General features: G+C 57.1%; 51 protein-coding genes and 4 tRNA genes (2 of these 55 cut by a window edge). 39 read left to right on the top strand and 16 right to left on the bottom strand.

All coding sequences use genetic code 11. From position 1 onward, the window contains the following. From A6M21_RS03550 to larE, 3 genes are all read left to right on the top strand, one after another. On the top strand, positions 1–1114 hold the 3' portion of the coding sequence (locus A6M21_RS03550; RefSeq protein ID WP_066666515.1) for a DVU_1553 family AMP-dependent CoA ligase. Its footprint begins 257 nt before the window's first position; 1114 of the gene's 1371 nt are visible here — the last part of the coding sequence; its start codon lies beyond the left edge, outside the window; its stop codon occupies positions 1112–1114. Continuing rightward, positions 1098–2153, top strand: a complete 1056-nt coding sequence (locus A6M21_RS03555) for an XdhC family aldehyde oxidoreductase maturation factor (RefSeq protein WP_066666516.1) — start codon at positions 1098–1100, stop codon at positions 2151–2153. The genes A6M21_RS03550 and A6M21_RS03555 overlap by 17 nt, the downstream gene beginning before the upstream one ends. Positions 2154–2366: 213 nt before the next feature. Then, the gene (larE, locus tag A6M21_RS03560) at positions 2367–3164 is read left to right on the top strand and encodes an ATP-dependent sacrificial sulfur transferase LarE (RefSeq protein WP_242868750.1); all 798 of its coding nucleotides are present in this window, start codon (positions 2367–2369) and stop codon (positions 3162–3164) included. Between the two features lie 141 nt (positions 3165–3305). On the opposite strand, the gene murJ is transcribed toward larE, so the two are convergent. Next, positions 3306–4877, bottom strand: coding sequence for a murein biosynthesis integral membrane protein MurJ (gene murJ / locus A6M21_RS03565; protein ID WP_066666518.1), 1572 nt, complete (start codon positions 4875–4877; stop codon positions 3306–3308). A gap of 472 nt (positions 4878–5349) precedes the next feature. On the opposite strand from murJ, the gene yhbH reads away from it, so the two are divergent. Then, positions 5350–6504: a sporulation protein YhbH gene (gene yhbH / locus A6M21_RS03570; RefSeq protein WP_066666519.1), complete on the top strand. Its 1155-nt coding sequence runs from the start codon at positions 5350–5352 to the stop codon at positions 6502–6504. A gap of 129 nt (positions 6505–6633) precedes the next feature. On the opposite strand, the gene A6M21_RS03575 is transcribed toward yhbH, so the two are convergent. Continuing rightward, on the bottom strand, positions 6634–7719 hold the full coding sequence (locus A6M21_RS03575) for a M24 family metallopeptidase (RefSeq protein ID WP_066666520.1): 1086 nt from the start codon (positions 7717–7719) through the stop codon (positions 6634–6636). 156 nt (positions 7720–7875) lie between these two features. Between A6M21_RS03575 and A6M21_RS03580 the strand changes: the two genes are divergently transcribed. Beyond that, positions 7876–8283 carry a hypothetical protein gene (locus A6M21_RS03580; RefSeq protein ID WP_066666521.1) on the top strand — a complete coding sequence of 136 codons (408 nt, stop codon included), beginning with the start codon at positions 7876–7878 and terminating at the stop codon, positions 8281–8283. 2 nt (positions 8284–8285) lie between these two features. Continuing rightward, a complete protein-coding gene (galE, locus tag A6M21_RS03585) occupies positions 8286–9302 on the top strand; it encodes a UDP-glucose 4-epimerase GalE (protein WP_066666522.1) in 1017 nt (338 codons plus the stop codon). A 250-nt stretch (positions 9303–9552) separates the two neighbouring features. On the opposite strand, the gene yedF is transcribed toward galE, so the two are convergent. Both yedF and selD read right to left on the bottom strand, forming a co-directional pair. Further along, a complete protein-coding gene (gene yedF, locus A6M21_RS03590) occupies positions 9553–10215 on the bottom strand; it encodes a sulfurtransferase-like selenium metabolism protein YedF (protein ID WP_066666523.1) in 663 nt (220 codons plus the stop codon). Positions 10216–10272: 57 nt separating this feature from the next. Next, positions 10273–11325 (bottom strand): selenide, water dikinase SelD, encoded by a 1053-nt coding sequence (gene selD, locus A6M21_RS03595; protein ID WP_078060382.1) that lies wholly within the window; start codon positions 11323–11325, stop codon positions 10273–10275. 506 nt (positions 11326–11831) lie between these two features. On the opposite strand from selD, the gene yqfC reads away from it, so the two are divergent. From yqfC to A6M21_RS03640, 9 genes are all read left to right on the top strand, one after another. After that, positions 11832–12104, top strand: a complete 273-nt coding sequence (gene yqfC, locus A6M21_RS03600) for a sporulation protein YqfC (RefSeq protein WP_066666525.1) — start codon at positions 11832–11834, stop codon at positions 12102–12104. A 127-nt stretch (positions 12105–12231) separates the two neighbouring features. Beyond that, complete coding sequence (yqfD, locus tag A6M21_RS03605; RefSeq protein WP_078060383.1) at positions 12232–13569, top strand: sporulation protein YqfD; 1338 nt, start codon at positions 12232–12234, stop codon at positions 13567–13569. A 13-nt stretch (positions 13570–13582) separates the two neighbouring features. Continuing rightward, on the top strand, positions 13583–14551 hold the full coding sequence (locus A6M21_RS03610; RefSeq protein ID WP_066666527.1) for a PhoH family protein: 969 nt from the start codon (positions 13583–13585) through the stop codon (positions 14549–14551). Positions 14552–14578: 27 nt separating this feature from the next. Next, positions 14579–16765, top strand: a complete 2187-nt coding sequence (locus tag A6M21_RS03615; protein ID WP_066666647.1) for an HD family phosphohydrolase — start codon at positions 14579–14581, stop codon at positions 16763–16765. After that, a complete protein-coding gene (gene ybeY / locus A6M21_RS03620) occupies positions 16719–17207 on the top strand; it encodes an rRNA maturation RNase YbeY (protein WP_066666646.1) in 489 nt (162 codons plus the stop codon). The genes A6M21_RS03615 and ybeY overlap by 47 nt, the downstream gene beginning before the upstream one ends. After that, complete coding sequence (locus A6M21_RS03625) at positions 17188–17574, top strand: diacylglycerol kinase (protein ID WP_066666528.1); 387 nt, start codon at positions 17188–17190, stop codon at positions 17572–17574. The genes ybeY and A6M21_RS03625 overlap by 20 nt, the downstream gene beginning before the upstream one ends. 9 nt (positions 17575–17583) lie before the next feature. After that, complete coding sequence (gene cdd, locus A6M21_RS03630; RefSeq protein WP_345788076.1) at positions 17584–18063, top strand: cytidine deaminase; 480 nt, start codon at positions 17584–17586, stop codon at positions 18061–18063. A gap of 112 nt (positions 18064–18175) precedes the next feature. Then, on the top strand, positions 18176–19069 hold the full coding sequence (gene era / locus A6M21_RS03635) for a GTPase Era (RefSeq protein ID WP_066666529.1): 894 nt from the start codon (positions 18176–18178) through the stop codon (positions 19067–19069). Positions 19070–19258: 189 nt separating this feature from the next. Beyond that, positions 19259–19981, top strand: a complete 723-nt coding sequence (locus tag A6M21_RS03640) for a hypothetical protein (RefSeq protein WP_066666530.1) — start codon at positions 19259–19261, stop codon at positions 19979–19981. Between the two features lie 71 nt (positions 19982–20052). On the opposite strand, the gene A6M21_RS03645 is transcribed toward A6M21_RS03640, so the two are convergent. Continuing rightward, complete coding sequence (locus A6M21_RS03645; RefSeq protein WP_066666531.1) at positions 20053–24960, bottom strand: HAD-IC family P-type ATPase; 4908 nt, start codon at positions 24958–24960, stop codon at positions 20053–20055. Positions 24961–25036: 76 nt separating this feature from the next. Next, positions 25037–25486 (bottom strand): hypothetical protein, encoded by a 450-nt coding sequence (locus tag A6M21_RS03650; RefSeq protein ID WP_066666532.1) that lies wholly within the window; start codon positions 25484–25486, stop codon positions 25037–25039. A 199-nt stretch (positions 25487–25685) separates the two neighbouring features. On the opposite strand from A6M21_RS03650, the gene A6M21_RS03655 reads away from it, so the two are divergent. Both A6M21_RS03655 and A6M21_RS03660 read left to right on the top strand, forming a co-directional pair. Next, positions 25686–26282 carry a magnesium transporter CorA family protein gene (locus A6M21_RS03655; RefSeq protein ID WP_066666533.1) on the top strand — a complete coding sequence of 199 codons (597 nt, stop codon included), beginning with the start codon at positions 25686–25688 and terminating at the stop codon, positions 26280–26282. Positions 26283–26302: 20 nt separating this feature from the next. After that, on the top strand, positions 26303–26536 hold the full coding sequence (locus A6M21_RS03660) for a hypothetical protein (RefSeq protein WP_066666534.1): 234 nt from the start codon (positions 26303–26305) through the stop codon (positions 26534–26536). A gap of 46 nt (positions 26537–26582) precedes the next feature. On the opposite strand, the gene A6M21_RS03665 is transcribed toward A6M21_RS03660, so the two are convergent. Further along, on the bottom strand, positions 26583–27149 hold the full coding sequence (locus A6M21_RS03665) for a UbiX family flavin prenyltransferase (protein ID WP_066666535.1): 567 nt from the start codon (positions 27147–27149) through the stop codon (positions 26583–26585). A gap of 133 nt (positions 27150–27282) precedes the next feature. Here A6M21_RS03665 and A6M21_RS03670 point away from each other — a divergent pair, with 133 nt between their 5' ends. Next, complete coding sequence (locus tag A6M21_RS03670; RefSeq protein ID WP_242868751.1) at positions 27283–27795, top strand: YhcN/YlaJ family sporulation lipoprotein; 513 nt, start codon at positions 27283–27285, stop codon at positions 27793–27795. A gap of 169 nt (positions 27796–27964) precedes the next feature. Here A6M21_RS03670 and A6M21_RS03675 read toward each other — a convergent pair whose 3' ends face one another. The 6 genes from A6M21_RS03675 to A6M21_RS03700 form a co-directional block, all read right to left on the bottom strand. Continuing rightward, positions 27965–28423 (bottom strand): pyruvoyl-dependent arginine decarboxylase, encoded by a 459-nt coding sequence (locus tag A6M21_RS03675; protein ID WP_066666536.1) that lies wholly within the window; start codon positions 28421–28423, stop codon positions 27965–27967. 32 nt (positions 28424–28455) lie between these two features. Beyond that, complete coding sequence (locus tag A6M21_RS03680) at positions 28456–29118, bottom strand: coenzyme F420-0:L-glutamate ligase (RefSeq protein WP_151191784.1); 663 nt, start codon at positions 29116–29118, stop codon at positions 28456–28458. A 110-nt stretch (positions 29119–29228) separates the two neighbouring features. Next, positions 29229–30113 carry a lipid II flippase Amj family protein gene (locus A6M21_RS03685; RefSeq protein ID WP_345788077.1) on the bottom strand — a complete coding sequence of 295 codons (885 nt, stop codon included), beginning with the start codon at positions 30111–30113 and terminating at the stop codon, positions 29229–29231. Between the two features lie 182 nt (positions 30114–30295). Continuing rightward, positions 30296–31222, bottom strand: coding sequence for a peptidoglycan-binding protein (locus A6M21_RS03690; protein ID WP_161485993.1), 927 nt, complete (start codon positions 31220–31222; stop codon positions 30296–30298). A 199-nt stretch (positions 31223–31421) separates the two neighbouring features. Further along, positions 31422–32357 carry an N-acetylmuramoyl-L-alanine amidase family protein gene (locus tag A6M21_RS03695; RefSeq protein ID WP_066666538.1) on the bottom strand — a complete coding sequence of 312 codons (936 nt, stop codon included), beginning with the start codon at positions 32355–32357 and terminating at the stop codon, positions 31422–31424. A 14-nt stretch (positions 32358–32371) separates the two neighbouring features. Beyond that, complete coding sequence (locus tag A6M21_RS03700) at positions 32372–33130, bottom strand: N-acetylmuramoyl-L-alanine amidase (protein WP_242868752.1); 759 nt, start codon at positions 33128–33130, stop codon at positions 32372–32374. A gap of 312 nt (positions 33131–33442) precedes the next feature. Here A6M21_RS03700 and recO point away from each other — a divergent pair, with 312 nt between their 5' ends. The 8 genes from recO (at position 33443) to ppdK (ending at position 43161) form a co-directional block, all read left to right on the top strand. Next, the gene (recO, locus tag A6M21_RS03705) at positions 33443–34189 is read left to right on the top strand and encodes a DNA repair protein RecO (RefSeq protein WP_066666539.1); all 747 of its coding nucleotides are present in this window, start codon (positions 33443–33445) and stop codon (positions 34187–34189) included. Between the two features lie 97 nt (positions 34190–34286). Then, complete coding sequence (locus tag A6M21_RS03710) at positions 34287–34859, top strand: DUF4342 domain-containing protein (protein ID WP_242868761.1); 573 nt, start codon at positions 34287–34289, stop codon at positions 34857–34859. Positions 34860–35438: 579 nt separating this feature from the next. Then, complete coding sequence (locus A6M21_RS03715; protein ID WP_151191786.1) at positions 35439–35768, top strand: tRNA-binding protein; 330 nt, start codon at positions 35439–35441, stop codon at positions 35766–35768. 177 nt (positions 35769–35945) lie between these two features. Beyond that, a complete protein-coding gene (gene glyQ, locus A6M21_RS03720) occupies positions 35946–36818 on the top strand; it encodes a glycine--tRNA ligase subunit alpha (protein WP_066666540.1) in 873 nt (290 codons plus the stop codon). 10 nt (positions 36819–36828) lie between these two features. Next, a complete protein-coding gene (gene glyS / locus A6M21_RS03725) occupies positions 36829–38928 on the top strand; it encodes a glycine--tRNA ligase subunit beta (protein ID WP_066666541.1) in 2100 nt (699 codons plus the stop codon). A gap of 132 nt (positions 38929–39060) precedes the next feature. Then, a complete protein-coding gene (gene ccpN, locus A6M21_RS03730) occupies positions 39061–39696 on the top strand; it encodes a transcriptional regulator CcpN (protein WP_066666655.1) in 636 nt (211 codons plus the stop codon). Between the two features lie 14 nt (positions 39697–39710). Next, a complete protein-coding gene (locus tag A6M21_RS03735) occupies positions 39711–40526 on the top strand; it encodes a pyruvate, water dikinase regulatory protein (protein WP_427854599.1) in 816 nt (271 codons plus the stop codon). Further along, positions 40516–43161 carry a pyruvate, phosphate dikinase gene (ppdK, locus tag A6M21_RS03740; protein WP_066666543.1) on the top strand — a complete coding sequence of 882 codons (2646 nt, stop codon included), beginning with the start codon at positions 40516–40518 and terminating at the stop codon, positions 43159–43161. The genes A6M21_RS03735 and ppdK overlap by 11 nt, the downstream gene beginning before the upstream one ends. A gap of 353 nt (positions 43162–43514) precedes the next feature. On the opposite strand, the gene A6M21_RS03745 is transcribed toward ppdK, so the two are convergent. From A6M21_RS03745 to A6M21_RS03755, 3 genes are read right to left on the bottom strand one after another with little or no spacing between them, the layout of a single operon-like run. Next, a complete protein-coding gene (locus A6M21_RS03745; protein WP_066666544.1) occupies positions 43515–44318 on the bottom strand; it encodes an ABC transporter ATP-binding protein in 804 nt (267 codons plus the stop codon). Continuing rightward, a complete protein-coding gene (locus A6M21_RS03750) occupies positions 44284–45213 on the bottom strand; it encodes an ABC transporter permease (protein WP_066666545.1) in 930 nt (309 codons plus the stop codon). Before A6M21_RS03750 ends, A6M21_RS03745 begins: the two co-directional genes overlap by 35 nt. Before the next feature lie 16 nt (positions 45214–45229). Then, positions 45230–46228 (bottom strand): ABC transporter substrate-binding protein, encoded by a 999-nt coding sequence (locus A6M21_RS03755; protein WP_066666546.1) that lies wholly within the window; start codon positions 46226–46228, stop codon positions 45230–45232. A 289-nt stretch (positions 46229–46517) separates the two neighbouring features. On the opposite strand from A6M21_RS03755, the gene A6M21_RS03760 reads away from it, so the two are divergent. The 13 genes from A6M21_RS03760 to A6M21_RS03820 form a co-directional block, all read left to right on the top strand. After that, positions 46518–47528, top strand: a complete 1011-nt coding sequence (locus tag A6M21_RS03760; protein WP_066666656.1) for an HD-GYP domain-containing protein — start codon at positions 46518–46520, stop codon at positions 47526–47528. 65 nt (positions 47529–47593) lie between these two features. After that, entirely contained in the window at positions 47594–48166 is a 573-nt protein-coding gene (gene thpR, locus A6M21_RS03765; protein WP_066666547.1) for an RNA 2',3'-cyclic phosphodiesterase, read from the top strand. Between the two features lie 196 nt (positions 48167–48362). Continuing rightward, positions 48363–48974 carry a flavodoxin family protein gene (locus A6M21_RS03770; RefSeq protein WP_066666548.1) on the top strand — a complete coding sequence of 204 codons (612 nt, stop codon included), beginning with the start codon at positions 48363–48365 and terminating at the stop codon, positions 48972–48974. Positions 48975–49028: 54 nt separating this feature from the next. Beyond that, positions 49029–50033, top strand: coding sequence for a deoxyguanosinetriphosphate triphosphohydrolase (locus A6M21_RS03775; protein WP_066666549.1), 1005 nt, complete (start codon positions 49029–49031; stop codon positions 50031–50033). 145 nt (positions 50034–50178) lie between these two features. Further along, positions 50179–51963 (top strand): DNA primase, encoded by a 1785-nt coding sequence (gene dnaG, locus A6M21_RS03780; protein WP_066666550.1) that lies wholly within the window; start codon positions 50179–50181, stop codon positions 51961–51963. A gap of 1 nt (position 51964) precedes the next feature. Next, a complete protein-coding gene (gene rpoD / locus A6M21_RS03785; protein WP_066666551.1) occupies positions 51965–53056 on the top strand; it encodes an RNA polymerase sigma factor RpoD in 1092 nt (363 codons plus the stop codon). Positions 53057–53177: 121 nt separating this feature from the next. Then, a tRNA-Asn gene (locus A6M21_RS03790) sits at positions 53178–53252 on the top strand. A 3-nt stretch (positions 53253–53255) separates the two neighbouring features. Continuing rightward, a tRNA-Ile gene (locus A6M21_RS03795) sits at positions 53256–53330 on the top strand. Between the two features lie 133 nt (positions 53331–53463). Beyond that, positions 53464–53539, top strand: a tRNA-Glu gene (locus A6M21_RS03800). A gap of 1 nt (position 53540) precedes the next feature. After that, positions 53541–53616, top strand: a tRNA-Val gene (locus A6M21_RS03805). 178 nt (positions 53617–53794) lie between these two features. Continuing rightward, the gene (locus A6M21_RS03810) at positions 53795–55240 is read left to right on the top strand and encodes a purple acid phosphatase family protein (protein WP_066666552.1); all 1446 of its coding nucleotides are present in this window, start codon (positions 53795–53797) and stop codon (positions 55238–55240) included. Positions 55241–55405: 165 nt separating this feature from the next. Continuing rightward, entirely contained in the window at positions 55406–56029 is a 624-nt protein-coding gene (locus A6M21_RS03815) for a GNAT family N-acetyltransferase (RefSeq protein ID WP_242868753.1), read from the top strand. Beyond that, positions 56026–57671, top strand: partial view of a sigma-54-dependent Fis family transcriptional regulator gene (locus tag A6M21_RS03820; RefSeq protein ID WP_066666554.1) — the 5' portion only. The gene runs 100 nt beyond the window's last position; the window shows 1646 of its 1746 coding nt (coding positions 1–1646); its start codon is at positions 56026–56028; the stop codon falls past the right edge of the window. Before A6M21_RS03815 ends, A6M21_RS03820 begins: the two co-directional genes overlap by 4 nt.

A 57671-nucleotide genomic window follows, 5' to 3' on the forward strand; every position in this document is an offset into this window, starting at 1 on the left:
ACTCCGTTTTCTCTGCTGTTCCCAGGACGAAATCAAGCGGGTGGTGACCCTGGAAAGTTCCGGTACCACCGGCTCTCCCAAGAGATTGTTTTTTACCGCCGCCGACCAGGAGCTGACGAAGGATTTTTTTCACCACGGCATGACGGTCATCGCCCGGCCGGGGGATAAAGTACTGATCCTGCTCCCGGGTGAACGGCCGGGGAGTGTCGGCGATCTGTTTGCCGAAAGCGTGCGGCGAATGGATGTGCTGCCCGTACCGCATGGGATTGTAAGAGATCCCGGATACACTTTGGAAGTAATGGAAAGAGAACAGGTTGATACACTGCTGGGTATACCGGTACAGGTGCTTGCGCTGGCCTGCCATGAACCGCCGGGTGAAAAAAAATACCGGATTAAGATCAAAAATGTGGTACTAAATACCGACCATGTTCCGCGGGCAATCGTAAACCGGATTAAAGAGCAGTGGGGCTGCCGGGTTTTCAACCACTACGCGATGACCGAAATGGGACTGGGGGGCGGGTTGGAATGCGAAGCCTTTTCCGGCTACCACCTGCGGGAGGCGGACCTGTTTTTTGAAATTATCAATCCGGATACCGGTGTAGCCCTACCGGAAGGGGAAGAGGGGGAAGTGGTCTTTACCACCCTCACCCGCCGGGGCATGCCTTTAATCCGCTACCGGACCGGTGATCTGTCCCGGATTATCCCCGAACCGTGCCCCTGCGGCACTATACTTAAGCGCATGGCCCCGGTGCGGGACCGGGTCAAGGGCAGAATCGCTTTAGCCGGGGGCGGCCTGCTCAGTATGTCCACGCTGGACGAAGCTTTATTTGCGGTAAAGGGTGTGTTGAACTTCCAGGCGGTTATTTCATCCGCCAACGGTGCGGATCGCCTGGCCGTTAAAGTTCAGCCGGCCGCCCGGACGGTTGGGGAAATACCGGCATTAATCCAAAGAGCGCTGCTTTCCATCCCGGTGATTGCCCAAAACTGTGGTAAAGGTGCTCTAATCCTGGAGCCCGTTGCAGTGGACCGGTCCCCGGAACTCTGGCGGCCGGCCAAGCGATTCATTCAAGACTGGCGCCAAAAAGGAGAGACAGAACATGAAAGGGTTATTTGACACTTGTACCCGCCTGCTGGCCGGCGGGGAAGACGTGGTGACGGCCACCATTATCAGCCGGAGCGGCTCCGCGCCCCGGACCGCCGGTACCAAAATGCTGGTGCGGCGGGACGGGTCCTTTGCGGGCACCATCGGGGGCGGCTTGTTGGAGGCCTTGGTATTGGAACAGGCCCGGGAAGTGTTTCAAACCGGACAGGCGGTGATCAGGGAGTTTAATCTTACCGGCGCCGATGCGGCCGGCATGGATATGATTTGCGGTGGACGGCTGGAGGTCTTTGTCGATTTCCTTTCCGCCGGTGATCCTGTAAACGTGGAAATCTTCCGGACCGTGAGCGACCTGCTGCGCACCGGGCAAAGGGCGCTGCTGGTAACCGGATTGCCGTCTCATGCCGGTGACGGCGCACGGTTCAACCGGTGCCTTTTGCTCAAGGACGGCCGGCAAACCGGCTGCAGCCCTGACGCCGGCTTGGCGGAGCGGCTGTCGCCGGTCTTTAAGAGCAGGTATCCCCAATTGGTGCTGTTGAATGAGGCAAATTTTATCGCGGAGCCCGTCAACTCCCCGGGGACGGTCTACCTGTTCGGGGCCGGCCATGTTGCGCAGCAAGTGGCCAGGCTGACTGCAATGGTCGATTTCCGGACCGTGGTCCTGGACGACCGGGAAGAATTCGCCAACCGGCAGCGTTTTCCACTGGCCGATGAAATCATTGTGCCTGAGGATTTTAACCGGTGTTTGAAAGACTTGCCCATTTCCGGGGACAGTTACCTGGTCATCGTCACCAGGGGACACCGCTATGATCTGACTGTATTGGCCCAGGCACTGCAAACCGGTGCCTGCTACATCGGGATGATCGGCAGCCGCAGGAAGCGGGACGCCATTTACCGGGCGCTGCGCGAGACCGGAGTGACTGAAGAGCAGTTGTCCGGGGTTCACTCTCCGATCGGCCTGTCCATTGAGGCGGAAACACCGGAAGAAATCGCCGTCAGTATAGTGGCCGAGTTGATCAAGGTGAGAGGAAAGCTGATGTATGGTCAACTCTGAAGATATTGCCGCCGTCATTCCGGCTGCCGGTTATTCTTCCCGTATGGAAGCCGGGCCGTTACCGAACTGGCGGGGGCGGTGACTTTAAACCGGCCTTGTTTTCCGGAACAGTTCTGCGTGGTATAATCGTAGTAGATTCATAGAGCAGGCGGCAAAAGCATTTTTGCGCAGCGGGGGGCGGGAATAACGGACGAACAAACCAAACTGGCCCGGTTGAAGGAAATTTTACGGGAAACGGGCGGCGTGGCGGTTGCCTATTCCGGCGGTGTGGACAGCACATTTTTGGCCGCCGTGGCGCGGGACGTTTTGGGTGAGGGCGTGCTGGCCGTCACTCTGGCCTCGCCGCTCAATCCGCCGGGAGAGGTGGACGAAGCCGCGGAGATGGCGGGGCAACTGGGCTTAAAACACCTGATTGTGGAAATGCCGCTCCTGGAGAACGAAAACATCGCGGCCAACCCCCCGTTGCGGTGCTATTACTGTAAATTTGAAATCATGTCCGGGCTGAAAAAGCTGGCCGGCCGGCACGGAATAAAACATGTGGTGGACGGTTTGAATGCTGATGATACCGGGGATTACCGTCCGGGCATCAGAGCCTGCCGCGAATTGGGGGTTGAACACCCGCTTCTGGAAGCGGGTTTAACCAAAGAAGAAATCAGGACTCTTTCCCGGGAGCGGGGATTGAGCTCAGCTGCCAAACCATCGGCCGCCTGTCTGGCTTCCCGTTTTCCCTACGGCACTCGGTTGACCGCCCGCGGCCTGGAGCGGGTGGGCCGGGCCGAGCTTTTGCTTAAAAATCTGGGCTTTGGGCAGGTGCGGGTACGGGTGCATGGGGATCTTGCCCGCCTGGAGGTTTCAAAATCCGATTTGGAAGATGTATTGAAGCAGGCGGATATAATTTCAGCCGAGTTGAAAAAAATGGGCTACCTGTATGTTGCGCTGGATCTGGAGGGTTACCGTACGGGCAGTATGAATGATGAAATATTAACGGTTGAAAAACAAGACGAAGTATAGAAAAATGAACGTCCACGCGGACCGGCCGGGTGGACGTTTGCTTTGTGTTCCCTGCAACCGGCGTGAGCCACCAGGATCAGCCGGAAGGTGGATAATGCATATGATTTCGTTAACCTGCGGTTTTGCGGATGCATAAAATTTTTAGCTCCTGGTCAATAAAACTCTTTGCCTGAGTTTCCGGGCGTAACTAAAGACCAGGGAGGCCTCATCCATCTTTAAGGCAAAGATGGATGCGATGAATATCACCAGACCGGCTATAATACTGATTCCGACCTGAATGGCAAGGCCGGTCAACCCGTTGCGGCCAAAGTATCCGGCGGCAAACTGATTGACCTCCCGGACGGCCAAAGCTAAAAAGACCGAAGACAATAATAGTTGAACCAAAAACTTTAAGATATTTTTATTCCACAGTCCGGGCATGCGCTTTTGTAAAAAGTACGCTAGCATGGCAGTGTTAAGCAGGGAAGCAATTGAATTGGCCAGGGCCAGTCCCCCCTGTTTCAGGGGACCAATCAATAACAGGCTGAAAATAAGATTAACCAGTACAGTAACACCCATCAACTTGACGGGTGTTTTGGTGTCCTGCCTGGCATAAAAGGCTCTGGTCAGGATGATGTTTACCGCCTGTCCGGTCAGCCCGATCGTATACAACATAAGTGCGGTTGCAGTCATCTGGGTGGCCAGGGAGTCAAAACGGCCGTGTTGGAATAACAGTTTGACCACCGGCGTGGCCATCACAAACAATCCAATGCTGGCCGGCAGGGCAAACAGGGCGACCGTCCGGACGGCGCGCAGCACTGTGCCGGCCAGTTCGCACTCTTTGTGTTCAGCCGCCAGCATCGTTATTGTGGGGTAAAAGGCAGTACCAATGGCAATGGCAAAAAAACTTACCGGCATTAAAATAAGCTTGTTGGCGAAATTAAGTGCTGAAATACTGCCCTGACCCAAACCCGAGGCTAAAATCCGGTCAATGATTTGGTAGGTTTGGTTCATTGAAGTACCGACGGCAACCGGCATGACCAGGTATAAGACTTTGCGTATGCCCGGATGGCTCCAGTCAATTGAAAATTTATAATGAAAACCAAGTTTTCTCAGTTTGGGAACCTGGATCAAGGCAGCCAGTGTAAAACCGAGCACAGAACCAAATGCCAGACCATTTATCCCGAATTTTGCTCCCAGGGTAAACGCGGAAAAAATTATGGTTAAATTAGTCACACTGGTGCTGAATGCCGAAATAGCAAACACCTGGTTGGCATTGAGCAGTCCCTGAAATATGGTTGATAAACCATAAACAATTAAAATCGGCAGCATCATTTTGGTTAGTTGTGTAGCCAATGCGGCAATCTTGGGATTTAATCCCGGTGCTGTTATTTTTACTAAAAAAGGTGCAAATAATATGCCAACGATAGTGACAAGTAAAAAGATGATCATTAATATTGTAATCACCGTATTAAACAGACTCCACGCTTCATCTCTTTTCCCTTTGGCGCTGTATTCTGTAAATACCGGTACCACTACTGTAGCCAACGCTCCAATGGCAATATAAAAGAATGTGTATGGGATATTGAAAGCGACCAGGTAGGCATCGGTAATTCCAGTGGCGCCAAACATGTAAGCTACTGCCTGATCGCGAACAATACCAAGAAACTTTGAAAGTAAATTGAGTATTGCCAGAACTACAGTCGCCCTGGCAATTACTTTTCCCGTGGACAATTTTAAATCCTCCCGTAGCCGGTTCACCGCCGTGCTCAGTTATAGAAGCACAAAATTAAACCATTCTATATTATTTATATGAAGTCCTGCCTGGTAAAAAGGTTTTCTGAAAAACACAAACCCCGGGCCGTCCAGAAAAAAACGTATAATGCTCCGTTGTTCTGAATTTACCCAAAAGTGACCATGTTCAATTCCTCCGCTTCCGGTTGGCGGGGCGCCATCCCGGTTATATGGAAATGGTCCGGCCCGCCGCCTGGCCGGTAACAGCTTCGCTCATACCGTTTAAAATTCAATTGCATATCCAGTCCGGTGTGGATACTGCTTCCGGGCCGCCATGCATATAATGTAGTATTCACCGCGGGCTAGAAAGCTTTCCGTTGGCAGGGTTGATGTCCATCGGGATTTGCGCGGGAAAGGACAAAGGAGCAGGTGGGCAATCGGTTAAACAGTCAGAGCGTAGGGGGAATGGCCAATGCCCGGTAAACACGTGGTCTCCCGGGAAGACTGGTCGCTGCACCGCAAAGGGGAGATCGACCGGCAAAGGCACCGGGAGAAAGTGCGGGAAGCGATCAAAAAAAACCTGGCCGATGTGGTCAGTGAAGAAAGCATTATTATGAGCGACGGTAACAAAGTGCTCAAGGTACCCATCCGTTCCCTGGATGAATATCATTTTCGCTATGATCAAGGTAAGCGTAAGCACGGCGGTCAGGGTGACGGCAAAAGCAAAGTGGGTGACGTGCTGGGCAGTGATCCCCAGCCTGGCAGCGGCAAGGGCAAGGGGGCCGGCGAGGAACCAGGCGTGGACTACTACGAGGCGGAAATCACCATTGACGAACTGGCGGCGCTGATTTTTGAGGATCTCGGCCTGCCCAACCTGGAACAAAAGAAAAAGCCGCAATTGGCCTCGGAAGCGCTGGAATTCAGGGATATACGCAAAAAAGGCATCACCAGCAACATCGACCGCAAGCGCACCATCCTGGAGGCGATGAAGCGCAACGCCTTAAACGGTTTGCCTCCCCTGGGCAGCATTACCAAAGACGATCTGCGCTTTAAAACCTGGGAGGTCACTTTCAAGTACGAGTCGAACGCCGTGGTGCTGGCCATGATGGATACATCGGGCAGTATGGGGCCGTTTGAAAAATATATCGCCCGCAGTTTCTTCTTCTGGATGGTCCGTTTTTTGCGTACCAAATACCAGAACGTGCATATTGTTTTTCTGGCCCACCATGTGGAAGCGAAGGAAACCACCGAGGAGGAATTTTTCACCAAGGGGGCCAGCGGCGGCACCCGCTGTTCTTCGGTTTACAAGCTGGCCCTGGAAATCATTGAAAAGCGCTTTTCGCCCCAGGATTATAACATTTACGCCTTTCACTTTTCCGATGGCGACAACCTGGCCTCGGATAACGAAAACTGTGTCAAGGCAGTCAACCAGTTGCTGAATGTTTGCAACCTGGTCGGCTACGGCGAAATCGAAGGACCCTATTATTACACCAGCACATTGCGTTCGGCCTATAAAAAGATCAACAACCCCAAGTTTACCGCGGTGACCATTAAAGACAAGAGCGGCGTCTATCCGGCGTTGAAAAAGTTTTTTGCCGTTACACCGGAACAGCAGGCAAAGGGTTAATTTTTTCCACCGGTTTGTCATTTCCCCTGTGCCCGGTGTATTCCGGGCGCAGGGGAAACATGCCGTCCTTTAACGAATCTCCCGCTTCTGTGCGAAATCCGGCCATCTTTCGTTCCTTAAAGAATGGCTTTACAGATCCCGGGCCAGTTTTTCCGCGCCGCTTGCGGTGATTAACACCGTATCTTCCAGCTTGATTCCCCCCACCTGCGGCACGGGTAAAATGGAATGTCCCACGGAGAGAGTCCAGTTTTCACCAATCTCCAGGTTGACATGGGCAAAATAATGGCTGGGATGGGGCCACTCTTCGAATTCCAGGCCGACGCCGTGGGTTGGTCCGGTAATCCAGCGTTTGCCTTCGGGTGTCCGGTCAAACACTGCCTTGAACAATTCCGTTATTTTCCCCACTTTCATGCCCGGACGCAAGTTGTCAATCACATTCTGCTGTGCTTCCGTGTACAAGCAGATTAGTTCCTGCTGTTTTTTTGTTGGTTCACCGCAGACAACAGTTCTGGCCAGGTCGCTTGAATACATATCCACCACCGGATGGAGGTCAATGACCACCAGATCGCCGGCCTCAATTTTCCGGTTGCCGGCACCGCCGTGCAGGTGCAGGGAATGTGGCCCGCTGTCGACAAATGTGCTGGCGTTGAAGCGCATTGCCCCGGCCCGGCGCATGGCATATTCGGCTTCGGCCGCCACCTCGATTTCCGTTACTCCCGGTTTCACGGCGGCCATGGCCGCCTGCATGCCGGTTTCCGCCACCCGGGCGGCCCGGCGCATGGCCGCCAGTTCATCTGCATCCTTTGCGTATCTTAACGGCATAAGAATTTCTTCATTTTCAACGACATTCATTTTGGGGTTGGCCTTTAAAAACTTGTAGACCAGAAAACCCGGGTTGGTGTGTATACAAAAGCCAACTTTTTTGTCCACCAGTTTATGCTCCCTGACCAGGCCGAAGAAATGCTGCATCAATTCCGGCGGCGTACGCCAACCTCGGACATCTTCGATACCGCTTGCGCGCCTGGCCGCTTCCACTTCCTCTGCAAAAACAATGATTACCGGATCACCTTCCCGGGGCAGGAAAAGCCGCGCCACATTGCGCACATCCCCGGTCAGGTAGTAATAATTTTCACGGCCGGTTACCTGCATGGCATGGACGCCTTTTTCAGCCATTATTTGTTGCGCCTTTTTTCTTCTTTCCAGAAATTTGCTCATTACTCATCCCCCTTTGTAAAAAACTGCATTGTGACGGTTTTATGGAATATTTCCCGTTTGTCTACCGGATTTCCTGCCGTGCGGAGTGATTTTGCATTTTCATCTGGCAGTGCGGACGGCTTTGGTATACAATGTGGTGAGGCGGTGGAGTTGGTTATGACCGGGCTGACGCATATGGCTGTGGCATCAGTAATTTACCGGCGGGGTGGGCTTCCGGCGCCGGTCCTGCTGGCGGCGGGTTTTGGCTCGCATTTTTTCCTGGACCGCATTCCCCACTATGAACTTGGTTTGGGGGTCAATCTGGCGCTGGGCCTGGCCGGGGGTTTGCTCCTGCTCCGCCTGGCCGTCCGGGACAGGGACCTGCTACTGCCGGTGGCGGCGGTTATCGGACTGCTGCCCGATATCCTGATGCAGCCTGGTATCAGTTCGGGATTTAAGGCTTTTCACGATTTCTGCCACTTTAAGGGCAGCCCCGTTTCGCCATTGATGCTGGTGACGGAATTTGCCGTGACGGCGGCCTGCCTCTTGGTTCTTTTTCAACGGAAGGAAAGGCGGGGTGGATAAGCATGCATGTGCTGGTTACCGGCGGCGCCGGTTATATTGGCAGCCATACGGTGCGTGAATTGATTAAGGCCGGCCACCGGGTGGTCATTTTGGACAACCTGTCCCGGGGGCACCGGGAGGCGGTGGCGGTGTTGCAGAAGACAACCCCCGCCGGAACGCTGGATTTTGTGCCAGGCGACACCGGTGATCATGCGCTGGTGAGCGGTCTGTTGCAGGAGCGGGGGATTGAGGCGGTGCTGCATTTTGCCGCCCACAGCCAGGTGGGGGAATCGGTGGAGCGGCCGGAACTCTACTACCGGAACAATGTGGTGCACGGCCTTTCCCTGCTGGATACGGTGCGGGAGGGCGGGGTGAAATATTTTATTTTCTCCTCCACTGCCGCCGTGTACGGCGAGCCGGTGGAGGTACCGGTTTCCGAGGAGCATCCTGTTGTGCCCGCCAACCCGTACGGCGCCACCAAGCTGGCCTTTGAAGGCGCGCTGCGCTGGTACGGCCGGGCCGGCGGTCCGCGTTGGATGGCTTTGCGCTACTTCAATGCCGCCGGCGCCGATCCGGACGGTGACCTGGGTGAGGACCACCGGCCGGAAACCCATTTAATCCCCCTGGTGCTGCAGGCGGCACTGGGACTGCGCCCGGCGATCAGTATTTTCGGCACCGACTATCCCACCCCCGACGGCACCTGCATACGCGATTATATCCATGTCACCGATCTGGCCGTGGCGCACGTGCTGGCACTGCACGCCCTGGTCCGGGGGGCTGCGCCGGCGGCTTATAACCTGGGCAACGGCAGCGGCTATTCGGTGCTGGAGGTGGTCCGGGCGGCGGAAGCGGTTACCGGCCGGTCCATTCCGGTGCGGCATACCGGCCGCCGCGCTGGCGACCCGGCGGTGCTGGTGGCCGGCGCCCGACAGGCCGGACAGATGCTGGGCTGGCGGCCGCGGTTCGCTGATTTGCGCACCATCATAGATACGGCCTGGCGCTGGCATCAAAAACATCCGGCCGGTTTTGAAACGGTTTGAATCACCGGCGCCGGCCCGGTAATCACGGCCGGTGTACCAATCTCCCGGCCGGGCTTGAAACTGCTTTCAACACAAACGGCGGGCCGTCCGGCCCGCCGTTATAATTCTTTCCCCGGTCCGTCTCGGGGACCGGTAACTGTTTACCGGCCGTATGTGCTGTTCCAATCCGGAAGGAAGGAGAACGGGCAGGAAAGTTGCCTGTTATTGAGCCGGCCAGTCTCCCGGCCCCGTAAGCCGTAAACGGCGACCGTTATGCTATGGGGACCAGCCTTCCCGCTCCGGTCAATCGTTCATTGATTTCCAGCATATTGCTCACCCGGCCGGCCTGCAGCTTTTCCTGCAATTTATAGTAATTCAGACAGGTGCCGCAGACCAGCATTTCCGTGTTTCTGCCCGCCAAAACGCGCAGTTGCTCAAGGACGGGGGAACCGGCGCAGGCCAGGAACACGCCCGAGTTGAGGAAAATGAGCGTATCAGGCGGCGGCTCCATTTCCACCAGCGTCGTGAACAGGCTTTTGAGCAGGGTCGTGCCCAGATCCGGCGCCCCCTGGCCGAACAGGTTGGAAGAAAACAGGTAGACCAGCGGCCGGTTGCCTTCGCGCCCGGCCGGCCGGACTGTCTCCACCGTGTTGCCCGGGGCGGCGGCAGGCACATCGCCCGGTGCAGTTACGCCTGCCTGCGGAGCAACTGAAGTTTCTCCCTTGGTAATGGTCAAAATGTAGTTGCCGTCTTTTCCTATCGCTTCCACCCGGTGACCGGCGTTTTGGGCGAACATGGTCACGTTTTCCCGGGAGGTTGTATTGTCCACAATCACCGTTACCTTGCCGGCGCTGATTTCATCCAGCGCCTTTTTTGCTTTCAACACCGGCTGGGGACAGGCCAGACCGCGGCAATCTATTTCAACTACAGTCATGAAAATCCACTCCTCTTGTGATAAATTACGGCCGTTACGGCACACACCGCCCGCCGTTTACTCCTCCACCCGGATCAGCCACGGTTGCCTTCCGGTCACAGTTCCGATTAGCGCCGCCGCCAATCCTTTTTCTGCCAATTGCTTGACCAGACGCATCCCCTGCTCCGGGGGCAGGGCAATCAGCAGTCCGCCCGAAGTCTGCGGATCATAGAGAAGCATCCGGCCGGCGGCAGCGATTGAACCGGCGAAGGACACCCGTTCGCTCAAGTGTTCCCGGTTGCTGTAGGCGCCGCCCGGGATCATGCCCATGGCGGCCAGCTCAAGCGCCCCGGGCAGCAGCGGAATGGCGTGTTGATACATGGTAAAGCTCACTCCGCCGGCTTCCGCCATTTCCGCGGCATGGCCCAAAAGGCCGAATCCGGTAATGTCGGTGCAGGCCGTGGCTCCGGCCGCCCGCATGACCGCGGCCGCCTCCCGGTTCAGGGCGCACATGGTGGTTACGGCCGCCGTTCGGCTTTCCGGCGGCGCCAGTTCGGCCTTTACTGCGGTGGCGATGATGCCCGTGCCCAGCGGTTTGGTCAGCACCAGCGCATCTCCCGGCCGCGCGCCGGCATTGCTGATGATTTCGTCCGGATGCACCAGCCCGGTGACCGCCAGGCCGTACTTGGGTTCGTCATCCTGCACCGTATGTCCGCCGGCAATGATCGCCCCGGCCTCTTTTACCTTGTCCGCACCCCCGGTTAAGATCTCCCGTAAAACGTCCGGGGACAGGCAACCGGGAAAGCAAGCAATGTTCAGGGCCAGCAGCGGGCGCCCCCCCATGGCGTAGATGTCACTCAAAGCGTTTGCCGCCGCCACCTGGCCGAAAATATAAGGATCGTCCACCACCGGGGTGAAAAAATCCACCGTCTGGATAACGGCCAGTTCGTCCGAAAGCCGGTAAACAGCGGCGTCATCCGATGTTTCCAGACCCACCAGCAGGTTTTCATCCACAATTTTAGGCAACTGCCGCAGCACCTGCGACAGAATGGCCGGAGCCACCTTGGCCGCTCAGCCGGAAGTTTTGGCCAGAGTGGTCAGCCGGATTTTGGCATCTATTTGCTCGCCCATTTGATCACCGCCTTTTCTGGATAATTGTCTTTTTAAGCGATGAAACTTTTTCATCACGGTATTTGCAGCGCCGCCCCGGAAAACGGGCATGCCGGGTACCGGTCCGGGGGATGGCGGTGTTTTATCCGGCTATATTCATAATTTAGATTATATCATTATTTCTTGTTTTAATAGACCATTTCTTTTATTTCACTTATAAAATAATCTTATTTATATGGTGCGAAAAAAAAATTATTTTAATACTGCAGCAATTTAAACGCTGCGCTTAATGTGAAAAAGACATTTTCATTTGTGGGTTGTGTTCAACAAATCATGGCCGTTAGGGGAAATGGCTCCGGATGCCGACAGGTACATCAAAGAAGCGCCGCGATGAGGACGGATCATCCAATAGCGGGACTGCTGTCATCCGGTTGCCTGGAAAGAGGCCGGACCGGTGACGCCTGCCACCATTTAGTAATTTTGCCCGCCGGGAACGCATATATAAATTGGGACGGGGAGGGATCTTCATGGCCTGGCGCGAGCTGAAAAAACGTTTGTCTGAATTCCTGGAGATTCCCGGCGATGTGATGTTGGACTTGCCCCGCATTGTCATGGTGGGCAACCTGCAGATTTTTATCGAGAATCACCACGGCATTCTGGAATACACGCCCGAACTGGTACGCATCAACGTGTCCGGGGGGGAATTGCAGATTAACGGAAGCGGCTTGATCCTGCGCAATATTCTCCCGGATGAAATTTGTGTTGAAGGAGAAGTAAAAACGGTGACCTTTGTCAGATGAGTGCAGGTCAAGTTGACATTCAGCCTTTCCGGCGGGATTCGCCCGCCGGCGGGACAAGAAGGCGGTGTCCGTGGAAACATGGACGGGCCGGCTTTGGCCGGCGGCCTTCCATAAAGGGGGAGTGATCATGTTTTTATTTAAACTGCTCAGTTATCTGGTTGGCTATGTATCCATCGCCATACGGGGTGAACACCCGGAAAAATTTATCAATATGGCGGCCATCCGGGGCATCTGCCTGTGGGACATCAGACGGTTGGGGGAAAACTGCGTTCAGGTGAATGTCCGCTTGAGCGCCGTGCATCCCCTGCGTCATATCGCCCGCCAGACCGGCTGCCGCTTTCGCACTACCAAAAGGCGGGGGATGCCCTTTTTATGGATGCGCGTTCGCCGGCGGCGGGCCATGTTGCCGGGCGCGCTTCTTTTTGTGCTTGGTTTGTACATGCTCGGCTCATTTGTCTGGTTTATCGACGTGACGGGCAACCACCGGCTGAACAAGGCTGAAATACTGGCCGTGGCCGACGCGGCCGGCCTGCACCGGGGTATGCCCAAATGGGATCTGGATCCGGACCGGGTGGAGAAGGCTGTACGTGAACAACTGCCGGGCGTATCCTGGGCCGGGGTGTATGTCAAGGGGACAAAGGTAACCATTCAGGTGGTGGAAGCCGCCCTGCCCGGCAAAATAAGCGCCGGTCCCGCCCACATTGTCGCCCAAAAGGCCGGTGTAATCAAAGAAATGCTGGTTTTGGCCGGACATCCGGCGGTTAAGGAAGGGGAAACGGTGCTGCCCGGACAGATCCTGATTTCCGGCATAGTACCGCCGCCGGAAGAACCAAAACCGCCGGCTGTGCCGCCCGGTGAGGCACAGCCGGCGCCGAAAGAGCCCGCTTACGTGCATGCTTTGGGTACGGTACGCGCCCGGGTGTGGTATGAAGGCTACGGGGAAGCGCCGCTGGTGGAAAGCGGCCGGCGTCCCACCGGCCGCACTGAGACCAGGATTTGTATGAAAATCGGGAGCAGGGAAATAATTTTATTTGGCCCCCGGAAAATCCCCTATGCACTTTACGAAAAAGATACTTCGGTGAAAGAATTGCCGGAATGGAGGAATCTGCGTATACCCGTCGAACTAATAACGGAGAAATACCGTGAACTGGAAAATTACCGGGAAGTCCGGGACCGGGAGAGTGCGCGCCGTCTGGCCATGCAAAAGGCCATGCAGTCCGTGCAGGCTCAGATGCCGCCCGGAGACAAGATTTTGCGCCGCCAGTTTACGGATCTGGTGGTCAAGCAACCGGAAAACCTGGTACGGGTAAAGCTGTTTGTGGAATGCCTGGAGGACATCGGAGTGGAAAAACCATTTACGCCTGTTCCGGGCCCGGGCGCGTCGCCGTTGCCCGGCGGAGCCAATCCGCCCGTCCGGCCGCCGGATGGCATTCCACCCGCACCGGCCGGCCATGGACCGCACTAAGAGAGGGGATAATTTGGCAGAACACACCGAGGCCAGGGTGACCCTAGACAATATCAACGCAGCAGCCGAAATATTCGGGCGTCACGATGAACACCTGGCGCTGATCGAGCGTTTGTTGGGGGTAAGGGTGGTGGCCCGGGGCGACGAACTGGTCATCCTTGGTTCACCGGAGCAGGTGGCCCAGGCGCGGGATGTATTTGACCAGTTGCAGGAGTATTACCGCGCCGGCAACCGTCTCACCCGGCATGAGATCAACTATGCCATCAGGGCGGCGCGGGCGGGGATTAATGACGCCCTGACGCATCTGGCCCGGGAGGTTGCCCTGGTCAACGCCCGCGGACGGCAGATCAAGCCCAGGACGCTGGGGCAGCAACAGTATATTGAAATTATTCGCAAGTATGATATTGTATTCGCCATCGGTCCGGCGGGTACGGGCAAGACCTATCTGGCCGTGGTGATGGCCATCCGTGCCCTGCGCGACCGGGAGGTGCAGCGTCTGGTGCTCACCCGTCCGGCGGTGGAGGCGGGGGAAAAGCTGGGCTTTTTACCCGGTGATTTGCAGGAGAAAGTGGATCCCTACCTGCGGCCGCTCTATGACGGTTTATATGACGTGCTTGGTCCGGAAACCACCCAGAAATACCTGGAACGGCACATTATTGAGATTGCCCCGCTGGCCTATATGCGTGGACGCACACTGGATGATGCTTTTATCATTCTGGACGAGGCGCAGAACACCACGGACCAGCAGATGAAAATGTTTCTCACTCGTCTGGGTTTTGGTTCAAAAGCGGTCATTACTGGTGATATCACCCAGATTGACCTGCCCCCGGGGCGGGTATCCGGTCTGGTGCACGCCAGGCAGGTGTTGTCCGGGGTGCAGGGGATTGCCTTCCACCACCTTTCCGGCGAGGATATTGTCCGTCATCCGCTGGTGCAGGAAATTGTCCGGGCCTATGAAACAAACGACGAAGCAGGACTATAGGTGGGCGGCTTCAGGAGAGTGAAGAAAATGTTTCCTCTCGCCAGGATACGGGACAGGACGTTCGGCCGTCTGGCCCCTTTGATGAAACAGCGCCGGGTACGCCGGGTGAGCGCGGCGGTGCTGTTTTTTGTGTTGCTTACCACATTACTCGCGGTGCAATTTGTGCCCGATAAAGTTAATTTAAAAGAGGGACAGGTTTCCCCGGTGCAGGTTTCGGCCCCCCGTAGCGTGGTTTTTGAAGACAAGGGCAAAACAGAAGAACTGCGCGAGCAGGCGGCCGCAGCGGTGCGTCCCCAGTACGACCGGGATCCCCTGGTCAGCGGGACCGTACAACGTGACATCGCCAACACCATTGCCGCGATCAAGGACATTCAGTCCGATCCCAAGGCCAGTCAGCAGAACCGGGTTGACAGGCTGAAGTCCGACCTGCCCTTTACTTTGCCTGCCGCTACCCTGGCCGTGCTGGCACAACCTGCTTCCGGGTCGCTGGACCAGGTGGAGCGGGCGGTGAACGGACTGGTGGCCCAGGTCATGGAAACTGAACAGGGTGTTACGCCGGATAAGTTGGACAGCATCAAAAAAAACCTGTGCGATCAGGTGGATCGGCTGCAGTTCAGCGCTTCGTACCAGAACCTGGCCGAGGGGTTGATTAATCACTACCTGCGTCCGAACAGCTTTTACAACGCCGATAAAACCCACCTTTTGAAACAGGCGGCCATGAACACCGTACAGCCGCAAATGGTGACCATTAAACGGAACGAAATCATTCTCCGTCCCGGAGACGTGGTAACCAGGGACAGTCTGGCCAAGATGGAGGCGCTGGGACTGGTGCAACCGGGCCTGTCCTGGCGGATGTTCGCCGGCAGTGCATTGCTGGTGGCCTTGCTCATGATGGTCGTGTTGCTTTATCTGCACCAGCAGAACCGGGAAATCTACCTGCAGGCCGGCCATCTGTACTTGCTGGGGATTATTGTGGTGGTGGTGCTGGCCATCGCCAAGGCCATCGTGGCGATCAACCTGCCCCAGTGGCCGGAACTGGGCGCGCTATTCGGCTTTATGGTGCCTGTTGCCGCCGCCGGGATGCTCATTGCCATTCTGTTGGATTCACAGGTGGCCATGCTGGTGGTGTCCGTAATCAGTTTTATTCTTACTTTGATGATTGACGGACAGGTGAATTTTGGCATCGTCGCCCTGGTGGGTGGTTTTGCCGGGGTATACAGCGTCAGCAAGCTGAGCCAGCGGGGCGATCTGGCCCGGGCCGGTGTGTTCACCAGCGCCGCTAATGTGGTGGCCATTTTGATCATGGGCCTGCTTGGCAATAATCCTTTTGGACTGGTGCTCACCTCGGCGCTCATCTTCGGCCTGATCAACGGTATTTTATCATCGGTGCTTACCATCGGCGCGCTGCCCTACCTGGAAAGCGCTTTCGGCATTACTTCGGCCGTGCACCTGCTGGAGCTTTCCCAGCCCAGCAACCCGCTCTTGAAACGTCTGCTCACCGAAGCGCCGGGCACCTATCATCACAGCATCATTGTCGGCAATCTGGCCGAGGCGGCGGCCGAGGCCGTGGGCGGGGAAAGCCTGCTTGTACGGGTGGGGGCGTACTATCATGACATCGGCAAGATCAAGCGGCCTTATTTTTTCATTGAGAACCAGATGTCTGAAGAGAATCCCCATGACAAGATTGCCCCGTCCTTGAGTACTTTAATTTTGACTTCCCACGTCAAGGACGGTGTGGAACTGGCGAAGGAATACAAATTGCCCAAAGCGGTGGTCGATATCGTTGAACAGCATCATGGAAGCGGCCTGTGCTCTTATTTTTACCACAAAGCCATGGAAAACGGCGGTCCGGACAACATTAACGAGGACGAATTCCGTTACGAGGGTCCCAAGCCGCAGACCAGAGAAGCAGCCATTGTCCTGCTGGCCGATTCGGTGGAGGCGGCCGTACGCTCCCTGCACAATCCCACTCTGGGCCGGGTGGAGGGGATGGTCCGTAAGATTATCAAAGACAAGTTGATGGACGGGCAGTTGGATGAGTGCGATCTGACCTTCCGGGATCTGGATACCATTGCCGCCGCGTTTATGCAGGTATTAAGCGGCATCTTCCACTCCCGTATCGAGTATCCAGATTTGAACAAGGAGCTGGAAAGGAGAAAAGCCAGAGGTGTCGGTGCTCGTAAGCAATCTTCAAGAAAAAGTGCCGGTGGATGAAAGACTTAACGAACTGGTTATCCGGGTGACAGAGGCGGTCCTGCATGCCGAGGGGGTTGAACCGGCGGCGGAAGTGAGCCTGGTCTTTGTCGACGAGGACTATATTCAACGTCTGAACCGGGAATACCGGGGAATAGACCGTCCCACTGACGTACTTTCCTTTGCCCTGGAGGAAGGGGAACCCATGCCGTCCGGAGGCGGTGAGGTGGCACTCGGGGATGTGGTGATTTCCCTGCCGGCGGCGCAGCGCCAGAGTGTGGAGTACGGGCACAGTTTCGCGCGCGAGGTGGCTTTTTTAACCGTGCACGGGGTGTTGCACTTACTTGGTTACGACCATCAAACGGAGGAAGAAAGCGTACGCATGCGGGCCAGGGAGGAGGCGGTGCTGGCGCAGGCGGGCTTGAGCCGGCAGGGAGGCGAAAATGACACACCGTACTCATAATGACAATTTCAGCCGCAGCCTGCGCTGCGCCCTGGTCGGGGTGGCTTATGCGCTGCGCACGCAGGCAAATATGCGTTTTCATTTTCTGGCGGCCGCAGTGGTGCTCCTGGCCGCGCTGGCCCTGGGAGTGACCGCCGGGGAGTTTGCCCTGCTTTTTTTTGCCGTTTTTCTGGTGCTGACGGCGGAAATGTTCAATACGGCAGTGGAAAAAGTGGTGGATCTGATTACGTCCGAATACCACCCCCTGGCCCGGGCGGCCAAGGACGCGGCTGCCGGGGCGGTGCTGCTGGCCGCACTCAATTCCGTGATCATCGGCCTGCTGGTATTTTTACCGCGCCTGGCCGGCATATTAGTGAACAGAAAGTGAGGCTTTGCCGTGATCCACTTGCCGGTGATGGAATTTCCGGTGGAGAAGTTGATCAACACCGCCCGTGCGGCCCGGGAACGGGCCTACGCCCCCTATTCCGGCTTCCGGGTGGGGGCGGCATTGCTTACCGTTGAAGGACGCCTGTACAGCGGCTGCAATATTGAAAACGCCTCTTACGGCCTGACCGTATGCGCCGAGCGGGTGGCCCTGTTCAAGGCGGTAAGCAACGGGGAAAGGAACTTTGCCGCCCTGGCCGTCATTTCCGGGCGAACGGAATTTTGTACACCTTGCGGCGCCTGCCGCCAGGTGCTGGTGGAATTCGCCCCGGAAATGGACGTATATATGTGCAACGACCGGGGGGAATACAAGCGGCAGACGGCGGCCGGATTATTACCGCTTTCCTTTTACCTGCCCCCGGCTGCCGGCGGGGATAATCCGCCCGGCGGGAAAAAACCGCCAACCCGCCTGACGGAACCGGTGGACAGGTAGCACATACTTTGTACACCGTTGCCGGGTTCGTACCGGGACAAGTGTCAGCAGCGGTATTGGAGCGGCGGGTGAAGCAGCCGCTCCGGAAAAGAGCAAAAAAGTGGTGACAGTAATGTCTGATCAATTCAAATCCGGATTTGTCGCCCTGGTGGGCCGTCCCAATGTGGGCAAATCCACCCTGCTGAACCGGCTGGTGGGGCAGAAAGTGGCCATTATGTCCGACAAGCCCCAGACCACCCGGCATAAAATTCATTCCGTGGTCACCCGCCCGGACGCGCAGGTCATCTTCCTGGATACGCCGGGCATCCACAAGCCACGGCACCGGTTGGGCGAATACATGGTGGAAGTGGCGCTGGGGGCGCTGAAAGAGGTGGACGTGGTTTTTTTTCTGGTCGAGTGCAAGGAGCCCGGACCGGGTGACGGGTATATCACCGGCCAGTTGAAAGGCCTGGCCACACCGGTCTTCCTGGTAATGAACAAGATCGACCTGGTGGAAAAGGACACGCTGTTGTCCTTGATTGAAATTTACCGGCACATGTATTCCTTTGCCGAAATCATTCCCGTATCCGCCCTGACCGGCGACAACCTGCCGCGCCTGATGGACCTGGTGGTGGGTTACCTGCCCGCCGGTCCCAAGTATTATCCCGACGAGATGATCACCGACCGCCCGGAACGGTTCATCATGGCCGAACTGATCCGGGAAAAAGTGCTGCACCTGACCAGTCAGGAGGTGCCTCATTCGGTGGCCGTGGTGGTGGAAGCGGTGGAGGAGAAGAAAAACGGACTGGTGGTGGTGCGGGCGGTGATCTATACCGAGCGGGAATCCCAGAAACGCATTTTGATCGGCCGGGGCGGACAGATGCTCAAGGAAGTGGGCCGCCAGGCGCGGCAGGAGATCGAGGCCTTGCTGGGTTCACGTATTTTTCTGGATCTGTGGGTGAAGGTGCGTCCCGACTGGCGCAACCGTACTGCCGCCCTGCATGATCTCGGTTACTCTTTGCATTAGCTGTCGTGGTAAACGCCTGAGGGCGGTTTTTTTTTGCAAAACACCCCTGCCTGAACAAAAATTACCGGTCCCGGTTTTACTATAAATTAATAGAAACTTAATATATATTAACAGAAACAGTGTTGGTATTTAAAAATGGGAGGTTATGATTAAAAGGAAAAGAGATCCGGCAGTAAAGGGGGAACACCCATGTCCTGCAATTTTGCTGTTGTGGAAAACAACCGGCGCGGGCGGGGAGCTTGCGGACCGGTTGAGCAACGCAATTTGTCGGCGGAAAAAACCTGTGACCTGGTGGATCGGTGCCGGCAGTTGATTGCAGCTGCAGTCGATCAATTTGCCGGGGAGATTATCGGTGAGATCCCCGTCTTTATTGCGGATGCGGCTTTAAAAAATTGTGCGCCGGTACAGGTTTTTTACCGCCGCTTCCTTTCCGGCGACCGGCTCAATGAGTTGGTGTGTAATATTACCGCACAGCTCGGACAGGATCCCCTTCTGGCCGGTTGTTTACCGGAAGTTGAACCACTGTCCGTTCACATCGATTTAAAGCCGGTGGAAAGCTGGTTTGCCCAAATCAGAAAGACCGCTGTAATGTCACAGGCGGCTGCAGCGATCAGCAAGTGGTGTTGTGATCGCGTGTTTGGACTGGTTATGGAGGGTATAGGGGGAGAAAAAGTGGCCGGACTGATTGCCGGTAGTATCCGGGAGTCTGTTTGCAAGCAGTCCGTTCGTGCCGGTGAGATGGTTGCCCGGGAGCGCCTGGCCCTTTGCCTGGCCGGTATGGTTAAAAATACCGGAAGCGAAATCAAAGAAGAGCTTTTTTCCCGGGTGGCTGTGGCCGTTTATCATTATTACGGTTATCCGGCGGACGGGTGGGAACAGGCGGACGGAGAAGCAGGCGCGGAGTCTGCGTAGCTTGCCTGATCAAACAAGGAATAAGCGCCGGTGGCTGGTTGAACCGGCGCTTTTGCATGCCCCGGTTCATGTCAGACGGAAAGGTTTCCGCGTAAAGCCGGTATTTTCCCCGTCCCGGTTCCGTCCAGCATCTTTTTTTCCGGTAAAATACCGTAAACGGTATTCCGATCGCCGCCGGCTGCTTTGTCCCCGCCCGGTTGGATAGAGTTCAGCAAACCGGTGAGCGCCCGGTCCAAAAGCGTACTGAGCCCCACTCCCAGGCCGACTGCACTGAGATCGGCCGGTCCCAGCGGCCTGGTTTTAAAAATGGTGCGCAAAGAGGGCAGGTAGACGGCGCCGGCCAGCAGGGCGGCGGAAAGTGAAACAGCGCCGGTTAGATACTTGTTCCTGGCCCGCTCACCGTTCACATGGTAATCCCAGCGGCAGTCCAGGGCGTGCAGCAACTGGCTTAAAGTAAGGGTAGCCAGGGTGACGGTGCGGGCCAGGGGCAGGTTACCGCGGCCCAGTCCCCACAGGTAGCCGGCCATGCCCGAAACGCCGATGGCAATGCCCCGCGAGACGATCTTGTGCGTGTATTCACGGTCAAAAAACTTGTCCCGCGGTGAACGCGGCTTCTGCTCCATCACGTTGGGCGCCGGGTTGTCCAGGCCAAGGGCGATGGCCGGAAAGCCATCCCCCAACAGGTTCAAAAACAGCAGCTGAATGGGCAGCAGTGCGAGAGGCAGGCCGGAAACGACTGTCAGGAACATCAGCACCACTTCCCCCGCGTTGGTGGCCAGCAGGTAGCGCACCGACTTGCGGATGTTGTCATATATGCCCCGTCCCTGTTCGATGGCCGTGACCAGAGTGGCGAAGTTATCGTCGGTAATGACTATGGTTGATGCCTTGCGTGTTACATCGGTACCGGAAAGTCCCATCGCCACCCCGATATCGGCGCTCTTTACCGCCGGGGCGTCATTGGCCCCGTCACCGATCATGGCCACCACCCCGCCGGGTTCTTTGAATGCCTTGACCAGGCGCATCTTATGCCGGGGCAGTACCCGGGCGAAGACGCTGGCGTTCTGCACCACCGTCCTTAACTCGCTTTCAGACATGCGTTCAATTTCCGGACCGGTGATCACTCTGTCCGTGCGGTTCAACTCCAGGATGCCCAGCTCTTCGCCGATGGTACGGGCAGTATTGCGGTGGTCGCCGGTGATCATGACCACCCTGATTCCGGCCCGCCGGCAACGGTCTACGGCGTCACGCACTTCCAACCGCAGGGGATCGCGCATGCCCACCAGGCCGAGGAAAACAAGATCCTTTTCCTGTGCGGGCAAGTCCGGCGCGGAACGCTTCCCGCCCGGACGGGCGGCCATGGCCAGCACACGCAGGGAGAGGCTGGATAAGTGCTCATTCATGGCCATGATTTCCCTTCTCTTTTCTTCAGTTATGAGCAGCGTCCGGCCATCAGCGGGGAGCCACCGGCACATGGACAGAATTTTTTCCGGCGCCCCCTTGTAGTACAGGGTTGTATTCCCTCCTTCTCCAGCGCAGCAGACGGCCATGTAGCCCTGCTCCGAATCAAACGGTATTTCGGACAGGCGGGGAAAAGTGCGTCGCAAAACTTCCGGCAGCAGGCCGGCCTTCATGCCGGCCACCAGCAGCGCTCCTTCCAGCGGATCACCCAGCACCTTCCAACGGGTATCCGGCTTCCTTTCCCGGACCACCCGGGCATCACTGCACAGGATACCGGCGATTAAAATGTTTTTCAGCGCTTCTTCCGTTTGCGGGGCGTCCGGGCGGCCCGCTTCCCAGATTTCCCCTTCCGGTGCATAACCGGCGCCGCTTACCTGCCATAGATTTTGCGGACAGTAAATATATTGTACGGTCAGCTCGTTTTTGGTCAAAGTTCCTGTTTTGTCCGTGCAGATTACCGAGGCGCAACCCAGTGTTTCCACTCCCGGCAGGTTTCTGACCACGGCATGTTCCCGGGCCAGCCGCCATACACCGGCGGCCAGGGCCACGGTGACGGTGGCCGGCAAACCTTCGGGAATAGCGGCCACGGCCAGGCTGACTCCGGTTAAAAACATGCTGAACGGAGGATGTCCGCGCAAAATGCCGGCCACCACAACCACCCCGCTTACTGCCAGGCAAGCCTTTAAAACCGTTTTACCGATAACTTCAAGCTTTTGCTGCAGGGGTGTACCGCCATTGTTCTTTTCAATCAGCAGCCCGGCAATATTGCCCATTTCCGTGTTCATGCCGGTGGCCACCACTATACCCGTCCCGCGCCCCCTGGTTACTGTGGTGCCCATGAAGGCCATGTTCAGACACTCGTGTACCAGGTCGTGGTTTTTCAAGGCGGCGGTTTTTTTACCAACCGGGCAGGACTCACCGGTGAGGGAAGACTCCTCCACTTCCAGGCAGTGCGCAGTGCACAGGCGTACGTCCGCCGGTACGATGTCGCCCTGTTCCAAAAAGATTACGTCTCCAGGGACCAGTCCGGCTGCCGGTACTGCCAGTCTCCGGCTGTTCCGCAGCACCCGGGCGGTGGGAGCGGTCATCTTTTTCAAGGCGGCCAGGGCATTTTCCGCTTTTTGTTCCTGCAAAAGCCCCAGCAGGGCGTTCATGGCCACTATGGACAGAATGGCCAGGGCATCGCCCGTTTCCCCGAGGAAGAAACAGATCACCGTCGAGCCCAGCAATGCCTGGACCATAAAGTTGTTCAACTGGTTGTAAACTCTGCGCCATATTCCCGGCGGCCGGCTTTCAGCCAGCCTGTTCGGGCCGCAAAGGGAAAGGCGTTTTTGTGCTTCCTCTCCGGTCAGTCCCCGGTGCGGGTCGGAGCCTAGTTTCAAAAAAGTTTCGTTTACGGACAAGGCCGGCCAGCCATTGTTGCAGGACAGTTTCCCGGGCAAGTTCGTTCCATTTTCATTGCCGGTTTTGAGCATTTTGCCATGTCCCGCCGGGACCGGCGGACTGTTTTCCGTGCCTCTGTCCACGGCGGGGCGGGCGTCGCTTTTCGCCTTTGCGTTTCTGTCCGGCCGGTTGCTGTGTGATCGCCGCCGTGCCGGGGAGAGGGCGCTCAAACCGAGGAGCAGGGTGGCCGCACTGTTGTAAAGGGCGGCGGCGGGCGCATTCAGGCGCCGGCAGGCCGCCAGAAAGAGGCCAAGCCCGGTGGCCCCCCGGTAAAGCGATTGCTTTTGCTCGGCCTTGAAAGAATACTGCCGGGAAAGCTGGAAAAGCAACTTCAATTTACCGGGGCTGATTTCCGGTATGAGCACTTCCGCTCTTCCGTTAAAGCCAGCGCGGTTCAGCTTGATTCCCACGTCTGCCGCGGAAAGGCAGGCCGCCCCGCGTGCTCCGGTGCAAATTACCGCCACCACTCTTTTTTGATGCTGCAGGTTGTTAATCAGTCGCACTTTCTCCGCGGTGGAAAGTCCGGCTGCGGAAAACTCCCAGACTCCCAATCTTTCCGCCAGTGGTTGTAAAACCCCGGGCTCTTCACTGGAAATGATACCGGTCATGGTCACACCCTGTATCCTGAGCAGGTGAATCAGTTCCCGGGCGTTTTCGCGCATGGTACTGACAATGCCGATGATTCCGGTCAACCTGCCGTTCCGGGTGACGTACAACGGAGTTTGCCGCAAATGAACCAGTTGACGGACTAATAACCGGGCACGGACGTCCCGTGCCGCGGGACCGGTAAAAGCGGCGTTTCCGACCGTGGCCGGGATACCGTTCACCCAACCCCGGACGCCGTTTTGCTGCCGCATGATGATCCCGGCCCGGTAAGGTTTCAATCCATCACGGTCCTCCGGCATCAACACCCCGGCCAGCGGGTGGTTCGCTTCGGTAGTCAGGACGGCGGCGGTGAACAGGACACCGTCCGGGTCCGCACCGTCCAGGGGGATGATATCACCCACACGGGATGGCGTGAACAGCGCACCGGTTTCGTTGAATAACACCGTATCCACAGTGGCCAGCTTTTGGAGCGTTTCCGGCCGGTCAAGGTAAATCCCGGCGGCGGATGCCTCCCGGGCGCCGGCGATGAAAGTCATGTCCCGGAGCATGGCCGCTTGCCCGGGGCAGGCGGCCATGAGCATGGCCAGACTGCGCTGCCAGTCACTGGTAGTTATACCGTTTAAAACAGCCAACCCCAGGTAGGTGTTGCCCGGTCCCCCCGGTTCATTATCCGTGCTTTCCCATGATCCGGCGCCGGTTGCCCGGCGGGAAAGGGTTTTCTTCAGCGCCGCAGCCGGTGCGACGCCGGAAAGCGCCTGCCGCTCATACTCCTTGCGCACATCGGCTTCCTGCAGCAAAGCGGCCTGCTCCATCAGATTGACTGTCAGGGGCGGAACACTTTCCCGTAACACCGCGGTGGCCAGTCCTGCCGACTTTAACGCCGGATCCGCTATTACCGGGCCGCCGGCTGTAAGTTCCCTCAGGCACCGGCTTAACAGCGGATAACCGGAGACCACTGTGAGCAGGGCTGAAGCATAAAATAAGCCGGGGGAAAGTGCCAACCGGGAAGGTCCCAGCACAAAACGCTTCCAGGCGATCAATCCGGTCAGACCGGCGGTCAGGTAAGCTTTCAGCCGCCGGTGGCGGTACCATCCGTCGTCCGTCCGGCGACCTCCCGCCGGCAACCGGGGTGATGGCATCACTGCCGTGCCCGTGACGGTTGCTTCCGGTGCTGTTGCCTCCGGACGCTTTTCTGCTGATCCAGATGCCGCCTGCAGGGTTTCCCGCCAGCACCCGCCGGTCAACGCCGCAACGGATGCTTTACTATGTAACCGGTTGTCATAAACGATCAGCAAACGGCCGGTCAGGGGGTTGGCCCGGGCCGCAGTGACTCCTTTCACCGTATTGAGTCGCCGTTCCAGTTGCCGGGAAAGGTTTTTCGCCCCCTGCAAGCCCGGCATTTCAATGCGCATACGTCCGGGCAGAAAGTGCAACACCCGGCCGTACTGAAGACCGGCGTCATTCCGGCTCATGTCGCTCACCCCCGTCAACCACTTAATCAAAACGCTGCCCTTTTTAAGGGCAGCTTGCATGAACCTTATAAAAAAACTAACTTTCTGGTACCGGTGTTCCCCCGCCGGGCTGCGCTTCCTCCGCGGGGGCCGGTGTTTCTTCCTGGTTTTCCTTTTTATATTCCCTGGCCTCGGCCACCAGGTTGTCCCATTTTTGCTTTGCCGCACCGGTGACTGCCTTTACCTTGTCCACCGCATCCAGGCCGCTACCCACTGCGGCAATGCCGGCGCTGTGCATTTTGGATTTTATGTTTGCGTTCCGGGATTCTTGTTGCGCCCTGGCTTCGGTTACCACCCCGTTCCAGCTCTCACTCGCTTTTTCACTGCATGATCTGGCAGCATCCGTCAGGGACAGGGCCGCCTTGGTGGTTTGCACCGCCACCGTGCGCAGTCCTTTGCGGATTCCCGGACTGATCAATATTCCGGCCGCCAGACCGGTCAGGAGCAATGTCCATGGAGAAGTCCGGGTCAAAAGCCGGTTTAACATTTTTTCACCCCCTGTAAAAAATTTGTTGACTTAATGGTAACATCATCCAAGACCGTTGTCAATGAATCTTAACAATAAATTAATATAGAATTAATATTTTTAGTACGGACCTTGCTAGTGTAATTTTACCGGGAATATTGACGATTCTTGTGATTGATGATACAATACTACAAATTTCCAATCATTCGAGGTGACAATCATGAGCAGGGAGGCAGGCGGTGTTTATAACTGGTATTTAATCGACCAGTTAACCGAAGAGCTTCTCAACGAACTTGATGAGCGCGCGGACAGGCGATACGCCGGCAGGGGACGTTACCCGGCACGCGATCTGGGCCGGTTGCGGCGGGAGGTTTATCAGGAGTTAAATGCCCTGCGGGCACTGGAAAACCGTTTGCGGCGTTCCAGGGTCAGTCCGGGCGCCCGGGCAGTTCTCGCCGGGTTGCTGGAGGAAAGCGCCGGACGGGGACAGACCATGGATGAGCTTTACCGGATGCTGCCCCGGCCGGCTCTCGGCGACCGGTTGGCCGGTCTGCTGCAGCCGCGCTACGGCATGTATTTATTGCTGGCGCTGCTGATTATTCTGGCCGTGCCGTCCACGCGCGAAGCGGTGAAGCCGGTGCTGAAAAAAGTGATCGCGGAAGTGAGTGATCTGGGTGAACAGTTACAGGGGATTTTATCCAAACTGAAGGAAGGCATTGAGGATGTGGTGGCCGAAGCGCGGTTCGAAAAGCTGAAAGAGGAAATGGAGCAGGCCGCAAGCGGGAAAACGCCGGAAAGTGAACCGGAAAACGGATAGCCGGAGGTGCATGACCGATTTTGGAACAACTGGAACAGGCCAGAATCAAACTGGAGGAGGCATCCCGGCTGGTGCGTGAAGCGGCGGACTTGAGTCTTACGGCGATGCTGCAGGATACCCGGCACAAAGCACCGGTTGCCCGCTTGTGGGAGGCCTTTTTGGGCGACTTTTTATATTATGTCCGGTTGAAAGGCAGGCAAAACAGGTGCAATCTCTTCTCCCTGATCTCATTTGCCCGCATCTGGCACCGCTGAACCCGGACCGGCAATCTGTTCAGTACTCTGACGGGGCCAGTTTGGATTAAGCTTCAAAACCGCCCCCCCAGCGCTGTACAAGCGTGTTTGCGATGCCCAGCAAATCCAGCACCCGCCCGGCGGTCTGGTCCACCAGGTCCTGGATGCTTTGCGGCCGCTGGTAAAATGACGGCACCGGCGGTGCAATAATCACCCCCAGGCGGGCCAACCGGAGCATGTTTTCCAGGTGAATGGCGCTCAACGGGGATTCCCTGGGCATAAGCACCAGGGGGCGTTTTTCCTTGATCGTGACATCGGCGGCGCGTGCCACCAGATTGTCGGCATAACCGTTGGCAATGGCGGATAAGGTTTTCATGCTGCAGGGAGCGACGATCATGCCCTGGTGAATAAAGGATCCGCTGGCCACCGGGGCGGATAGATCCCGGTCCGGATAAAAATAATCAGCCAGTTCAACCACCTGCTCCAACGGGCCGGTGGTTTCCATTTGCAGGGTTTTTTCCGCCCAGGAACTCAGAATCAGATGGGTTTCCACATTCAAACGGCGCAGCGCCTGCAACAGGGTCAGGCCGTAAACGGCCCCGGAAGCGCCGCACATGGCCAGAACAATGCGCATGGGAAAAGCCTCCCAAAGTAATGAAATCAATGACACCGACATTATACCATGCCGTGAATTGTTTATAAACGCATAGATTGCAGGGCAATGGCAAATATTATTTGGGAACGCAAAAGGAGGGAGGTGAAAAATCGTGCACAAAAGATACGGATGGCTTGCCTGGCTGCTGGTGGCGGGCCTGTTGATGGCGCTGGCCGCCGGGTGCGCCACGGCCCGTAAGCCGTCACCTCCGGCGTCGCCCAAACCGGCCCCCGCGCCCACTGCTCCGGGACCGACCGTGGGTACTCAACCGTTGCCGACGACTTCGGCCGGGGCCGCCCAGTTGGCCGGAAAGCTGGCGACAGAGGCTAAAAAGGTGCCGGGGGTTAAATCGGCTACGGTGATTTTGACCGGCAACACTGCTATAGTGGGACTGGATCTCAAAGCGGGAATAAAAAGCGCCGACATCGCCTCAATTAAAACCGAAACAGCCAGGCGGGTCAAGGCTGCCGATAAACGGATCCGTTCCGTCCAGGTAACCACCGACCCGAAGATGATCGCCCGGATTCAGGGTGTGGCCGGGGGAATCGCCCGGGGCAAACCGCTTTCCAGTTTTAATACGGAAGTGAATACGATTTTAAAAAGCATTACTCCCACCGCCAGGTAAATGAAAAATCCGGGTAGTTTTCCAGCCCGGATTTTTTTACTTCTTTAGCTGCTTGTTTGGCAAAACATTGACCGGCCGCTTGGTCACTGTATTCCATTAACGGCAAAGATGCCTTGTTTAAAACCGGCGATAGCGGATATTATTGCTGCTTCGGCCGGTACGCGCCCCGTCAATACCATAAAATAATGCCGGCAAAAACCGCTCCCGCCATGACCACCTCATGCTCCACGGATTTTACCCGGTAGGTGACCAGGGAGAGGCCGCGCATGTCAAAAGCCTCTTCCACCATACCCCGGATGGTTTTTTCCGCCTCCTCCCGGGAGGTGCGGCCGGAGTACTCCATGATCACCCCGAAACCGCTTTCCGGTATGCCCACCGCCACGGCAGCCGCGATTCGCTCTCCGGGCGTGGCGGACTTGAGCGCTCCGTAAGCCACGGGAACCAGTGCGCCGGGGGGCAGGATGACGCGTTCCGCGTACCGGGCGCCGGGAGGCAGGATGCTGCTCACCCGGAGCAGGTTGACATTGCCCGCTCCGGCTGCCAGCAGCGCCTGGTCAAAGGCGTTTAAAGGAGTGTGGCCTTCCCCGGTTCCTGCGACCAGGGTAAATTTTGTCGGTGTCGGCAGCAAACTTTTCCCCTCCAAGTATTTTATTTTGCTGATCAGGCGGCGCGATCCGGCGTTTCCGCCAGTACTTTGATGACCACAATCGGTGTTTGCTGGTCATCATTGCCGAAAGGATTGTCCCTTAAAGATTCCCTGGCAATCCGTCCGCTTTCCGGGTTGCTGGCGGCCAGGATATCCACACACTTGATATCGTTGACATCGGCGATCACCGCATCCGCACCGGTGGCGCGGCGGATCCGGTCAACGATTTGGTCCGGTTTGCGTGGTCCGAGAATAATGTGTTTTTCGTAAGGCCACATGGTGCCGGCCACATCGTCGATAAGAGCCAGTTCCTGCCCGGCCACCCGGTAAAAGAGGCCCCTTTTACCAACCAGACGGCCGGTCGCCGCCGCCGCGCAACCCAGTAAAATCCTGATCGTACCCACCTCCCGGATGGCCAGTTGCATGGCCGGCGGCGTGGCCAGGCTGCCGTGCTTGCCGGGAAAACGGCACAAGAAGCGGGCCAGTAAACCGGGCCGCACATCCTGCGGCAGGACGGCCCTTTGCTGGGTAATGGCCACCACGCTTTCCGCCAGGGCGATCACATCTCCCGGTTCGGCCACTCCTTCCGTGTATCTCCCGGCCAGTTCCACGATATCATCTTCCGCGCTGATCACGTGTGTACGGATGGGAACGGGGTAATAGGGCGTAATGTTCACCGCCTTTCCCAATTTATTTGCGTACGGGCACAGCTAATATCAGAGTATGGTTTTGCCCTTCATACGGTGCCTGTCCATTGACAGGCCGGGCAAAAAACCGCACCGGGAAATTAATCCGGCGCGGCCATGAGCAGGGCCACCCCCTTGATGAATCCGGCGGCCGGCAGGAATAAAATCTGTGCCAGGATGGTGCCCAGGATACGGGTCAGACACAGGTAGTAGACCATCTGCCGGACGTCGCCCGGTCCGCGCTGGCCCCGGATGGCCTGATCGGTGATCATGGCCGCGGTTGGATCCACTATCATGGCCGATAAAATCGTGGCCAGACCGTTGACCACACCCGAGAGCAGGCTGGCTGTGGAGCGGTAGTCCGGCAGCAGCGCACCGGCGTACAGTGCTGACAGTACCCCGGTGGTCCAGATGCCGATCACGGCCGTATTGGCAGTCAGAAAGGACAGGGGGATGCTGCGTTGCCGCCCGGTTTTGACAGCGTTACTGAAAGCAGTCACGTGTAACGGTCTTTTGCGCAGCGCACGCCCCAGCCGGCGGGGCGACAGGACGACCAGCACCAGGCGGGGAACGGAGCCGGCTTCTTCAAAAAGCAGGATTACCCGGGTGAATACGTAATTAAAAGCCGGGGTAAAAATTACCCCGGCGATGGTGCCCAGTGTGGCGGCCAGGATAATCAGGCGGATATCAAAGCCCAACTGGTTGAGTTGCTGTTGATAGAAGGGTGATTCAAGCAGTTGCCGGCCGGTTGTCGCCGCCTTCTCCATGCCCTGATTGATGCTGCTTTCCACCACCGAGGATAAAAGGGGCGCCTGTACCAGGTTGGCCGTACTGGCCAGCAGGGCGATAATTTGAAACAAGGAGAAAGCGGTGGCCAGACGCCGGGTGGTTACCCCGGAGAGCCTGACCGCGTATACCAGCGTGTCAGTTAAATGAATAATTGCCGTTAGTAAAGCGATTAAAAATATGCGATTGATTTTTCTCACCTGCCTGCCGGTTCCGGCCGGGGTTGTCTATGGAAAATATATGCTGCCGGGGAAAGCGGTAAAACGGAAAACTGGTGTGCGTAACCACTGACCATTGGTCCGGCCGGTGTGGTTACCGGACTGTAGAGCCGCCGGGGAAAGGGGGATGAAATGAAAAGGAGCCGCATGCGGCCGGTAAACGGCTATATTCCGAGCAGGCGGTAGACCGGTCCGTCCACCACCCGGCCGGCGGGCAGGCCGTTTTGGATACGCAGCAGGTTAACCGCGTCCGCGGTGCCCGGTCCAAAAACTCCGTCCGGCGATTTTTGGTAATAGCCGAGGCGTTTCAGGACCCGCTGCACTTCCTGCACGGCCGCGCCGCAACTGCCTGGCTGCAGGACCGGATATGGCTCGCCGAAACGTCCGAAGGGATTGCCTAAAATGAGCACCGGCGTTCCTTCCGTTACCCAGGGAAAAAGTTCCAGGACGTGGGCGTTGTGCATGCGCACGCAGCCGGCGCTGGCGTAGGTGCCGATCGACCATGGCCTGTCCGTGCCATGAATGCCGTAACTGCCGCCCGGAATGTTCAGCCCCATCCAGCGGGGTCCCATGCCCGGTAAATGCTCGTCTGATTTGTTCGCCACCCGCCAGGAGCCCACCGGCGTTTCTTCGCCGGGCCGGCCCACGGCCACCGGGTATTGCCGGATGATTTCACCCCGGGAAAATACGGTCAGAGTCAGGTTGAATGTATCGATCAGCAGGCATAGATCGTGATGGGGCGAGGGGATTTTTTCCTCCGCCTGCGCCCGGATCAGCATGGCCCGGCTGATTACCTGCCAGGTGGGTGCATCCATCAAACCGGAAGGAGACAGGTGGTGCTGGCGCTGAAAATTGCCCAGAGCGGCCATGGTGGCCCGGTCGTAGTAACCGCTGGCCGCACCGTGGAAATAGCCCAGATAGGCCAGGCAACGCTGCAGGCTGGCCACGTCGCCGCCCTGATGAAAGGGGGCGGTAAAGACATGCGGTTCAACGGGGTCGCAACGATGGCCGGCCGGACCAGCAGCGGCCGGAAGCGGCGGCAGGCTGCAACAAAAAAAGACTGTGGCTGCGGTCAACAATATTTTGAACAAATAGAACACCATCTTATATCCAATGTGCCTCCGAAAAGTGTCCGGTGCCGCGCAGTTACCGGTGCAGCCGTTGGAGGCGGGCATCTTGCCCCCGGGATGACACCGGAAGTATTTGCGCTGGCAGTTCCCGGGCACTTGCCGTTTCCGGGCCGGCGCAAAGCAATTTTATTTATGACAGGGACCTTTACTTTTTACACTGCTAGTTTTTCTGTTTCCGGCGGGCGTTATTCCCGTACGGGCTTTCAATAATATAACGGCGCAGGCCGTTAAAGACTCCCAGGGCGATTTTGTCGTAAAAGGTGGGGTTGCGCAGCAGCCCTTCCTCCACCCAGTTGGAAATTGCCACCGGTTCCACGGTGATGCCGGGAATACCTCCCAGCGGGGATAATTGCCGGTCCGGTGAAATTCCCCTGAACGGGCGTTTGATTTTACGTACCAGTTCCTCGGCGGCCAACCGGGCCAGAAGCTGGCTTCCGGGGGCCGCCGGGTTGTAGTAGACCGCCAGGCCGGCTGCATTTTCATCCCGGCTGTGATGGGTGTGCAAACCGATATAAAAATGCGCCTTCCGGCGGCTGGCGAAGTCATACCGGTCACGCACGGGAAGTTCCCGGTCCTCCCGGCGGGTGCAATGAATTTGTACGTTCAGCGGCGTGAATACTTTTTCCAGAGCGGCGGCCATGGACAGGACAACGTTTTTTTCCAGCAGGTCCACCGGTCCCCTGCCCCCGCTATCAGTTCCGCCGTGACCGGGATCGAGGACCAGGATTATCGATTGAAAAATTGCCGGCAGGTGAGCACGGCTCAGGATAAGCACGGTGCGTCCGGGCATTCCCGGCTCGCTTTTCATTTGCCAGGGAACGGCATGATTGATGTTGATACGGATAGTCACTTGATCATTTCCGTCGTCCGCAATTTCCACCTGCTCCACCAGTCCGTCATAGACGTCGATGGCCTGGCAGTCCATGTTGGCCCGGGCGTGGCGGGCCGTCAGGGTGATTTGTCTTCCCGGGCTTGTTTCTTCCGCCCGGCAGTCCAGCGGCCGTACGGACTCAATGACCACCCGGGATACGTGATGGCCGGAATGTACCGTTATCTTGCTCCACAGATTGGTTATGCGTGACAATTGCCCTGTCAATTTTTCACCCCCTATTAATTTTCCGGCTTGTCCGGCGTGGATTTTCCGGCAAAATAGTTTACAATGCCGGCATACAGGCACCAGGCCAGTTTGCTTTGGTAATCCGGGTTCTGCAATAGGGTATATTCCGCCGGGTTGGAAATAAAACCGGTTTCCACAATTACAGCGGGTACTTTTGTCTTGCTGATGATGTAGTAGTTGCCATAGAGGGGTGCCCGGCCGCTTGTTTTTATCAGCCGGTTCATCTCGGATTGTATTGAGCGGGCCAGCAGAAGGCTGGCCGGATCCCCGGATCTGGTGAAGATCTGGATGCCGCGTTCACCGGGGTTGTTGAAGCTGTTCACATGGATACTGATCATGGCGTCGGCCGAAAGGCTGTTGGCCAGAGCTACACGCCGGGCCAGATCCTGTTTTTTCCGTTTATAAAGACCGGTAATTTCCGGATCGGCCAGGTCCGAATCACCTTCCCTGGTCATGACCACCCGGGCGCCGCCCTGGCGCAGGTATACGGTCAAACGCCGGGCCACCTGCAGCACGATGTCCTTTTCCAGTACATTGTCTTTGCCTACGGCCCCCGGATCAACCCCGCCATGGCCGGGATCGACCACCACCAGGCGTCCGGCCAGCGCCCGGGACAGGGTATTTACCGCATTATCATGACGGGCGTCGGCCACCCGGTCCAGTGCCGCCACCAGCAGGAGCAGGGTGATAAAAACTGGAATCAGGACTCTTAGCCGGCGCAAACGTAATATAATGACTCTGATAAAGATCACCCCCGCATTCTCTGCCGGCACCCGTGGCGTGGGTTGTTCCGGTACACTAAAATATATGGCCGCAAGGGTGCAGAGTTTCATTTAAATGTTAAAAATTGGCCGCCGGATACCGGGCGCCAGCGGGGCAGGAGATGCCTGCAGACCGGCGAAATATTCAGTAGTACGATTCTTTTTCCATTTGTTTACACGGGCTGCCACACTGCTTGGCTTGTTTCCGGATCAACCGGTTCGGCTTACAGCCGGTCAGACAGGCGCAAGCCTGCTGCCGGGCGGTGTTGCTGCAAGCCCGGGATGAAACAGGAGATTATAGTAATGAGACTGTACAAGGTCAGTGCCCTAGTGCTCAAAGCAGTCAATATCCGGGAAGCAGATTTGATCCTGACCCTTTTTTCCCGGGAAAGGGGCAAAATACGTGTGCTCGCTTATGGTGCCTGCAAACCGGGCAGCCGGAAGCGGGGGGCGGTTCAGCCGTTTTCCTGTGCCAATTTTTTGCTTTGCCGGGGCCGTGATCTGGACACGGTCAGTCAGGCCGATTTGCAGGAGATGTTTCCCGCCCTTCGCGAGAGGCTGGATCTGCTCGGCTACGCCTCCTACCTGGCCGAACTGGTGGACGCATTTACAGCCGAAGGGGAGGCCGCGCCGGCTGTTTTTGAGCTGTTGCAGCAGTCGTTCGGCCTGCTTGGGCATATACAGACGGCCCTGTTGACCCGTGCCTTTGAAATAAAGCTGCTCACCCTGCTTGGATACCGTCCCTGTCTGGAATCCTGCGTTTCCTGCGGCGGCGCGCTGGGCGGGGAACCGGTTTACCATGCCGGGGCGGGCGGGATGCTCTGTCCACGCTGTGCGGCCCTGCAGCATGGCGGACTGCGCTGCCGCCGCGGCACGGTGGCAACTTTGCGCCTTCTGCTGCGCTGGGATCTGCGCCGCTTGAACCGGTTGCGGCCGGATGACGCCATCAGGCGGGAGATGCGCCAGATTCTGCGCCGGCACATGGAGTATCACCTGGAACGGCGTATGAAATCATTACAGTTCCTGCGCTTGATTGGAGAGGATTACTAGTGCCGCCGGCCGTCCACGGTGCTTTTCCGGCAGGCGGGGACGGACGCGCGCATGCCGTCGTAAGCCGGTTGACCGGAGTGGCTGATGGCCGTTGAAAATGATGTATAAAACAGGCGGCCGGCGGGTTAAATATGAACAGCAAAGATCATTGAGCGATAAAATGAAGCAGTTTTCTTTGGCTTATACGGTTTGGTTTAAAATCATGGTCGGCAGGGGGATGCAGATGGACAGCGAACTGGAAAAGATTGATTTGATCCGGGCGCGGCTTGGCGTAGGCTACCGGGAGGCCAAGGAAGCCCTGGATGCCGCCGGTGGCGATGTGGTGCAGGCGCTGATCAGGCTGGAAGAAAGAAATATGGGTTTGGGGGAAAAACTGCAGAATCGCGGGCAGGAAGTGGTGGATCAGATCCGGGAAATGTTTGCCCGCAGCAACGAAACCCGGCTCAAAATTAAACAAGGCGAACGGACGGTGCTGGAATTGCCGGCTTCCGTAGGAGCGCTGGGTGTGCTGGGCACGCTGGCCAGCAGCCAGTTGGCTGTTTTGGGGGCGTTGGGGGCGGTGGCCGCCATGGCTAAAAACTACAGTCTGGAGATCGAACGGCCGGTGGAGGAAGGGAAAAAGGGAGCGCCCGGCGAAACCGGACCCGGTGAACCGGCGGGCCCTACGTAGGGGGAAGCCTCGGCGTTTTGACCGGGTTTCCCCGGCGGATAAGCGGTGGGCATGAGCACATTCCCGGGGTGCCGTCCGGAGCGGCCCGGGCCGGGCGCGGCCGGCGGTGTAAACGTTACCGGACCACTAATTATTAATTATTATGTTTATTGAAGATAATTGACATGGTGGCGCAAATTTGATAAATTATTATTGTCCATCAATATATCAGAGGCAATGAGGGAAAGAGTAGCCCGGAGCAGTTTTTGCAGCGAGCCGGGGTGGTGAAAGCCGGTATAACGAGGCCGTGTGAAGGGGGTTCCCGAGCCGCAGGAGGAAAGCCGCCTTGGGTGGTTAGTAAAACCTGCCCGTAATAAGGAGGGCCGTCTTATCGGCGGCCAAACAGGGTGGAACCGCGGGAAATGCCTCCCGTCCCTGGCGCAAACGCCGGGGACGGGAGGTTAACTTTTACCCGGACCGACCGGCCGGTATGGTGCCGCTTCCCGGAGCGTCCCGGGCGTCCGGGGGAAAGGGCTGACGGCGGGGATTCTGTCAAAAGGCGAACCGGCCCGGGATTTTATGATGGCAGGAGGCGATTTTTTGGCAACCATTGAGGAGTTTGAACTGATTGACATGCGGGTGGGCCGGGTGCTGTCGGCGGAGGCATTTCCGGAAGCCCGCAAGCCGGCATATAAGATGACCATTGATTTCGGCGCCCTGGGAATAAAAAAATCCAGCGCCCAGATTACCGCCTTGTACCGGCCGGAGGAACTGGCGGGCCGCCTGGTGGTGGCCGTGGTCAATTTTCCGCCCCGGCGGGTGGCCGGTTTTTCTTCCGAGGTGCTGGTCCTGGGAGTGCCCGACGGGGAAGGGCGCGTGGTACTGTTGCGTCCGGAACGGGAAGCACCCCCGGGAGCGCGTGTGTTTTAAACCTGAAATGTGCCCCGGGAACGCCCGGTCCGAAAACGGGTTGACAAGCCACTCCGGGCATTTCGTCTTTTACCCGGCCGGCCGTTCCGGGGCCTGCCATGGCGCGCATCTTTTGCCGGGCGGGCTTTTCCGGCCGGGTCTTTACCGTGTTTAATAATTTGGCGGGAGGTTTTTTACATGAACTTTCAGGATCTGATCCTGGCCCTGAACCGCTTTTGGGCCGATCAGAACTGCATCATTCAGCAGCCCTACGACGTGGAAAAAGGGGCCGGCACGATGAATCCGGCCACCTTCCTGCGCTCCATCGGCCCCGAACCCTGGCGGGTGGCTTACGTGGAGCCTTCACGCCGGCCCACCGACGGCCGCTACGGGGAAAACCCCAACCGGCTGCAGCACTATTATCAGTACCAGGTTATTCTGAAACCGTCGCCCGATGACGTGCAGGAGCTTTACCTGGACAGTTTGCGGGCGATCGGCATTGATCCGGTCCGTCATGATATCCGTTTCGTGGAAGACAACTGGGAGTCCCCCACCCTGGGCGCCTGGGGGCTTGGATGGGAAGTCTGGCTAGACGGCATGGAAGTGACCCAGTTTACCTACTTCCAGCAGTGCGGCGGCCTGGACTGCCGGCCGGTATCGGCGGAGATCACTTACGGCCTGGAGCGTCTGGCCATGTTTATTCAGGAAAAGGACAATGTTTTCGACATCGTCTGGGTGGACGGCTATACATACGGTGACGTGCATCATCAGGGCGAGGTGGAGCATTCCCATTATAATTTTGAAGACGCCGATACGGACATGCTGTTCAAGCTGTTTGACATGTTCGAGCGCGAAGCGCTGCGCATAGCGGAAAAAGGCCTGGTGCTGCCGGCATACGATTATGTGCTCAAGTGTTCACACACCTTCAACCTTCTGGACGCCCGGGGGGCGATCAGTGTCACCGAGCGCACCGGCTTTATCCACCGTGTGCGCAACCTGGCCCGCACCTGCGCTCTGGCCTATGCCACGCAGCGGGAAAAAATGGGCTATCCGCTGTTGAAGAAGAGTTAGGGGGAACAAAATGAATACGGCAGATTTTTTACTGGAAATTGGCACGGAGGAAATACCGGCCCGCTTTCTGGACCCGGCACTGGCCCAGTTGCAGGAACTGGCCGGCCGACTGCTGGCCGAAGAACGCCTGGCTCACGGCGGGATTGACACTTACGGCACCCCGCGCCGGCTGGCGCTTTATGTACATGACCTGGCCGCCGTACAGGAAGCGCTGGTCGAGGAAGTGAAGGGACCGGCGGTAAAGGTGGCCTTCAGCCCGGATGGTGAACCCACCCGGGCGGTTCTCGGTTTTGCGCGCAGTCAGGGGGTGCCGGTAGAGGGGTTGGTGCGAAAAAACGTCGGCCCGGTGGAATATGTTTTTGCGGTTAAACGCCGGGAGGGACGGCCGGCGCCGGAAGCGCTGGCCCGGCTCTGCCCGGCGCTGATTAGCGGCCTGCATTTTCCCAGACCGATGCGCTGGGGGGATCTGGAGGTGCGCTTCGCCCGCCCCGTACGTTGGCTGGCGGCTCTTTATGGTGAACAGATCATCGAATTCTCCTTTGCCGGCCTGACTGCCGGCCGGCAAACCCGCGGGCACCGCTTTTTATGCCCCGGTCCGGTGGAACTGGACAACGCCCGGGAATACCGGCAGGTGATGAAAGATGCCCATGTGCTGGTGGATCCGGCGGAGCGCCGTCAGTTGATCCGGCGGCAGGTGGCGGAACTGGCCGCCCGGGAAGGGGGACGGGTGGAGCCGGATGAAGAACTGCTGGCGGAAGTGGCCAACCTGGTGGAATATCCCACCGCGCTTTGCGGCAGTTTCGATCCGGATTACTTGAAACTGCCGGCGGAAGTACTGATCACCCCGATGCGCGAACATCAGCGTTATTTCCCCGTCCGGGACGAAAAGGGCGGCCTGTTGCCGCGTTTTATCGCCGTACGCAACGGTACGGCGGAGCATTTGGATGTGGTGCGCGCTGGCAACGAAAAAGTACTGCGCGCCCGGCTGGCCGACGCCGCCTTCTTCTGGCGGGAGGATCTGCAGACCCCCCTGGCGGAGCGGGTGGATGCCCTGAAGAAAGTTGTTTGGCAGGAAAGCCTGGGTACCGTTTATGAAAAAATGGAGCGGCTGACCGACCTGGCCGTATATCTGGCCGGTGTCCTGCATGCGGACGAGAGCCAGACCGCCCGGGTCCGGCGGGCCGCCCGCCTGGCCAAGGCCGATCTGGTGACCAATATGGTTTACGAATTTACCGAACTGCAGGGAGTGATGGGACGCGCCTACGCATTGGAAAACGGCGAGGATCCGGCCGTGGCGCAGGCCATCTACGAACATTACCTGCCCCGCTTTGCCGGGGATGAACTCCCCGCCACCCTGCCCGGACGCATTTTGAGTCTGGCCGATAAAATGGACACGCTCACCGGCTGTTTCGCCATCGGCATCCAGCCCACCGGTTCCCAGGATCCCTACGCCCTGCGCCGGCAGGCGCTGGGCATCTGTCATATCATTCTGGACGGGGAGTTGACGCTTTCGCTCGGCGAAATGATTGCCCGTGCTTACGGGAATTACCGCGGCCGGGTGAAACTGCAGCTGGATCAAGCAAAGACGGGGGAAGAACTGAAGGAATTTATCGGTCAGCGCCTGCGGGGCATCTTTACCGAACGCGGCCCGGCCTATGATACGGTGGATGCGGTACTGGCATCCGGTTTTGACGATCCGGCCGGTGCCTGGCAGCGGGCGCGGGCGCTGGAAGGCTTCCGGAGCACACCGCAGTTTGAGGCGGTACTAACCGCATTCAACCGGGCCAACAACCTGTCCAAAAAACATCCCCGCTCTGCTGTAGATCCGGCCTTCCTGGTCCACCCCGCCGAAGAGGCGCTTTATGACCGTTTAACCAAAACACGGGAAGCAGTGCGGCAACACCTGGCCGGACGGGACTACCGGTCCGCCCTGGCCGCCCTGGCGGACCTGCTTGAGCCGGTGGGCGCCTTTTTCGATGCGGTCATGGTGATGGTGGATGATGAGCAGGTGCGCCGCAACCGGCTGGGGCTTTTACAGTCGGTGGCCGGCTTGGCCCGGCCGGTGGCTGATTTGAGCCGTCTGACGGCCGGGACGGAAGGCGCAGCCTGATTGAGAACAGATTTATGTATACAATATTATATTAATTTACAGCAGGGAATTTAAAAGAAAAATATAATATATATTATTAAAGATACGAGGATGAATAGTATAACATAATTGCTCTTTTAAGGGGCGATGAATTTGGAGCTTTCCAAGCGGCAGGAAGCTATTATGGAAATAGTGAAAAAGGAAGGTCCGATCACCGGGGAACAGATCGCGGAGCGGCTTTCCCTGACCAGGGCCACTTTGCGCCCGGACATGGCCATTTTGACCATGTCCGGCCTGCTGGAAGCCCGCCCGCGGGTGGGTTACTATTTCAGCGGTAAAACCCCCGGCAGCGTACTGGCGGAAAAGCTCCACAACATCAAAGTGGGGGAAATCAAGTCCGTCCCCGTGGTGGTGCCCGAACAATGTTCCGTGTATGATGCGGTGGTGACCATGTTCATTGAAGACGTGGGCACATTGATTGTGGTCAGGGAGGGTGGTTTGCTGGAAGGGGTTATATCGCGCAAGGATTTGCTCAAAACCACCCTGGGCGGTCAGGACATCCACAAACTGCCGGTGGGCGTGGTGATGACCCGTATGCCCAATGTGATTACCGTGGAGCCGGATGATTCGGTCTGGCTGGCGGCCAAAAGGCTGATCACCCACGAGGTGGACGCCCTGCCGGTGGTCCGGCCGGTCAGGGACGATGCCGGCAGCCTGGAAGTGGTCGGGCGCCTGAGCAAAACAAATATCGCGCGCCTGTTTGTGGAGCTGGGAGAAGGGGGAGGGTAACCATTACCACAAAAATACGGCCAATTATATACATCGTCTCGGATTCCATCGGGGAAACCGCCGAGTCGGTCGCCCGGGCGGCGGCCAGTCAGTTCAATTCCGGCGGGGTGGACATCCACCGGGTGCCTTATGTGCATGATGCGCTGGAGATAAGAGAAATTGTGCAGGAGGCCAGCGCCCTGCCCTGTATCATCGCTTACACCCTGGTGGTGCCGGAATTGAAAGAGGCACTGGAGCAGGAGGCCGGCAAATATAATGTGCCCACGGTGGACGTTTTGACCCCCATGCTGGAGGCGCTGACCTGGGTGGAGGGGCAGAAGCCGAAAATGGAACCCGGCCTGGTGCGCCGCACCGACGAGGAATATTTCCGCAAGGTGGAGGCGGTGGAATTTGCCGTCAAATACGATGACGGCAAAGACCCGCGGGGTATCGTCAGGGCCGACCTGGTGGTGCTTGGAGTGAGCCGCACCTCCAAGACCCCTCTTTGCATGTACCTGGCCCATAAAGGGATCCGGGCCGCCAATGTGCCTCTGGTGCCGGAGGTGGCGCCGCCGGATGAAATCTTCAAATTGCAGTCCCACCGGGTGATCGGCCTGACCATCCGGCCGCAGCAGTTGAATGAAATCCGCCGGGAACGCTTGAAATCCCTCGGTTTGACGTCCAATGCCGACTATGCCAGCATGGGCCGCATTTTAAAAGAGCTGGAGTATGCCGAGGGGATCATGCGCAAGGCGGGCTGTTCGGTAATTGACGTGACCAATAAAGCGGTGGAGGAAACGGCCAGCCGGGTGCTGGAAATATACTACAGGGGGGAAAGACATGTCAGATAAGAAATACGTCTATTTGTTCGAAGAAGGCGGCGCGGGGATGAAGAACCTGCTCGGCGGCAAGGGGGCCAACCTGGCCGAGATGACCAATATCGGCCTGCCCGTACCGCCCGGCCTGATTATTACCACGGAAGCCTGCAATGAATTTTACGTCCATGACCGGCAGTTTCCGCCGGGTATGGAAGCGCAGGTGCGGGAAAAAATAGCCGTGCTGGAGGAAAAAGCAGGCAAAAAATTTGGCGATCCGGCCAACCCGCTGCTGGTCAGCGTCCGTTCCGGCGCCCCTATTTCCATGCCCGGCATGATGGATACGGTGCTCAACCTGGGGTTGAACGACCGGACGGTGGAAGGGTTGGCCAAGGCGGCGGACAACCGGCGGTTCGCGCTGGATTGTTACCGCCGTTTCCTGAACATGTTCGGTGATGTGGTGCTCGGCATTGAGCACGCCCGGTTTGAGCATATCCTGGAAAACCGCAAGGAAGCCAGGGGCGTAAAGTATGATCACGAGTTGACGGCGGAAGATTTACAGCTGGTTGTTCAAGAATATAAACAATTGATTGAACGGGAAACCGGCCGGCCCTTTCCCCAGGAACCGGTTGAACAAATGTTTGCAGCCATTTATGCCGTATTCAATTCCTGGAACAACGACCGGGCGATTGTTTACCGGAAAATCAATAAAATCCCGGATGATTTGGGCACGGCGGTGAACGTGCAGGTAATGGTTTTCGGCAACCTGGGCGACGACTGCGGTACCGGCGTGGCTTTCACCCGTAACCCGTCCACGGGGGAAAACAAGCTTTACGGCGAGTATCTGATCAATGCCCAGGGCGAGGACGTGGTGGCCGGCATCCGCACCCCCCAGAGCATTGATAAGCTGAAGGAAGAAATGAGCGCCGTCTATGAGCAATTTGCCGCCACCTGCGAACGGCTGGAAAAACACTACCGCAATATGCAGGACATCGAGTTCACCATTGAGCGGGGCAAACTGTACATGCTGCAGACACGCACCGGCAAGCGCACGGCCCAGGCGGCGGTGAAGATTGCCGTGGACATGGTGGAAGAAGGACTGATCACCAAAGAGGAAGCGGTGCTGCGGGTGGAGGCGGCGCAGTTGGATCAACTGCTGCACCGGCGCATCGATCCCAACGCCCGGCTGGAAGTAATCGCCAAAGGACTGCCCGCCTCCCCCGGCGCGGCCAGCGGCCAGGTGGTGTTTGACGCCGATGAGGCGGAAAAACTGGGCGCCCAGGGGGAAAAGCTGATCCTGGTGCGCACGGAAACCACCCCCGACGACATTCACGGCATTGTGGCCGCCCAGGGCGTGCTCACTTCGCGCGGCGGCATGACCAGCCATGCCGCCGTGGTCGCCCGGGGCATGGGCAAACCCTGCGTTTCCGGCTGCGAGGCGGTGCGCATCGACTATGACGCCCAGGAATTCCACGCCGGTTCACTGGTGGTGAAAAAAGGTGACCTCATCTCCATTGACGGCGCCACCGGCCAGGTCATGCTCGGCCGGGTACCGATGATTGATCCCGAGCTGTCCGATGAATTCCAGGAATTGTTGCGATGGGCGGACGGGATTCGTACCATGAGTGTACGGGCCAATGCCGATACACCGGAAGACGCGGCCAAGGCACGCTCCTTCGGCGCCGAAGGCATCGGCCTGACCCGTACCGAGCATATGTTCATGGCCCAGGACCGGCTGCCCATCGTGCAGGAGATGATTTTGGCCGGCAGTCTGGAAGAACGGCGGGCCGCCCTGGATAAGCTGTTGCCCATGCAGCAGGGTGACTTTTACGGCATACTGAAAGCGATGGAAGGGCTGCCGGTGACCATCCGCCTGCTGGACCCGCCGCTGCACGAGTTTTTGCCCAACGCCGAAGAACTGCTGGTGGAGATCACCCGTTTGCGCTTGACCGGTGGCGACCCGGCGGAATTGAAGGCTAAAGAGTCGCTGTTGAAAAAGGTGCGCGCCCTGTCCGAGTTCAACCCCATGCTGGGACACCGCGGCTGCCGTCTGGGCATTACTTTCCCCGAGGTATACGCCATGCAGGCGCGGGCCATTTTCCAGGCCACCGTGCAGCTGGTGAAAGAAGGCTGTCAGGTGATTCCGGAAGTGGAAATTCCACTGGTGGGCGAAGTGAAGGAACTGGCCATTTTACGCCGGGTGGTGGAGGAAGAGGCCGAAAAGGTGATTAAGGAAAGCGGCGTCAAATTCGCCTACAGTGTGGGGACGATGATTGAAATTCCCCGGGCTGCCCTGCTGGCTGATGAAATTGCTCAGGAAGCGGAATTCTTCTCCTTCGGCACCAACGACCTGACGCAAACGACCTTCGGCTTTTCCCGGGATGATGCGGAGGGTAAGTTTCTGCACGAATATGTGGAGAAAAAGATCCTGCCCGACGATCCCTTTGTGGTGCTGGACCGCCGGGGGGTGGGCAAGTTGATGCACATGGCGGTGGATTTGGGCCGGCGGGCCAAACCGGATCTGTTCATCGGCATCTGCGGCGAGCACGGCGGCGAGCCCGATTCGATCGAGTTCTGCCACCAGATTGGTCTGAACTATGTCAGCTGCTCTCCCTACCGGGTACCCATCGCCCGGCTGGCGGCGGCGCAGGCGAAAGTAAAAAACCGTTGACAGCGGTTGATAACCCGGAATGAAGACGGCCGCAATCAAGCCCGGCACCTGCGGGGGCGGATTGGGAATGCCCTTCTAACCGGTAATGAGATGAATTATGCTTGCCTCCGTTGCACCGGAAAGTTTCGGTGAATAAAGGAATTTAAAAAGTAAAGCCTCCAGTTGCCGGTTGCCGGCAACTGGAGGCTTTAATGTGAAAAGACATTTTCCCAAGGTGATGGTCGTGCCAGAGGAGCATTGGAGCGACGAGATGCGACCATCACCTTTTTCATTTGTGGGTTGTGTTCAAAAAATCATGGCCGTTAATTACAATCCGCCGGGCGCTGTGCGCTGTCGCGGCATGCCGGCGGGCCTCAGCCGCGGGCGGTCAAAAGCATGCGGTCGTTGTCCAGGGTATTGCCACTGATCTGCTCGAATTTCAGTAGCAGATCGGATACGTGCATATTTGAGCGTTCCGGTTCTGTCAGGTTCAGCACTATGCGTCCCTCATGCATCATGATGGTCCGGTTGCCCACTGTGAGCGCCTGCTCCAGATTATGGGTGACCATCAGTGTGGTCAGGCCGTGCCGGGCAATGATCTTTTCCGTCAGCTCCAGTACGGTGCGGGCGGTGCGCGGGTCCAGGGCGGCGGTGTGTTCATCCAGTAGAAGCAATTTGGGTGCGGCAATAGTAGCCATCAGTACGGTCAGCGCCTGGCGCTGGCCGCCGGAAAGCAGTCCCACCCGGGCGCTCAGGCGTCCTTCCAGCCCCAGCCCGAGCAGGGACAATTGTTCGCGGAACAGCTCCCGTTCACCGGCGGAGACGCCCCGGCGCAACCCCCGGCGCCTGCCCCGGCGCAGGGCCATAGCCAGGTTTTCCTCGATGGTCATGGAAGCGGCGGTGCCCAGCAGGGGATCCTGGAAGACCCGGCCGATCTGTGCGGCCCGGGCGTGTTCAGGCAGCGCCTGTACGGGACTGCCGTCCAGGGAAATGATACCGGTGTCAATTTCATATACTCCGGCCACCACATTCAACAAAGTGGACTTGCCGGCGCCGTTGCTGCCGATTACCGCCACCACATCCCCCGGCGCCAGGTGCAGCGAAATATCGCGCAGGGCTATGCGCTCGTTAACCCCGCCGGGGTTAAAAACTTTGGTTACCCCGTTCAGCCTGAGCAATCTGTTCACCCCTTTCCCGCCGCCTGGCTTTGAGACCCAGACGCTCCCGGAACAAGGGCAGGGCCAGGGCGATAATGACAATTAAAGCAGTGAGCAGTTTCAGATCGGTGGACGGCATGCCCAGTTGCAGTACCAGTGCGATCACCGCCCGGTAGATGATCGAGCCGGTCACCGCCGCCAACAGGCAGCGGATCAAGGTGAGCGTACCGACCAGCGCCTCTCCGATGATTACTGAAGCCAGACCGGCGATAATCATGCCGATACCCATGCCGATGTCGGCAAATCCCTGGTACTGGGCCACCATGCCGCCGGAAAAGGCTACCAGCGCGTTGCCCATGGCCAGGCCGATTAGTTTGGTGCCGTCGGTATTCACTCCCAGACTGCGGATCATCTGTTCGTTATCACCGGTGGCACGCAGGGCCATGCCCAGTTCGGTCTGCAAAAACAGGTACAGGCCGGCGGAAACCAGCAGCACCGCCGCCAGTCCGAGCAATGACGGCCCGGCGTTACCCGCATGAATGTGCCGCATCCAGGTAAAGATGGTATCCGAACGTAAAAGGGAGAGGTTGGCCTGACCCATGATGCGCAGATTGATTGAATAAAGGGCAATCATCACCAGTATGCCCGAAAGCAGCGGGGCTATTTTTAATTTGGTGTGCAGCAGGCCGGTGATCAATCCGGCCACGGCGCCGGCGCACACGGCTAGAAAGGTGGCCAGCCAGGGGTTGCCACCGGCAAAGATCAAACGCGTGGCCACGGCGGCTCCGAGGGTAAAGCTGCCGTCAATGGTCAAGTCGGCATAATTGAGGACACGGAAAGTGATATAAACTCCGAGCACCATCGCTCCCCAGAGCAATCCCTGTTCCAGGGCCCCCAACCAGATGCTGAGCGACATTTATAACTCCACCTGCTTACTTGATTATTTGCGCTGCTTTCTTTTGCAAGGATGCCGGAATTGTCAGGCCGATTTTGGCCGCCTCCCTGGCGTTCAATACCAGACGCAGCTCCTTTTGGCTTTCAATGGGCATATTATGCGGTTTTTCCCCTTTTAACACCCGGATGGCCATGTCGGCGGTTTGTGCGCCCAGTTTGTAGTAGTCGATACCGATGGTGCCCAGGGCGCCCTGTTCCACTGTGTTGCTTTCCCCGGCGATCACCGGCAGCTTGTTTTTCTCGGCTACACCAATCACTCCGGATATCGCCGAAACCACAGTGTTGTCCGTGGGAACATAAATGGCGTCCACCCGTCCCACCAGGGACTGTGCTCCCTGCATAACCTCGCTGCTGGCCGTGATTGGTGCTTCCACCACTGTCAACCCCAGTGACGGGGCATCCTTTTTGACCACTTTTACCTGTACCTGGGAGTTTACCTCGCTGGAATTATAGATCACGCCCACTCTTTTGGCTGCCGGGACCAGATCCTTGATCAGCTGCAGCTGTTCTTTAACCGGGTTCATATCGGTGGTACCGGTGACATTGGTGTCCGGTTTGGCCATGCTTTTGACCAGTTTGGCCTGCACCGGATCGGTTACCGCGGTAATCAAAATGGGAATATCTTTTGTTTCATTGGCCATGGCGATGGCGGAAGGGGTGGCGATGGCCAGGATAAGATCCTTTTTGTCCTGGACGAATTTACGGGCGATGGTTTGCAGATTGGATTGATCACCCTGCGCGTTTTGGAAATCCACCTGCAGGTTTTTACCGTCCTGATAGCCGTTTTTGGCCAGTTCATCCAGAAAACCTTTACGGGCGGCGTCCAACGCCGGGTGTTCCACAATTTGAATTATACCCAGCTTTACAGTTTTCGTATTTTCCGCAGCTGTGTTCCCACTCCCGCCGGTACTGCCGCATCCGGCCAAAAAGGCCGGTATCAGCAATGCCAGCAACCAGACAGCCCACTTCTTCAACATTTACCTCCTCCTTGTCTTTTGACGGCCGGCTGGCGTGGAGAAGAAAAAACACTCCCGGCGGGGAGCATGATGTGCTTTTGCGTTCTTCCTTCCTGCCGTCCTGCCCAGCATCTTTAATTTTTGGCGTCCAACCGGCCATATTTAATATTATCCTAATCTAAGCCTGATTGCCTGTCAATAACTTAACTCCGAACGGATTCGATAAAAACTTCCGCTGACTATAAAGGAAAAGGCATGCCGGGCACGAAAATATAACTATAACCGCTTGCCGGAAAGGGGGCTTGATTTCGTGGGGGACGTGGTGGCGGCCGGAGCGCTGTTATCCGCGCAACTGGCTGTTCAGGTGCTGGATGTGCTGCCCGGTCCCTTGTTTGTGGTCGGGCCGGACGGGCGGCTGATCTATGTCAACCGGGCGGCGGAAGCGGATCTGGGTGTCCGGCGGGAGAAGGTGCTCGGCCGTTTTTTGGCGGATGCTCTTTACGGCGGGGAAAAGTTCGATTTCCGGGGCAGGTACAGGAGCGCACTGCTCGAAACCGTCGAAACCGGCCGGGAGTTTTCCCTGCGTACCGTGGAAGTGAAAACTATTTTCAACCGCCTGCCGAAAACATATCTGGTGGATACATTTGTGCTGGCCGGTCCGGACGGGAAGATGCTGGGCGCTTGCGCCGCCTACCATGACGTATCACGGGACAGGCGCTTGTTGAAACAGGCTGTGATCAGCCGGCTGGCCAGCGCATCGGAACATTTTGAAACCATTTACGCATTTGCCGAAGCCATCGGGGCGCGTGATCTATATACCATGGGCCATTCGGAAAAAGTGGCCGAGTACGCCCGGCTGATTGCGGACCAGCTGGGCCTGGACGATTCGGAGGTGGACCGGGCATACCTGTGCGGTATTGTTCATGATGTGGGTAAAATCGGCGTGCCGGAGGACATATTAAATAAACCGGGTCCGCTTTCCCCCGATGAATTTGCGCAAATAACCCATCATCCGGATATGGGGGCTACCATCCTGTCCCATATCAGCTGGCTGGAGGATGTAGTGCCGGTTATTATGGCCCATCATGAACGATATGACGGCAAAGGTTACCCGCGCGGCCTGCAGGGGGAGGAAATCCCCCTGTTAAGCCGTATTTTGGCTGTGGCCGACGCTTTCGACGCCATGACATCGGACCGCAGCTACCGCAAGGCGCTCCCCTTGAAAACAGCTTTGGATGAATTGCGGCGGGGAGCCGGTTGTCAGTTTGATCCGCGTGTAGTCGATGCTTTTTTGAGTATGCTCGACAATTATGAGAATTGATATTTTGAAGGTGCGGGCTGTGGCTGGTTGCATCCAAATCCATTTTAAGTTAACGGGGTGATTGTTTGTCACCGGTATGGCGTCTTTTTTGGGCGGTAAATTTGCCGCCGGTGGCGCGTGCCGCGCTGGCGCAGGTACAGGCCGCGCTCAAGGAGGCCGGAGCCGACGTCAAATGGGTGGAGGCGGAAAACCTGCATTTAACCATCCAGTTTTTGGGTGAAACGCCGGCGGGGCGGGTGCAGGCAATTGTCCGGGCGGTGCAGGACATGGTGGCCGTCGGCCCGTTCGGCCTGCACCTGTCCGGCCTGGGGGTTTTTTCCGGCCGGGACGGTCCGCGGGTGGTCTGGGCCGGCGTGCGCCAGGGCGGGGATTCGCTGGCGTCCCTGCACTGCCAGGTGGGGGAGGCCATGCGTCCCCTGGGTTATATTCCGGAAAAACGTTTTTCTCCGCATCTCACCCTGGCCCGCATCCGCTCCTCCCGGGGAGTGGCGGAGTTGATGCAACTGATTGCGGCACTGGCCGCAACGCATCTCGGCGACATTACCGTAAGTTCGGTGGACCTCATGCAAAGCGAGCTTTCCCGCCGCGGGCCGGTTTATACCCTGCTTTCAAGCGTCCGTTTGCCCGGCGGGGTCTAAATATCCGTCTCAACGCATATTTTTAAAAAAGTATGAATTCCGGCGAACGGGGAAGGAAAATTATGATCATTGCCGTATATTATTAGTCAGCAACTATTGAAATATTTGACGGTTTTAGCCGGCCCGGTCATCGCCGGAAGGAGAACCCGTCTTACCGGCCGGCATATTTTAAAATAACGAGGAAGGATAATCTTTTATGTTAATACTGGCTATTAACGGCAGTCCCCGCGCCAGCGGCAGTACGGCCAAGCTTTTGCTGTCCACGCAGGAGGTATTCACCACCGCCGGGGCTGAATTTGTCCTGCTGCAGGTTTCAGAGGCCCTGACCGCCCTGAAAACGCCTTATTGCGTGGTTTGTTCCAATCCTTGCACCGGAAAATGCTATGCCGGTACACCGTTGGCCGGCATGCTTGCCCTGATGCGCCGGGCGGACGGCTTGCTTATCGGCAGTCCGGTTTACTTCAGTACAGTGTCCGCCCAGTTGAAGTCTTTTTGGGACCGCACCCGGCTGCTGCGCCGGGACAAGGCACTGGTTAACGTTGTCGGCGGTGCCCTGGCGGTGGGCGGGGCGCGGTTCGGCGGACAGGAAACCACCCTGCGGGCCATTCATGACATGATGCTTTGCCAGGGGATGACCGTTGTCGGAGATGGTTTTGGTGAAGATGACGCCGGTCACCAGGGGGTGTGCGCCCAGGATCCGGCCGGCAGCGACAGCGAAGGAATCAAACGGGCGCAGGTGCTGGCCAGACGGGTGGCGGAGGTGGCCGGGGCCACCGCGGGGCTGCGTGCCCGCCTGCGGCGGACCTAGCACGGTTCACCCCCGGCTATGCTTTCGCCGGGGGTTTTTGTTGGGGGGGAGCGCATGCATATCCGCCTGCTAACGGAAGAGCTGGAAAAGAAGCTGTTATCACCGTTTGCCTGCTGCAGCGCGGACAGCCGGGGACGTCTGACTCCGGAGGAACCATGCCTGGTGCGGACGGTTTTTCAGCGGGACCGGGATCGTATTATTCATTCCAAAAGTTTTCGCCGTTTAAAGGACAAAACTCAGGTTTTCATCATCCCGGAAGGGGATCATTACCGTACGCGGTTAACTCACACCCTGGAGGTGGCCCAGATTTCCCGTACTGTTGCCAAGGCGCTGCGCTTAAATGAGGATCTCACCGAGGCCATCGCCCTGGGGCATGATTTGGGACATACGCCTTTCGGACACGCCGGCGAGGAAGCTTTGAACGAGGTCTACGCTCCCGGCTTCCGGCATAATGAACAGAGCCTGCGGGTGGTGGACGAATTGGAGGGCGGGCGGGGATTGAACCTGACCCGGGAAGTGCGGGACGGTATATTGAATCATACCGGACCGGACATCCCGTTGACCCTGGAGGGACAGACGGTGAAAATCTGCGACCGGGTGGCTTATCTCAATCATGACATCGACGATGCCATCCGGGGCGGCATTCTGGATCCGGCGGACTTACCGGACGCATGTCTGGCAGTACTGGGACATACGCATCGTGAACGGATCAACAACATGGTGCTGGATATAATCAACAACAGTTGGGGGAAACCCTTGATCAGCATGAGTCCGGCTTTTCTGGAAGCCACCGGCTGTTTGCGCACTTATATGTTTGAGCGCGTATACATCGGTTCCAGCGCTAAAAAGGAAGAAAACAAAGCCCGTCAGGTGGTGCAATACCTTTTTGATTATTTCACCTGCCACCCCGGCGCCATGCCGCCGGAACAACGGCAAAGGGCGGAAAAAACCGGCGTGGAGAGGGCGGTCTGTGATTATGTGGCCGGCATGACGGATCATTTCGCCATTGCCCAGTTTGCACGGTTATTTATTCCCCGGGCATTTTCCATGCCTTATTAGGCGCTTGCGTCATCAGGATGACACAAAAATTGTCGACAGTGGAGAAGGATAATTCTATAGTGACAGCGAATATCAAAAAGACAGGTGATTACAGCGGCTTGTCTACTTCTGCATCCCGTACTGCCTCTTTTTCGCGGGTGATATCATGGGCGGACTGATTCCGGAAGAGATCATTGAAACCGTCCGTCTGCACACCGACATAGTGCAGGTGGTGGGTGAATATGTTCATCTGGAGAGAAAAGGGAAGAACTACAGCGGGTTTTGTCCTTTCCATCAGGAAAAGGATCCTTCCTTTACCGTCAGTCCGGACAGGCAAATCTTTCATTGTTTTGGCTGCGGGACCGGGGGTAATGTCTTCAAGTTTTTAATGCTGGCTGAAAGTCTTACTTTTCCGGAGGCGGTGCGGCAGTTGGCCGCCCGGTGCGGTGTGCCGGTGCCCGAAACGGCCGTTCATTCCGGAAAGGCACGCCGGCAGGAGCGGGCCTGGCTGGTCAACGGCATGGCCCGGGATTTTTACCGTCACCTGTTGCTGCACCGGCCGGAAGGCCGGGCGGCACGTGACTATCTGGCCGGGCGCGGGCTGTCCCCCGGGGTGCAGGAGAGTTATCAACTTGGCTACGCCCCGCCGGAATGGAACGGGTTGACAAGGTTTTTGACTGCCCGCAATTGCACACCGGAGGAACTAATCGAACTGGGTTTGGCCATGCCGGGTAAGCGCGGCTGTTACGACCGCTTTCGCGACCGGATCATTTTTCCGATCTGGGACGCCCGGGGGCGGGTGATTGGTTTTGGCGGACGGGTGCTCGGTGACGGTGCGCCCAAATACCTGAATACGGCTGAAACGCCGGTCTTTAGCAAAAGCCATGTTCTTTACGGCCTGCATCTGGCCCGGCCGGCCATTCAGCAACAGGGGTTTGCCGTGATGATGGAAGGTTACATGGACGTTATTGCCGCGCACCAGTTTGGCGTCTCCAATGCCGTGGCCTCTTTGGGTACCAGTCTCACCGGCGGGCAGATTGAGTTATTGAAGCGTTACACCGCCAATGTGGTAATCGCCTATGACGCCGATGCGGCCGGGCAGTCCGCCGCCTTGCGGGGAATGGAACTGCTGCTGCAGGCTGATTGCCGGGTAAAAGTGGCCACTGTTCCGGAAGGGAAGGATCCCGATGACTTCCTGCGCCGGTACGGTGCCGCCGGATGGCGGGATTTGTTGTCCCGCGCCGAGCCTTTGCTGGAATACAGGTTGCGCCGCGGTATGGCTAGAGGTGACGATACCGACCGGTTGCTACAGGAGGTGTTGCCCGGTCTGGCCCGCGCCGGCGAGGTGGAGCAGGAGGAAGGTATTCGCCTGCTGGCCGCCCGCTTAAGCCTGAGTTGGGAAACGGTAAAGAATGCATTGGGTCGATATTTGGACGAACAGGGAAAAAAATGGTCAAATCCGGATAAAATTGCTAAAAATACGCATAATATAATTAAAAGCAAGCCGCGGACGGATGCCATTCACCGTTCCGAACAGGCACTGATCAGTTGCATTGCCCGGGAACCGTCACTGATTGTGGCAGTACGCCGGGAATTGGGTGCTTGGGAGCCCCGGGACGAAGTCCTGCGTGCAATATATCAATTATTATGCCGGGATGGTACAGGCACCAGTCCGGATGCCTGGATGGACCGGCTTGAAGATGCAGGTCAACAACTTTTAAGCCGTCTGCTGCTGACTGGAAACTCCGGTGCAGAACCGGCGGAAATCCTGCCCGGCCTGATTGAAACAGTGAAAAAAAGAACCAGGCAGGAGCAAAAAATGCATTTGATGCAGGAACTGGCGGAAGCGGAAAGAATGCAAGACCGGGAGCGCATCAACTGCATTCTGGAAAAATTAAATCATATTTTAGGAAGAGATGCCGGGAGGCCTCATAGAGAGGGGGAAAGCTGACATGAGGGAAGAATCCGGGGTCGATTGCGTAAAAGAGCTGATTGAAAAAGGCAAAAAACGGGGCACGCTCACCTACAGTGAAATTATGGACAGCTTGCAGGGAACCGACTTGACGCCGGAGCAAATCGACGACATTTATGAAAAACTGACCGGCATGGGGATAGAGGTGGTTCCTGAAGTGCCCGATATAGAAAATATGGAAGCGGCTGTGCTTGAAACCGGCGAGGAAGAGACGGAAGTGGATTTGAGCGTACCGGAGGGTATAGGTATTGACGACCCGGTGCGTATGTACCTCAAGGAAATCGGCCGGGTGCCCTTGTTGACCCCTGAAGAAGAGGTGGAACTGGCCAAGCGCATGGAGCAGGGCGATGATGAAGCCAAGCGCCGTCTGGCCGAGGCCAACCTGCGGTTGGTGGTTAGTATCGCCAAGCGGTACGTGGGCCGGGGAATGCTTTTTCTGGATCTGATCCAGGAGGGTAATCTTGGTCTGATTAAAGCGGTGGAAAAATTCGACTACCGCAAAGGATACAAGTTCAGCACATATGCCACCTGGTGGATCCGCCAGGCCATCACCCGGGCTATCGCCGATCAGGCCAGGACCATTCGCATACCGGTGCATATGGTGGAAACGATCAACAAATTAATTCGTGTTTCCCGGCAACTGTTGCAGGAATTGGGACGGGATCCTTCCGCCGAGGAAATTGCCGGGGAGATGAACATTTCCGAAGACAAGGTGCGGGAAATCATGAAGATCGCCCAGGAACCGGTTTCCCTGGAAACCCCCATTGGTGAAGAGGAAGATTCCCATCTGGGTGATTTCATCCCTGATCACGAAACCAGGGCGCCGGCTGAAGAAGCCTCCTTCACCCTGTTGCGGGAGCAACTGGATGATGTATTGAAAACACTGACCGACCGGGAGCAAAAAGTATTGCGCCTGCGCTTCGGACTGGATGACGGCCGGGCCCGGACACTGGAGGAGGTCGGTCAGAAGTTCGGGGTAACCCGGGAGCGGATCCGGCAAATCGAGGCCAAAACCTTGCGTAAGCTGCGTCATCCCAGTCGCAGTAAAAAGTTGAAAGACTATCTGGACTAAAAACGCGCCCCGGTGTTTTTCTCCGTCCCGGATGTCCGCCCGGCAGCCGGGCGGGGACGAAATAACAGGGAAAGATATTGACCGGGGCGACGTTTTTATGTATAATAAAAGTCGCGACCGTTCCTCGATAGCTCAACGGTAGAGCAACCGGCTGTTAACCGGTAGGTTGCAGGTTCGAATCCTGCTCGGGGAGCCACGTGGGCCTATAGCTCAACGGTAGAGCATCCGGCTCATAACCGGCTGGTTCCAGGTTCGAATCCTGGTGGGCCCACCAGAACAGAGGTCAGATGTCGGAGGACGGAAATCAGAACAGAGGTAAGAGGCCGGAAGTCAGAAGTAGTCACGCGCTGGCCGGAACATTTTTCTTGCGGACGCATTCCGACTTCCGAATTCTGACGACTGTTACCGGCCCCATGGTCAAGCGGTCTAAGACACCGCCCTTTCACGGCGGTAACCCGGGTTCGAATCCCGGTGGGGTCACCACGGGAGCATAGCTCAGCCGGGAGAGCGCCTGCCTTACAAGCAGGAGGTCACAGGTTCGATCCCTGTTGCTCCCACCAATTATTTAAAAAAGCCCTGTTTAGCGGGGCTTTTTTTTGATCGGGAGGGCCGTCCGCAGGTCCTTTCCGTTGTACAGCTATTTCGCACCATATTTACTGCTTTAAAATGATCTTGTTTCCGGTAACGGCTTAAAATCCCCTTTAATAAGATAATAAAAATTTTAAAGGGGAAATTGAAATGACTGCCTGTATTGAACACAGGTTCCCCGGCTTTACATCCGGCACAATGATCAGCAATGAAGAGTTGTGCACCACCGGCAGCGATCACGCCGTAATTACCTGGGTCACCTCGCAGCCTTGTCCGGTGATCACAGTATATATCGGGGAGGATCCGGCACAGTTAACCGGGATGACTGCCGTTTCAAATTCCAGGTACCACCAGGTGGAGTTGACCGGGTTAAAACCTGGTACGCAATACTGGTATCAGGTGGAGAGTGGTGGTGCCAGAGGCCCTTTGAATCTGTTCCAGACACTGCCGGTACCGGAGGGGATGTACCTCTTCAGTTTTGCAGTAATCAGCGACACGCATATTCCTGCCGGGAATATTCTGGATGATGCCAATAAATTATATTTCGGCAAACTCAGTGAATATGCCGATGTTCTGATGGCGCAATCAATTACGGACGTTAAAAAAAGAAAAGTCGACCTGGTGGTGTTTACGGGCGATCTTACCGATACGGCCAGGCGGACGCAATACTTGAAATTGCGCAATCAACTGTTGCCCCGTCTGGGTGACACACCTCGCTATTTGTGCATCGGCAACCATGATAAATTTACGAATTACGGAGGCGTGGGGGAGCGGGGGTTTACCGAATATTTAACCGGAGGAAAGCCGGCTTGTCAAAGTGCGGTTTTTGGTGAGCGTCAGTTTGTCATGCTTGATTCCTGCCGGCAAAATGATAACTGGGGGCATTTGGATGACGGGCAGTTGTGCTGGTTGGAAAGCGTATTGGGTATGAACGGCGGCCGCCCGGTATTTATTTTTCTGCACCATCCGTGCAATGGTTTCGATCTCTGGTTTGGTTTAAAAAACCACCGGGATTTTAAAAAAATAATCAAAAGATATCCGTCTGTACAGGGTGTTTTTTGCGGACATATGCACCGCAACAGGGTGACCACGGACCGGCTGATTGCGGGATACGTCCCTTTTGTGGAAATACCGGCCACCGTGCAGTTCCCGTGCGCCTACGGGGTGATCAAAGTATATGAACAAGGTTTTGAATATAGCTCATACAAAGTAGGCAGGCTTGATTTGTCTGAAATGTCCCGGGAACGGTTTATTCTGAAGAACGGCGGCAAGGCGATATTTTCCCGGTACAGTTTCGGCGGTATGGCCGACCGCAGCTTTGCTCTTTATAACGGCCGGATGTACCGCCCGAAGCTTTATGAGTTGTCTGTAACGCTGGAGGATCAAAAGGCTGTCAAGCTGTTTACGGATGCGCAACTGCATGATGGAGCCAGTCTGGCCCCTTTCGAACCTGGCCGGACCAGGGTGCTCCTAGGGCGCTTTCAATCGCTGCGCGCGGCCCGCCTGATGCAAAAACAAAAATTATCGCTTTATAACGTGAATATTCAAATCAAAGAAGAAGGCAGTCATGAATCGTCCATAACCATCAAGGAGTGAAGGATCTCCGGGTGAAAAAAAATACTTTCACAAATGCTTCCTTTATCTGTTTTCAGGTATAAAAATGTGTTAAACTTAAAGTAAATGAACCGTTGCGGGAATGGCTGATCCCGGACGGCCCCTGGTTCCGTCCGGACGGGTGGTTGGTCAAGGGGAGTGAAACGATTGTCTGAAGCGGAATCTTTGGACGGTTTGCCGGTCCCCTCAAAACAGTTTCATGTTGAGGGACCGGTATCGCCGGGGGGCTTGTCCGGGCTGCGCATGAATGAACAGTTGCAGAATTTCCGGCTGCCGGAAAAGCAGCATCAGGCTCTGATCAAAATTGCCGGTTTTGCCATCGGGATGGTTTTTGTGGCTGTGCACGCGGGTGAAATTGTCGGTTATATCACTTTCCACCGGCCCGATGAATATGCCCGCTGGTACCGGCATCCCCGGGTGCTTGAACTGGGGGGCATAGAGGTGGCCCGTTCGTGGCGGCGTTGCGGAGTGGGTACGGACATGCTGCGGGCCGCTTTTTCACTGGAGGTTTTTGAACAATGGATTGTGATCACTACCGAATACTTCCGGCATTGGGATGTCAAGGGCAACAATATGACTGTCTGGCAATACCGGGAGCTGTTGACCAAGCTCTTTGGCAGGGTCGGGTTTGTGGAGCGGGCGACCAGCGACCCGGACATCATTGAACACCCCGCCAATGTTTTGATGGCCCGCTGCGGCAGCCGGGTGTCCTGGGACGATATGATGCTGTTCGAGCAACTCCTGATGGAAAAAGTAAGGTGGAAAAGATGAAGATAGCTCCTTTTATGACATTAGACCCCGTTTCACTGGAAGAAGGGGACAGCATTGAGAAGGCGGCCGGTGTTTTTATTCAATACGGCATAGACGGCGCCCCGGTGGTAAACAAAGCGAAGCACGTAACCGGCATTTTTACTAAAACGCATATTTTCCGGGCACTGCTCAATCATTTGCCTTCCTGTACCCCGGTGGGCCGGCTGATGAACCGGCAAGTTAAAACAATCAGTGTGGATATGCGGATTGATGAAGCCTGGTCAATGGCCCAGCGGCATCACATCGGCCGGTTGCCGGTAGTGGATGGGGACGGGCGGTTGGTGGGCATTCTCACCCGGACGGATCTGGTACGCGCCTTTGAAAAAAGTTCACTCAGCGCAGCCCGGGAATTGCACCGGGCCATGGAAGTATATCACGAATTGAATACGATCATTGACTGTTCATATGACGGCATAATTGTGGTTGATGAGCGCGGGGAAATCATAAGCAGCAACCGGGCTTACGAAAAATTGGCCGGTCAACTGCAGCACCCGCCGGGCGAGGAGTCCCTGACCGGACTGGTGGTTCAGATCAGCCGGCAGGTTTGTGCAGCCGCTTCCCCGGTCAGCTTGAGGCGGCGTTTTTCCGGCGGGAGGGAAGTTATCTTGACCGGCAACCCGGTTACCGGATTGCAAAACCGGGATATAACCAGGGTGGTGGTTAATTGCCGTGATATTACCGAATTAAATGAACTGCACCGGCAACTGGAAACGAGCCGCCAATTGACCGGGGTCTACCAATCCGAACTGGAGGCCTTGCGCAAATGCGATCTCGGGCACACCATCGTCTGTCACAGCCAGTCGATGCGTAAATGCCTGGATCTGGCCGTGCGTTTGGCCCGGGTGGATTCCACCGTCTTAATCAGCGGAGAATCGGGGACGGGCAAGGAAGTGGTGGCCCGTTTGATCCACCAGGCCGGGCGGCGTTCCAAAGCCCCGTTTATTCGCATCAACTGTGGTGCCATACCGGAAAACCTGTTGGAATCCGAACTTTTTGGCTACCTCTCCGGTGCTTTTACCGGTGCCCGGCGGGAGGGGAAACCCGGGCTTTTGGAACTCGCCCACGGCGGTACCGCCTTTTTGGATGAAGTGGGGGAACTGCCCCTGCCGTTACAAGTTAAACTGTTGACAGTAATTCAGGAGCGGGAACTGACCAGGGTGGGTGGTACCCGGGCGGTACCGGTGGACATCCGTTTTCTGGCGGCGACCAACCGCAGTCTGGAGCAGATGGTGGCGGCGGGGCTGTTTCGGGCCGACCTTTACTACCGCCTGAATGTCGTGCCGTTGAATATTCCGCCCTTACGGGAGCGGCGGGAGGAAATTCCGTTTTTCGTCGCTCATTTTGTGCGTAAGTTCAACTCGAAATATACCTTTTGCAAAAAGATGGATCAGAAAGTAATCGACCGTTTGATGGAATACCACTGGCCGGGGAATGTGCGCGAACTGGAGAACATGGTGGAAAGGCTGCTGGTTGTCTCCCCCGGTGACAGCATCGGCCTGGCGGATCTGCCGCCGTATTATTTCAGGTGTTCTGCCGCCGGTGATGGACCCGGCAGGGAGGAAGAGATGATTCGCCGGCTTTACTTCCAGTTCAGGAGTACCCG

This window comes from Desulfotomaculum copahuensis (genome assembly GCF_001655685.1).
GTDB classification, from domain to species: domain Bacteria; phylum Bacillota; class Desulfotomaculia; order Desulfotomaculales; family Desulfovirgulaceae; genus Desulfotomaculum_G; species Desulfotomaculum_G copahuensis.

Excerpts from the sequence above, each read along its gene's own strand:
- A6M21_RS03555 (WP_066666516.1), top strand. The coding sequence starts at position 1,098 with ATGAAAGGGTTATTTGACACTTGTACCCGCCTGCTGGCCGGCGGGGAA.
- yhbH (WP_066666519.1), top strand. The coding sequence starts at position 5,350 with ATGCCCGGTAAACACGTGGTCTCCCGGGAAGACTGGTCGCTGCACCGC.
- A6M21_RS03575 (WP_066666520.1), bottom strand. The coding sequence starts at position 7,719 with ATGAGCAAATTTCTGGAAAGAAGAAAAAAGGCGCAACAAATAATGGCT.
- A6M21_RS03580 (WP_066666521.1), top strand. The coding sequence starts at position 7,876 with ATGACCGGGCTGACGCATATGGCTGTGGCATCAGTAATTTACCGGCGG.
- galE (WP_066666522.1), top strand. The coding sequence starts at position 8,286 with ATGCATGTGCTGGTTACCGGCGGCGCCGGTTATATTGGCAGCCATACG.
- yedF (WP_066666523.1), bottom strand. The coding sequence starts at position 10,215 with ATGACTGTAGTTGAAATAGATTGCCGCGGTCTGGCCTGTCCCCAGCCG.
- yqfC (WP_066666525.1), top strand. The coding sequence starts at position 11,832 with ATGGCCTGGCGCGAGCTGAAAAAACGTTTGTCTGAATTCCTGGAGATT.
- yqfD (WP_078060383.1), top strand. The coding sequence starts at position 12,232 with ATGTTTTTATTTAAACTGCTCAGTTATCTGGTTGGCTATGTATCCATC.
- A6M21_RS03615 (WP_066666647.1), top strand. The coding sequence starts at position 14,579 with ATGTTTCCTCTCGCCAGGATACGGGACAGGACGTTCGGCCGTCTGGCC.
- A6M21_RS03625 (WP_066666528.1), top strand. The coding sequence starts at position 17,188 with ATGACACACCGTACTCATAATGACAATTTCAGCCGCAGCCTGCGCTGC.
- era (WP_066666529.1), top strand. The coding sequence starts at position 18,176 with ATGTCTGATCAATTCAAATCCGGATTTGTCGCCCTGGTGGGCCGTCCC.
- A6M21_RS03640 (WP_066666530.1), top strand. The coding sequence starts at position 19,259 with ATGTCCTGCAATTTTGCTGTTGTGGAAAACAACCGGCGCGGGCGGGGA.
- A6M21_RS03645 (WP_066666531.1), bottom strand. The coding sequence starts at position 24,960 with ATGAGCCGGAATGACGCCGGTCTTCAGTACGGCCGGGTGTTGCACTTT.
- A6M21_RS03650 (WP_066666532.1), bottom strand. The coding sequence starts at position 25,486 with ATGTTAAACCGGCTTTTGACCCGGACTTCTCCATGGACATTGCTCCTG.
- A6M21_RS03655 (WP_066666533.1), top strand. The coding sequence starts at position 25,686 with ATGAGCAGGGAGGCAGGCGGTGTTTATAACTGGTATTTAATCGACCAG.
- A6M21_RS03665 (WP_066666535.1), bottom strand. The coding sequence starts at position 27,149 with ATGCGCATTGTTCTGGCCATGTGCGGCGCTTCCGGGGCCGTTTACGGC.
- recO (WP_066666539.1), top strand. The coding sequence starts at position 33,443 with ATGAGACTGTACAAGGTCAGTGCCCTAGTGCTCAAAGCAGTCAATATC.
- A6M21_RS03710 (WP_242868761.1), top strand. The coding sequence starts at position 34,287 with ATGATGTATAAAACAGGCGGCCGGCGGGTTAAATATGAACAGCAAAGA.
- glyQ (WP_066666540.1), top strand. The coding sequence starts at position 35,946 with ATGAACTTTCAGGATCTGATCCTGGCCCTGAACCGCTTTTGGGCCGAT.
- glyS (WP_066666541.1), top strand. The coding sequence starts at position 36,829 with ATGAATACGGCAGATTTTTTACTGGAAATTGGCACGGAGGAAATACCG.
- ppdK (WP_066666543.1), top strand. The coding sequence starts at position 40,516 with ATGTCAGATAAGAAATACGTCTATTTGTTCGAAGAAGGCGGCGCGGGG.
- A6M21_RS03750 (WP_066666545.1), bottom strand. The coding sequence starts at position 45,213 with ATGTCGCTCAGCATCTGGTTGGGGGCCCTGGAACAGGGATTGCTCTGG.
- A6M21_RS03755 (WP_066666546.1), bottom strand. The coding sequence starts at position 46,228 with ATGTTGAAGAAGTGGGCTGTCTGGTTGCTGGCATTGCTGATACCGGCC.
- A6M21_RS03770 (WP_066666548.1), top strand. The coding sequence starts at position 48,363 with ATGTTAATACTGGCTATTAACGGCAGTCCCCGCGCCAGCGGCAGTACG.
- A6M21_RS03775 (WP_066666549.1), top strand. The coding sequence starts at position 49,029 with ATGCATATCCGCCTGCTAACGGAAGAGCTGGAAAAGAAGCTGTTATCA.
- dnaG (WP_066666550.1), top strand. The coding sequence starts at position 50,179 with ATGGGCGGACTGATTCCGGAAGAGATCATTGAAACCGTCCGTCTGCAC.
- rpoD (WP_066666551.1), top strand. The coding sequence starts at position 51,965 with ATGAGGGAAGAATCCGGGGTCGATTGCGTAAAAGAGCTGATTGAAAAA.
- A6M21_RS03810 (WP_066666552.1), top strand. The coding sequence starts at position 53,795 with ATGACTGCCTGTATTGAACACAGGTTCCCCGGCTTTACATCCGGCACA.